Source organism: Nocardia sp. JCM 38205, from assembly GCF_058222935.1.
In genome coordinates this window covers 705,257-761,848 of the sequence record NZ_JBYHFL010000001.1, presented here as the reverse complement: position 1 = coordinate 761,848, position 56,592 = coordinate 705,257, and the positions used below count along the sequence as shown (strand labels likewise).

54 protein-coding genes (2 of these 54 only partly in view) are annotated in these 56,592 nt (G+C 68.4%); 29 read left to right on the top strand and 25 right to left on the bottom strand.

Annotated elements, in window-relative coordinates; all coding sequences use genetic code 11:
• The 6 genes in view from sufB to AC4HOU_RS03510 are tightly spaced (at most 32 nt apart) and all read left to right on the top strand, a layout consistent with a single transcriptional unit that may run on beyond the window.
• Positions 1-608, top strand: the end of a protein-coding gene (gene sufB / locus AC4HOU_RS03535; protein ID WP_036537753.1) for a Fe-S cluster assembly protein SufB. Its footprint begins 829 nt before the window's first position; the window shows 608 of its 1,437 coding nt (coding positions 830-1,437); its start codon lies beyond the left edge, outside the window; its stop codon occupies positions 606-608.
• Entirely contained in the window at positions 608-1,819 is a 1,212-nt protein-coding gene (sufD, locus tag AC4HOU_RS03530) for a Fe-S cluster assembly protein SufD (protein WP_163815522.1), read from the top strand. Before sufB ends, sufD begins: the two co-directional genes overlap by 1 nt.
• Positions 1,820-1,851: 32 nt before the next feature.
• Positions 1,852-2,628, top strand: a complete 777-nt coding sequence (sufC, locus tag AC4HOU_RS03525; RefSeq protein ID WP_036537750.1) for a Fe-S cluster assembly ATPase SufC — start codon at positions 1,852-1,854, stop codon at positions 2,626-2,628.
• Between the two features lies 1 nt (position 2,629).
• Entirely contained in the window at positions 2,630-3,883 is a 1,254-nt protein-coding gene (locus AC4HOU_RS03520) for a cysteine desulfurase (RefSeq protein ID WP_163815520.1), read from the top strand.
• A 3-nt stretch (positions 3,884-3,886) separates the two neighbouring features.
• Positions 3,887-4,381: a Fe-S cluster assembly sulfur transfer protein SufU gene (gene sufU, locus AC4HOU_RS03515; RefSeq protein WP_163815518.1), complete on the top strand. Its 495-nt coding sequence runs from the start codon at positions 3,887-3,889 to the stop codon at positions 4,379-4,381.
• Positions 4,378-4,749 (top strand): metal-sulfur cluster assembly factor, encoded by a 372-nt coding sequence (locus AC4HOU_RS03510; RefSeq protein ID WP_490724114.1) that lies wholly within the window; start codon positions 4,378-4,380, stop codon positions 4,747-4,749. Before sufU ends, AC4HOU_RS03510 begins: the two co-directional genes overlap by 4 nt.
• Before the next feature lie 200 nt (positions 4,750-4,949).
• Here AC4HOU_RS03510 and AC4HOU_RS03505 read toward each other — a convergent pair whose 3' ends face one another.
• Positions 4,950-6,413 (bottom strand): esterase/lipase family protein, encoded by a 1,464-nt coding sequence (locus AC4HOU_RS03505; protein WP_195019590.1) that lies wholly within the window; start codon positions 6,411-6,413, stop codon positions 4,950-4,952.
• Between the two features lie 6 nt (positions 6,414-6,419).
• Positions 6,420-8,645 (bottom strand): CHAT domain-containing protein, encoded by a 2,226-nt coding sequence (locus tag AC4HOU_RS03500; protein ID WP_195019589.1) that lies wholly within the window; start codon positions 8,643-8,645, stop codon positions 6,420-6,422.
• Between the two features lie 541 nt (positions 8,646-9,186).
• On the opposite strand from AC4HOU_RS03500, the gene AC4HOU_RS03495 reads away from it, so the two are divergent.
• The 8 genes from AC4HOU_RS03495 to AC4HOU_RS03460 all read left to right on the top strand — a co-directional run bounded on the left by AC4HOU_RS03495 (position 9,187) and on the right by AC4HOU_RS03460 (position 17,640).
• Positions 9,187-10,806, top strand: a complete 1,620-nt coding sequence (locus AC4HOU_RS03495) for an ATP-binding protein (protein ID WP_163815512.1) — start codon at positions 9,187-9,189, stop codon at positions 10,804-10,806.
• Complete coding sequence (locus AC4HOU_RS03490) at positions 10,806-11,240, top strand: roadblock/LC7 domain-containing protein (RefSeq protein ID WP_036536188.1); 435 nt, start codon at positions 10,806-10,808, stop codon at positions 11,238-11,240. Before AC4HOU_RS03495 ends, AC4HOU_RS03490 begins: the two co-directional genes overlap by 1 nt.
• Positions 11,237-11,584 carry a DUF742 domain-containing protein gene (locus AC4HOU_RS03485; protein WP_163815508.1) on the top strand — a complete coding sequence of 116 codons (348 nt, stop codon included), beginning with the start codon at positions 11,237-11,239 and terminating at the stop codon, positions 11,582-11,584. Before AC4HOU_RS03490 ends, AC4HOU_RS03485 begins: the two co-directional genes overlap by 4 nt.
• On the top strand, positions 11,559-12,164 hold the full coding sequence (locus AC4HOU_RS03480; protein WP_163815506.1) for a GTP-binding protein: 606 nt from the start codon (positions 11,559-11,561) through the stop codon (positions 12,162-12,164). Before AC4HOU_RS03485 ends, AC4HOU_RS03480 begins: the two co-directional genes overlap by 26 nt.
• Positions 12,161-13,429: a cytochrome P450 family protein gene (locus AC4HOU_RS03475; protein ID WP_163815504.1), complete on the top strand. Its 1,269-nt coding sequence runs from the start codon at positions 12,161-12,163 to the stop codon at positions 13,427-13,429. The genes AC4HOU_RS03480 and AC4HOU_RS03475 overlap by 4 nt, the downstream gene beginning before the upstream one ends.
• A gap of 11 nt (positions 13,430-13,440) precedes the next feature.
• Positions 13,441-14,673, top strand: coding sequence for a cytochrome P450 family protein (locus AC4HOU_RS03470; RefSeq protein WP_195007060.1), 1,233 nt, complete (start codon positions 13,441-13,443; stop codon positions 14,671-14,673).
• A gap of 158 nt (positions 14,674-14,831) precedes the next feature.
• Complete coding sequence (locus AC4HOU_RS03465; RefSeq protein WP_490724113.1) at positions 14,832-15,953, top strand: cytochrome P450; 1,122 nt, start codon at positions 14,832-14,834, stop codon at positions 15,951-15,953.
• A gap of 436 nt (positions 15,954-16,389) precedes the next feature.
• The gene (locus AC4HOU_RS03460; RefSeq protein ID WP_175585974.1) at positions 16,390-17,640 is read left to right on the top strand and encodes a cytochrome P450; all 1,251 of its coding nucleotides are present in this window, start codon (positions 16,390-16,392) and stop codon (positions 17,638-17,640) included.
• Between the two features lie 63 nt (positions 17,641-17,703).
• Here the strand turns inward: AC4HOU_RS03460 and AC4HOU_RS03455 are convergent, their stop codons facing one another.
• Entirely contained in the window at positions 17,704-19,293 is a 1,590-nt protein-coding gene (locus tag AC4HOU_RS03455; RefSeq protein ID WP_195007061.1) for an ABC transporter permease, read from the bottom strand.
• Positions 19,290-20,204 carry an ABC transporter ATP-binding protein gene (locus AC4HOU_RS03450; protein ID WP_194992680.1) on the bottom strand — a complete coding sequence of 305 codons (915 nt, stop codon included), beginning with the start codon at positions 20,202-20,204 and terminating at the stop codon, positions 19,290-19,292. Before AC4HOU_RS03450 ends, AC4HOU_RS03455 begins: the two co-directional genes overlap by 4 nt.
• Before the next feature lie 278 nt (positions 20,205-20,482).
• Here AC4HOU_RS03450 and AC4HOU_RS03445 point away from each other — a divergent pair, with 278 nt between their 5' ends.
• Positions 20,483-21,526, top strand: coding sequence for an alpha/beta fold hydrolase (locus tag AC4HOU_RS03445; RefSeq protein WP_490724112.1), 1,044 nt, complete (start codon positions 20,483-20,485; stop codon positions 21,524-21,526).
• A 17-nt stretch (positions 21,527-21,543) separates the two neighbouring features.
• Here the strand turns inward: AC4HOU_RS03445 and AC4HOU_RS03440 are convergent, their stop codons facing one another.
• Positions 21,544-22,515, bottom strand: a complete 972-nt coding sequence (locus AC4HOU_RS03440) for a helix-turn-helix transcriptional regulator (protein WP_490724111.1) — start codon at positions 22,513-22,515, stop codon at positions 21,544-21,546.
• 61 nt (positions 22,516-22,576) lie between these two features.
• Between AC4HOU_RS03440 and AC4HOU_RS03435 the strand changes: the two genes are divergently transcribed.
• Positions 22,577-24,859, top strand: coding sequence for an ATP-binding cassette domain-containing protein (locus tag AC4HOU_RS03435; protein ID WP_280498663.1), 2,283 nt, complete (start codon positions 22,577-22,579; stop codon positions 24,857-24,859).
• A gap of 49 nt (positions 24,860-24,908) precedes the next feature.
• Here the strand turns inward: AC4HOU_RS03435 and AC4HOU_RS03430 are convergent, their stop codons facing one another.
• The 8 genes from AC4HOU_RS03430 to AC4HOU_RS03395 form a co-directional block, all read right to left on the bottom strand.
• Positions 24,909-25,769 carry a universal stress protein gene (locus tag AC4HOU_RS03430; RefSeq protein ID WP_194991959.1) on the bottom strand — a complete coding sequence of 287 codons (861 nt, stop codon included), beginning with the start codon at positions 25,767-25,769 and terminating at the stop codon, positions 24,909-24,911.
• Between the two features lie 10 nt (positions 25,770-25,779).
• Complete coding sequence (locus tag AC4HOU_RS03425; RefSeq protein WP_490724110.1) at positions 25,780-26,778, bottom strand: Acg family FMN-binding oxidoreductase; 999 nt, start codon at positions 26,776-26,778, stop codon at positions 25,780-25,782.
• A 136-nt stretch (positions 26,779-26,914) separates the two neighbouring features.
• Entirely contained in the window at positions 26,915-27,640 is a 726-nt protein-coding gene (locus AC4HOU_RS03420; protein WP_194991957.1) for a DUF8176 domain-containing protein, read from the bottom strand.
• 125 nt (positions 27,641-27,765) lie between these two features.
• Complete coding sequence (locus tag AC4HOU_RS03415; protein WP_194991956.1) at positions 27,766-28,533, bottom strand: L,D-transpeptidase; 768 nt, start codon at positions 28,531-28,533, stop codon at positions 27,766-27,768.
• A gap of 107 nt (positions 28,534-28,640) precedes the next feature.
• Positions 28,641-30,752, bottom strand: coding sequence for an amylo-alpha-1,6-glucosidase (locus AC4HOU_RS03410; protein WP_163815480.1), 2,112 nt, complete (start codon positions 30,750-30,752; stop codon positions 28,641-28,643).
• Positions 30,749-31,954 (bottom strand): glycosyltransferase family 4 protein, encoded by a 1,206-nt coding sequence (locus AC4HOU_RS03405; protein WP_195020786.1) that lies wholly within the window; start codon positions 31,952-31,954, stop codon positions 30,749-30,751. The genes AC4HOU_RS03410 and AC4HOU_RS03405 overlap by 4 nt, the downstream gene beginning before the upstream one ends.
• Positions 31,955-32,172: 218 nt before the next feature.
• Positions 32,173-32,472, bottom strand: a complete 300-nt coding sequence (locus AC4HOU_RS03400; protein ID WP_195019588.1) for a hypothetical protein — start codon at positions 32,470-32,472, stop codon at positions 32,173-32,175.
• A gap of 417 nt (positions 32,473-32,889) precedes the next feature.
• Positions 32,890-33,549 (bottom strand): cyclodeaminase/cyclohydrolase family protein, encoded by a 660-nt coding sequence (locus AC4HOU_RS03395; RefSeq protein WP_163815478.1) that lies wholly within the window; start codon positions 33,547-33,549, stop codon positions 32,890-32,892.
• Positions 33,550-33,654: 105 nt separating this feature from the next.
• On the opposite strand from AC4HOU_RS03395, the gene AC4HOU_RS03390 reads away from it, so the two are divergent.
• Entirely contained in the window at positions 33,655-34,695 is a 1,041-nt protein-coding gene (locus AC4HOU_RS03390) for an LLM class F420-dependent oxidoreductase (RefSeq protein ID WP_163815476.1), read from the top strand.
• 95 nt (positions 34,696-34,790) lie between these two features.
• Here AC4HOU_RS03390 and AC4HOU_RS03385 read toward each other — a convergent pair whose 3' ends face one another.
• The 7 genes from AC4HOU_RS03385 to mftR form a co-directional block, all read right to left on the bottom strand.
• A complete protein-coding gene (locus tag AC4HOU_RS03385) occupies positions 34,791-35,132 on the bottom strand; it encodes an STAS domain-containing protein (protein WP_163815564.1) in 342 nt (113 codons plus the stop codon).
• Positions 35,133-35,216: 84 nt separating this feature from the next.
• On the bottom strand, positions 35,217-37,502 hold the full coding sequence (locus AC4HOU_RS03380; RefSeq protein ID WP_195019587.1) for a SpoIIE family protein phosphatase: 2,286 nt from the start codon (positions 37,500-37,502) through the stop codon (positions 35,217-35,219).
• A 16-nt stretch (positions 37,503-37,518) separates the two neighbouring features.
• Positions 37,519-38,145: a SpoIIE family protein phosphatase gene (locus tag AC4HOU_RS03375; protein WP_280213405.1), complete on the bottom strand. Its 627-nt coding sequence runs from the start codon at positions 38,143-38,145 to the stop codon at positions 37,519-37,521.
• Entirely contained in the window at positions 38,138-38,518 is a 381-nt protein-coding gene (locus tag AC4HOU_RS03370; RefSeq protein ID WP_036537652.1) for an anti-sigma regulatory factor, read from the bottom strand. Before AC4HOU_RS03370 ends, AC4HOU_RS03375 begins: the two co-directional genes overlap by 8 nt.
• Positions 38,519-38,540: 22 nt before the next feature.
• The gene (locus tag AC4HOU_RS03365; protein WP_014351609.1) at positions 38,541-38,927 is read right to left on the bottom strand and encodes an STAS domain-containing protein; all 387 of its coding nucleotides are present in this window, start codon (positions 38,925-38,927) and stop codon (positions 38,541-38,543) included.
• Between the two features lie 10 nt (positions 38,928-38,937).
• Entirely contained in the window at positions 38,938-39,831 is an 894-nt protein-coding gene (locus AC4HOU_RS03360) for an STAS domain-containing protein (protein WP_014351608.1), read from the bottom strand.
• An 86-nt stretch (positions 39,832-39,917) separates the two neighbouring features.
• The gene (gene mftR / locus AC4HOU_RS03355; RefSeq protein ID WP_195019586.1) at positions 39,918-40,583 is read right to left on the bottom strand and encodes a mycofactocin system transcriptional regulator MftR; all 666 of its coding nucleotides are present in this window, start codon (positions 40,581-40,583) and stop codon (positions 39,918-39,920) included.
• Between the two features lie 65 nt (positions 40,584-40,648).
• On the opposite strand from mftR, the gene mftE reads away from it, so the two are divergent.
• Both mftE and mftD read left to right on the top strand, forming a co-directional pair.
• Positions 40,649-41,350, top strand: coding sequence for a mycofactocin biosynthesis peptidyl-dipeptidase MftE (gene mftE / locus AC4HOU_RS03350; RefSeq protein ID WP_163815560.1), 702 nt, complete (start codon positions 40,649-40,651; stop codon positions 41,348-41,350).
• Positions 41,347-42,558: a pre-mycofactocin synthase MftD gene (gene mftD / locus AC4HOU_RS03345; RefSeq protein ID WP_195019585.1), complete on the top strand. Its 1,212-nt coding sequence runs from the start codon at positions 41,347-41,349 to the stop codon at positions 42,556-42,558. Before mftE ends, mftD begins: the two co-directional genes overlap by 4 nt.
• Before the next feature lie 51 nt (positions 42,559-42,609).
• On the opposite strand, the gene AC4HOU_RS03340 is transcribed toward mftD, so the two are convergent.
• A complete protein-coding gene (locus tag AC4HOU_RS03340) occupies positions 42,610-43,080 on the bottom strand; it encodes a MarR family winged helix-turn-helix transcriptional regulator (protein ID WP_195019584.1) in 471 nt (156 codons plus the stop codon).
• Between the two features lie 249 nt (positions 43,081-43,329).
• On the opposite strand from AC4HOU_RS03340, the gene AC4HOU_RS03335 reads away from it, so the two are divergent.
• Together AC4HOU_RS03335 and AC4HOU_RS03330 are read left to right on the top strand one after the other, a co-directional pair.
• On the top strand, positions 43,330-45,009 hold the full coding sequence (locus tag AC4HOU_RS03335) for a fumarate hydratase (protein WP_195019583.1): 1,680 nt from the start codon (positions 43,330-43,332) through the stop codon (positions 45,007-45,009).
• A 303-nt stretch (positions 45,010-45,312) separates the two neighbouring features.
• Entirely contained in the window at positions 45,313-45,870 is a 558-nt protein-coding gene (locus tag AC4HOU_RS03330) for a M15 family metallopeptidase (RefSeq protein ID WP_195019582.1), read from the top strand.
• 100 nt (positions 45,871-45,970) lie between these two features.
• Here AC4HOU_RS03330 and AC4HOU_RS03325 read toward each other — a convergent pair whose 3' ends face one another.
• Positions 45,971-46,387, bottom strand: coding sequence for an SgcJ/EcaC family oxidoreductase (locus tag AC4HOU_RS03325; RefSeq protein ID WP_195019581.1), 417 nt, complete (start codon positions 46,385-46,387; stop codon positions 45,971-45,973).
• Positions 46,388-46,518: 131 nt separating this feature from the next.
• On the opposite strand from AC4HOU_RS03325, the gene AC4HOU_RS03320 reads away from it, so the two are divergent.
• The 3 genes from AC4HOU_RS03320 to AC4HOU_RS03310 all read left to right on the top strand — a co-directional run bounded on the left by AC4HOU_RS03320 (position 46,519) and on the right by AC4HOU_RS03310 (position 47,960).
• Complete coding sequence (locus AC4HOU_RS03320) at positions 46,519-47,358, top strand: MmyB family transcriptional regulator (RefSeq protein ID WP_195019580.1); 840 nt, start codon at positions 46,519-46,521, stop codon at positions 47,356-47,358.
• A gap of 84 nt (positions 47,359-47,442) precedes the next feature.
• Positions 47,443-47,709 carry a type II toxin-antitoxin system Phd/YefM family antitoxin gene (locus AC4HOU_RS03315; protein WP_194990043.1) on the top strand — a complete coding sequence of 89 codons (267 nt, stop codon included), beginning with the start codon at positions 47,443-47,445 and terminating at the stop codon, positions 47,707-47,709.
• Positions 47,706-47,960 carry a Txe/YoeB family addiction module toxin gene (locus tag AC4HOU_RS03310; RefSeq protein ID WP_194990042.1) on the top strand — a complete coding sequence of 85 codons (255 nt, stop codon included), beginning with the start codon at positions 47,706-47,708 and terminating at the stop codon, positions 47,958-47,960. The genes AC4HOU_RS03315 and AC4HOU_RS03310 overlap by 4 nt, the downstream gene beginning before the upstream one ends.
• 44 nt (positions 47,961-48,004) lie before the next feature.
• On the opposite strand, the gene AC4HOU_RS03305 is transcribed toward AC4HOU_RS03310, so the two are convergent.
• Positions 48,005-48,667, bottom strand: a complete 663-nt coding sequence (locus AC4HOU_RS03305; RefSeq protein ID WP_194990041.1) for an HD domain-containing protein — start codon at positions 48,665-48,667, stop codon at positions 48,005-48,007.
• Between the two features lie 521 nt (positions 48,668-49,188).
• Between AC4HOU_RS03305 and AC4HOU_RS03300 the strand changes: the two genes are divergently transcribed.
• The 5 genes from AC4HOU_RS03300 to AC4HOU_RS03280 all read left to right on the top strand — a co-directional run bounded on the left by AC4HOU_RS03300 (position 49,189) and on the right by AC4HOU_RS03280 (position 52,013).
• A complete protein-coding gene (locus AC4HOU_RS03300) occupies positions 49,189-49,467 on the top strand; it encodes a hypothetical protein (RefSeq protein ID WP_228806235.1) in 279 nt (92 codons plus the stop codon).
• Between the two features lie 514 nt (positions 49,468-49,981).
• A complete protein-coding gene (locus tag AC4HOU_RS03295) occupies positions 49,982-50,338 on the top strand; it encodes a hypothetical protein (RefSeq protein ID WP_194990039.1) in 357 nt (118 codons plus the stop codon).
• The gene (locus AC4HOU_RS03290; protein ID WP_194990038.1) at positions 50,335-50,820 is read left to right on the top strand and encodes a DNA-directed RNA polymerase subunit beta; all 486 of its coding nucleotides are present in this window, start codon (positions 50,335-50,337) and stop codon (positions 50,818-50,820) included. Before AC4HOU_RS03295 ends, AC4HOU_RS03290 begins: the two co-directional genes overlap by 4 nt.
• 61 nt (positions 50,821-50,881) lie before the next feature.
• Positions 50,882-51,181, top strand: coding sequence for a hypothetical protein (locus AC4HOU_RS03285; protein ID WP_195019579.1), 300 nt, complete (start codon positions 50,882-50,884; stop codon positions 51,179-51,181).
• 463 nt (positions 51,182-51,644) lie between these two features.
• On the top strand, positions 51,645-52,013 hold the full coding sequence (locus tag AC4HOU_RS03280; RefSeq protein ID WP_490724109.1) for a hypothetical protein: 369 nt from the start codon (positions 51,645-51,647) through the stop codon (positions 52,011-52,013).
• Positions 52,014-52,100: 87 nt separating this feature from the next.
• On the opposite strand, the gene AC4HOU_RS03275 is transcribed toward AC4HOU_RS03280, so the two are convergent.
• Together AC4HOU_RS03275 and AC4HOU_RS03270 are read right to left on the bottom strand one after the other, a co-directional pair.
• The gene (locus AC4HOU_RS03275) at positions 52,101-56,381 is read right to left on the bottom strand and encodes an SbcC/MukB-like Walker B domain-containing protein (RefSeq protein WP_195019578.1); all 4,281 of its coding nucleotides are present in this window, start codon (positions 56,379-56,381) and stop codon (positions 52,101-52,103) included.
• On the bottom strand, positions 56,382-56,592 hold the end of the coding sequence (locus AC4HOU_RS03270; RefSeq protein WP_195019577.1) for a TIGR02678 family protein. Its footprint extends 1,223 nt past the window's final position; 211 of the gene's 1,434 nt are visible here — the last part of the coding sequence; the start codon falls outside the window, past its right edge — the gene reads right to left on this strand; the stop codon is at positions 56,382-56,384.

Sequence of the window (56,592 nt, the reverse complement as noted above, 5' to 3'; positions counted from 1 at the left end):
GGTCCAACAACGTCTACAACCTGGTCACCAAGCGGGCCAAGGCCGAGGCGGGCGCGACCATGGAATGGATCGACGGCAATATCGGCTCCAAGGTCACCATGAAGTACCCGGCGGTCTGGATGACCGGCGAGCACGCCAAGGGTGAGGTGCTCTCGGTCGCCTTCGCCGGCGAGGGCCAGCACCAGGACACCGGCGCGAAGATGCTGCACCTGGCGCCGCACACCTCCTCGACCATCGTGTCGAAGTCGGTGGCGCGCGGTGGCGGCCGGGCCTCCTACCGCGGCCTGGTCCAGGTCAACAAGGGCGCGCACGGCTCCAAGTCGACGGTGAAGTGCGATGCGCTGCTGGTCGACACGATCAGCCGCTCCGACACCTACCCCTACGTCGACATCCGCGAGGACGACGTGACCATGGGCCACGAGGCTACGGTCTCCAAGGTCTCCGAGGATCAGCTGTTCTACCTGATGAGCCGCGGTCTGACCGAGGACGAGGCGATGGCCATGGTGGTGCGTGGGTTCGTCGAGCCCATCGCCAAGGAACTGCCGATGGAATACGCGTTGGAACTGAACCGGCTCATCGAGCTGCAGATGGAAGGAGCCGTCGGCTGATGGCAACTGGTGTGGTGGGTGCGGTCGAGGGCGAGAACCCCAAGACCGTGCCGATTCAGAACCCGGGAGCTACGGCCGCGGTCAACAAGGGCGAGGTCTTCACCTCCTACGACGTCAACGCCTTCGAGATCCCCTCGGGCCGCGACGAGGAGTGGCGATTCACGCCGCTGCGCCGGCTGCGCGGACTGCACGACGGCACCGCGGTGCGTGACGGCGCCGCCACGATCGAGGTCGGCTCGGTCGAGGGCGTGCGCGTGGAAACCGTCGGACGCGACGACGCGCGCCTCGGGCAGGCCGGAGTGCCCGCCGATCGGGTCGCGGCGCAGGCCTACTCGGGCTTCGACGAGGCGACCGTGGTGTCGGTCGGCGCGGAGACCGAGGTCGCCGAACCCGTCGTCGTCACCGTGACCGGCCCGGGGGAGGGCAAGACCGCCTACGGGCATCTGCAGATCCGGCTGGATCCCTTCGCCGTCGCCACGGTGGTGATCGACCAGCGTGGCAGCGGAACCTATGCCGAGAACGTGGAATTCGTGCTCGCCGACAGCGCCAAGCTGACCGTCGTCGCGGTGCAGGACTGGGCCGACGACGCCGTCAACGCGACCGCGCACCACGCCGAGCTGGGTCGCGACGCGACGCTGCGGCACATCGCGGTCACCCTCGGCGGCGATCTCGTCCGGCTCACCGGCACCGTGAAATACGACGGACCCGGCGGCGACGCCGAACTGCTCGGCCTCTACTTCGCCGACGCCGGCCAGCACTTCGAACAGCGGCTGCTGGTGGACCACTCGCAGCCCAACTGCAAATCGAACGTGCTGTACAAGGGCGCGCTGCAGGGCGACCCGGATTCGCCCAAGGGCGATGCCAGGACGGTCTGGGTCGGCGATGTGCTGATCCGCGCGGCCGCCGAAGGCACCGACACCTTCGAGGTCAACCGCAACCTGGTGCTCACCGACGGCGCCCGCGCCGACTCGGTGCCCAACCTGGAGATCGAGACCGGCGAGATCGCCGGCGCCGGCCACGCCAGCGCCACCGGCCGTTTCGACGACGAGCAGCTGTTCTACCTGCGCGCTCGCGGCATCCCCGAGGACGTCGCCCGCCGTCTGGTGGTGCGCGGCTTCTTCCACGAGATCATCCAGAAGATCGCGGTCCCCGAGGTCCGGGAGCGGCTCGAGGCGGCCATCGAGGCCGAACTCGCCGCGATCGGCGCCTGATACCAGCCCCCGAACTTTCGTAAAGGAACTCCATGACCACCCTGGAAATCAAGGACCTGCACGCCGAGGTCGCCAACCCCGACGAGACCGGCGAGCCCATCAAAATCCTCAAGGGCGTGAACCTCACCGTGCGCTCCGGTGAGACCCACGCCATCATGGGGCCCAACGGTTCCGGCAAGTCCACGCTGTCCTACGCGATCGCCGGCCATCCCAAGTACACGGTGACCTCCGGCTCGATCACCCTCGACGGGGAAGACGTGCTGGAGATGTCGGTCGACGAGCGCGCGCGGGCGGGCCTGTTCCTGGCCATGCAGTATCCCGTCGAGGTGCCGGGCGTCTCGATGTCGAACTTCCTGCGCACCGCCGCCACCGCCGTGCGCGGTGAGGCCCCCAAGCTGCGGCACTGGGTCAAGGAGGTGAAGGAGTCGATGAGCGAGCTCGAGATCGACGCCGCCTTCGCCGACCGCAGCGTCAACGAGGGCTTCTCCGGCGGTGAGAAGAAGCGCCACGAGATCTTGCAGCTGGGCCTGCTCAAGCCGAAGATCGCGATCCTGGACGAGACCGACTCCGGCCTCGACGTCGACGCGCTGCGCATCGTGTCCGAGGGCGTGAACCGCTACAAGGAGCGCGAGAACGGCGGCGTGCTGCTGATCACGCACTACACCCGCATCCTGCGCTACATCCAGCCGGAGTTCGTGCACGTGTTCGTCGGCGGCCGCATCGTCGCCGAGGGCGGCGCCGAACTGGCCGAGGAACTCGACGCCAACGGCTACGTCCGCTTCACTCAGTCCGCCACCGCTGGAGCCTGATATGACCGCTACGGTCCGCACCCTCGACGTGGCCCGGGTCCGGGCCGACTTCCCGATCCTGAACCGCACGGTCCGGGACGGGAAACCGTTGGTGTACCTGGACTCCGGCGCCACCTCGCAGCGCCCGCTCGCGGTGCTCGACGCCGAACGCGCCTACATCATGGAGAGCAATTCCGCGGTGCATCGCGGCGCGCATCAGCTCTCCGAAGAGGCCACCGACGCCTATGAGGCCGCGCGGGCCGATATCGCGCGGTTCGTCGGCGTCGACGCGGGTGAGATCGTGTTCACCAAGAACGCGACCGAATCGCTGAACCTGGTCACCAACGCCTTCGGCGACGACCGCTTCCCGTACCACGTGGGCCCTGGCGACGAGATCGTCATCACCGAGCTCGAACACCACGCGAATCTGGTGCCGTGGCAGGAGCTGTCGCGCCGTACCGGGGCGACGCTGAAGTGGTACGGCGTCACCGAGGACGGGCGCATCGATCTCGATTCGCTGGAACTGACCCCGGCGACCAAGGTCGTGGCCTTCACCCATCAGTCCAACGTGACCGGTGCGATCGCGCCCGTCGCCGAACTGGTGCGCCGCGCGCGTGCCGTCGGCGCCCTCGTCGTGCTCGACGCCTGCCAGTCGGTGCCGCATATGCCGGTCGACTTCCGGGAGCTCGACGTCGATTTCGCCGCGTTCTCCGGGCACAAGATGCTCGGCCCGTCCGGCGTCGGTGTGCTGTTCGGCAAGCGGGCCCTGCTCGAGGAGACCCCGCCCTTCCTCACCGGCGGTTCGATGATCGAGACCGTCACCATGGAGCGCAGCACCTACGCGCCGCCGCCGCAGCGGTTCGAGGCCGGTGTGCCGATGACCTCGCAGGTGATCGGCCTGGCCGCGGCCGTGCGGTACCTGGACGCCATCGGCATGGAAGCCGTCGCCGCGCATGAGCACACCCTCGTCGACGCCGCGCTCGCCGGGCTGGGCGAGATCGACGGCGTGCGGATCATCGGCCCCACCGAGAACGTCGACCGCGGTGGCGCGGTGGCGTTCCTGGTCGACGGTGTGCACGCCCACGATGTCGGCCAGATCCTCGACGATCAGGGTGTGGCGATCCGGGTGGGCCACCACTGCGCGTGGCCGCTGCACCGCCGGTTCGGCATCGCGGCCACCGCGCGGGCCTCGTTCGCGGTCTACAACACCGTCGACGAGGTCGAGCAACTGGTCGCCGCCGTGCGGAAGGCGCAGAGCTTCTTCGGGGTTGGATAAGTCATGCGCATGGAGCAGATGTACCAGGAAGTGATCCTGGATCACTACAAACACCCGCACCACCGCGGGCTGCGGGAGCCGTTCGGTGCCGAGGTGCACCACGTCAACCCGACCTGCGGCGACGAGGTGACCCTGCGCGTCCAGCTGGACGACAACGGCGACGTCGCCGATGTGTCCTACGAGGGGCAGGGCTGTTCGATCAGCCAGGCCGCCACCTCGATCCTCACCGATCAGGTGATCGGGCTGCCGGTGCAGCAGGCGCTGAAGGTGGTCGACTCCTACAACGAGATGATCTCCAGCCGTGGCACCGTCGAGGGCGATGAGGACATGATCGGCGACGGCATCGCCTTGGCGGGCGTCGCCAAGTACCCGGCGCGGGTCAAATGCGCGCTGCTCGGCTGGATGGCGTTCAAGGACGCGGTGGTCCGCATCACCTCCGCCGAGGACGCCAAGCGGACAATGGGCAGTGATCCGTCCACGAATGGGGAAACGTCATGAGTGAAACAGAGACCACCGAAGCCGCCGCCTCGGCCGAGCTGTCGGCCGAGGAGATCAAGCACCTCGAGGACATCGAGGAGGCGATGCGTGACGTCGTCGACCCCGAACTCGGCATCAATGTCGTCGACCTCGGGCTGGTCTACGGCATGCAGGTGGATCAGGACAATGTCGCCACCCTCGACATGACCCTCACCTCCGCCGCCTGCCCGCTGACCGACGTCATCGAGGATCAGTCCCGCAATGCGCTGGTGCGCAGCGGCCTGGTCGAGGACCTGAAGATCAACTGGGTCTGGATGCCGCCGTGGGGTCCGGACAAGATCACCGACGACGGCCGCGAGCAGTTGCGCGCGCTCGGGTTCACCGTCTAGCCGCACCCCGATACGTTCTCCCGTGACCACCGTGCTCGAGCACGGTGGTCACGGTCGTCTCAGGACTCGGTGGGCCCCTACGCGGCGGCGGCTGCGCGCGGGCGTGGTCGCCGGAGCGGGTGACCCGCTGCCCGGCCCGGCGCGATCGGCCGGTCGACGCCGCCGCGAGTAGCCGGATGGCCGGGACGCCGGCGGCGTGATCAGCCCGTGCGCAACCAGCGCACCAGGGAGTCGTTCAACGCCGGGTGATCGAAGTAGCCGAAATGGTCGACCGCCGCGCTGGAGTCGACGGCGAGATGGTCGGCGACCGGCAGGGGATGGGTGCCGTCGAGGGCGAGCGCGCCTGCCGTCGGCACCACCAGATCGTTGTCGGCGCGGCCGAAGACCAGGTCTACCCCGCCGTCGCCCGCGATGCGCAGCAGTGACGAGCCCGCGGGTGGTTCATAATTCGCGCCCGCGGTGAAATAGCGCGCGGTGGTGGGATGGCGGCCGGTGAGCTGTTCGGTCAGGAACTGTGCGCTCGGATTCATCGCCATGAGTCCGTCGAGACCTTCCGCGACACCCGCCGCGATCTGCTTCACCAGCGCCAGCACGATATCGAGGGCATCGGTGACGCCGTTGTCTGGCGCCAGCTGCAACAGCGAAGTGAACCGGTTGAGCAGCTGTTCGTGCTTGCCGACGTCGGCCAGTGCGGTGCCCGCGTTCGGGGTGCCGACCAGCACCGCCCGGCCCACCGTCAGGGTGTCGGCTACCTCGGCCAGATCCGGCCGCTCGGTCAGCACCCGCCCCACCAGCCCGCCGCGCGAATGGCAGACGATATCGACGTCCAATCGGGTGCCGCGCTGTCGCAGATACTCGGCGAGCCAGCCGATGTTGTCGACCGGCGTGCGCGAGACCGTCGGATGATCGAAGGCGAGGACCCGGCCTTCGTAGGCGGCGTGCAGTTCCCGCATCGTCGCCACCGGTAGTTCGCCGAAGGCACCGTGCGTCGAACTGAAGGTGCCGTGCAGCAACAACAACGCCCGGCCGGTACCCATCTGCGCCAGCGCCTCGGCGCTCAGCTCGGGGGCGGGCGCGCGGTAATCGTCCGGGCCTGCCGCCCGCAGCCGGTGCGGATGCCGCCTGTTCTCGACGAATTCGGCGAACCGCGCACCCACCCAGCCCGCGCCCTCGCGCACCAACGGGAAGACCAGCACCTTCAAGATCTTGGTGCCGATCGCGCCGGTCAACCCGCGATGCGCACCGGGCGCTTCCGTCGGCCCCACCACCGGGCGTGGGATCCGGTAGGTCAGCACGCCCGGCGCCGCCTGCGGGAAATGCCAGGTGATGGCGCCGTCCTCGGAGGCGTACAGCACCACCTGCCGCCACCCCGGCCCTGGATCGTCGACTTCCATGACGATGTCGTCCGGTCCGCCCGCCGCCCGGGTACCCACCGCGTCGGTGCGTTCCCGCGGATCGAGGATCTCGACGGTGAGATCCTCCTCGATCTCGTTGAGCGCCAACGCCGTCACCAGCGCGTCCGTGGTCTGCTCGGCCCCGCGCGTCCCGGAACCGGCCGCCTCGTGCACGGTGGCCCGCCCCGTCAGGCCGGGCGTGCGCAAGGTGACCCGCCGGTGCACCTGGACCGCGCGGCCGTCCTCATCGAGCAGGAACTCTTCGGGCATGCGCCGTTACCTTTCCGGTGATCTGTTCCGCCGCAGTGTAAGTCGTGGATGACCGAAGGCCAGGTAGCCCAGATGAGTCGGGGTGATCCGGTCGGGATCGGCCGCCACCCGGTCGCGGGTGTATTCGGCGCGGGCGCGCCGCAGCAGCTCGGCCACCGGAACGGGCGGATCGGCGAAGGCGCCGTCGTAGAAGCGGGCCGCCAGCTCGGCGGCGACGGTGTCGTCGATGGTCCACAGCGGTGCGACGACACCGATCGCGCCGGTGCGCAACAGTGCGGTCGCGAATCCGGCGTAGCTGCCGAGAATCGACTGGCCCGCGCCGACCGAACAGGCGTTGAGGTAGATGAATGGGGTGGTGCTGGTATTGCGCAGCCCGCGCACGGCGAGGGCGGTGAGGAAGGACGCGGTGAACCCGTCGCCGCGTGGCTCCAGCAGCACCAGACCGTCTTCCTGGACGGCATCGTCGAACGTGCCGTGCAATGCGACATGCAGCAGATCGACGGGCACCCGGCCTTCGAGGCAGTCGATCACCTGCTCACGCATCGGCGGCAGCGCCGTGACCGGCCCGTACTTCTCGCGGAACCGCACGGCCTCGGCGACCGCGGCGGGCAGCGGAGGGAAGTTCCTGACGCCGTCGTAGTCGGCGGTGAGCACGGCTTGGGCGAATACCGGATGCTCCCGGCACGGGCTCGGCGCCGGCCCTTCCGGCGAAAACGGCCAGCGCGACATGGCCAGATGTGCGCCGAGAAACGGGGCGAGCCCCGCGTACGCGGTGTGCAGCGGAGGGTCGAGCACTGCCAGCTCCCAGGGCACGAACGACTCCTCGGTCAGCCACAGCACCGCAGGCGCTCCGGTCCGGTCGCGTACCAGTTCGCGCAGCGCCGAGCGGATACCGCTGGGCAGCGCCGAGGCCACCAGATCGCCGTAACCCTTCAGGTTGTCGAAGATCGCGACTCCGCGAAACGCCTCGGCCTTGACCAGTCGGCGCGTGTAGGTCGCGAAATCCCGTGCGCTGTGGTCGATACGGCTGCGCCGCTGCGCGTCCGGGATGGCCAGATGTCCGCCGAGGGCATAGGCATCCCAGAGGTAGGTGCCCGGTTCGTCGGCCCGGACGACCACGACAACGAGATCGGGCGGCGCCTCGTCCAGTAGCGAACCGAGGTCGAGCAGCTGACGGGCCGGCGGCGGTGGCGGTGGTGTGGTGGCCAGCCGGCTCGCATTCGGCGCGACGACGAGGACGCGCGAAGCGAGCCCGATGATCCGTCCTTGTTTGCGGAGGATCAGCCGCAGGGTGCGTTCGGCGGTCAGCGACGGATCGGTCAGCGCACGCATGGTGAACGTGTGCCGCGGATACGGATCCGCGAGCGTCACCCGCACAGTGGTATGCGGATCACCGGCGACGACCAGCGATTTCGGGTCGACCAGCAGTTCGATCTCGATCTCGAACTCCGGGTCCGAGGAGTACACGTGCATCTGGCCGGACACCATGGTGGCCATATCGAAGGTCTCCGACAGGCCGACGGTCACCTGGAACGGCTCGTGCGCCACGACGACATCGGGGGCCTCCAGTCGTGGATAGCAGGCGTAGGCCCAGATCTCCTCGTCCGGTTCGCGGTCCGCCGGTGCTGCCTCGTCGTCGGTCGACTGCGTCATCCGCCGCAAACGTTCGGCGGTTTCGCGGGTGTCGTCGGACTCGGCAGGCCCGAGCTGGACTGCCTCCCCGAGCCGGGGGCGGCCGGGCACGCCCGGTACCGCACTGTGGTCCCGCGCCTGTTGTCCGTGCGGCCGGACGAGATCGCGGAGCCTGCGCCTGCGCCGCTTTCTATCGGATCCGTAGGGCGGGGGAGCCGGACGCGGCGCCGAACCCTGGTAGCCCCCGCCCTGCGGGGGCTGCGTGTTCGGTGGGGGCGCCGCGTCGTAGTAGCTGCCCGGGTGTCCGGAAATGGCGCGTACCAGTGCGTTCCGGAACGGCCGATGCATCCGCGCCGTTGCTTGGAGGACCTCGCGCGCGGCGATGCGAGTCGCTTCGGAAGGTTCAGCGCCGGACCTGGTTTCCCGCATCAGCTGGTCGATGGCCGCGTTGCTGCCGAGATCGGTCATGACGAGCTCTCCGACCAAGGTCGATGCGGTGTCGAGCGCCCGGCCACTCAATGCGCCCACCTGTAGCTTGCTGCGCGCCCGCCGGCCCACCGCGTACGCGATCAGCAGGTCGACCACGAGATCGAAATCCACGGGGATCCCTCCTGTCGTGTCTCCTGCCTCGCCGCCGCGCACAGCAGATATGTGTCCGTCGAAGTCTTCCAGAAACGCGCGGCCGTCCAAAGAACCCCGGTGACATCCCCGCGAACGTGCGTTGCGGCGGATCCGCACCCGACGAGGGCGGACCGACCGGGCGGTCCGATAACCCTGCCTACGCCGCTGACGTGCGATAACGGGATACCCTCCGCCGCAACGGATCGCGTTCTGTGAGTCCGCCTTGCCAGTTCGGCGGAGAGTTCGCGGCATTGCTGCTAGGGTGGGCGAGTCGTCGGGTTCCGGGCTGTCGGGCCGGTGCGTTCCGTTGGCTCGGCGGTCGATCGAAGTGCTTGTCCGGCGGTTGCTTTCGGGCAGCCGTCGGGGGTGTTCGATGCTCTGCCGGGTGCCCGACGCGAAACCTCATCCGGCCAGGGGTGCAGTCATGGTCGGGCGTCACGAGGAAGGCGAAACGAAGCGCTGTGGCAGCAGGCTGTGGCATCTTGTGGCGCTCCCTCGAGCCCCGTCAACGAGAGAGCTGATGAATCTGAATATCGCCGTGCTGGTTCCGTGGATCTTGGCTCCTGCTCTCGTCCTCGCGGTGGCCTGGTACGCGGTGCGGGCGGTACGGGAGCAGAAGACCCGCGCCGACGCGCTGGAGCGAGACCTCGGCATCCGCGAAGAGATCCTGGAGCGGTTCGCCACCACCACGCTGCCGTCGCTGACGGAATCCGTGCGCAGGCATGAGCAGCCCGCGAGCATCGTCGAAGTCCCCGAGGGTCTGGAGGATTCGCGATTCGCGCAGGTCATGCGCTGGGTATCGGAACGCATCGCCGAGGACATGCGCGGGATCCAGACCGAGACCAGGGAGAACGCGGTCCGTGAGGCCGAGGAGCAGACCCATCGCGCCATCACCGCGGCCGAGGCGAGCGTGCGCGCCGAAGAGGCCGCCAGGCGCGAGAAGGCCGAAACGGCCGCTCGTGAGGCCACCAGCGCCGCGGTGCGCTCGTTCGGCACCTCGGTGGTCAGCCTCGGCGCCGATGTGAGCCAGGTGGTCAGTGCCGCGCTGCGGGAACACCGCGACGACGACGTCTACGAAACCCTCATCCGCATCGACCACACCGTGCAGCAGATGATCCGCCAGGCGCAGTCCTATGTGATCGTCTGTGGCGGTCTGCCCGGCCGCCGCTGGCCCGCCCAGTCGCTGACCGACGTGGTCGGCGGCGCGATCGGCCGCGTGCGCGACTTCCTGCGGGTGCGTTCGGGTCAGCTGGACCGGGTGGTGATCAGCCGTTCGGTGGAGCCGCTGGTGCACACCCTCGCCGCGCTGATCGACAACGCGCTGCGCTACTCCCCGCCCACCTCCTACGTCGATGTGAGCTTCCAGGAAGGCCATCACGGCGTCACCGTGATCGTCGACGACGCGGGCGTGCGGATGAACGCCGAGCAGATGGAGGAGGCCAGGCAGGTGCTCGCGCACGAGCGCTCGGTCGACATCCACCAGCTCGGACCCGCCCCCAAGGTGGGCTTCCCCGGTATCGCTGCACTGGCCCGCCGGTACGGCTTCACCGTCTACATCGATGGGCCCAACGCCTACGGCGGCATGCGCGCGATGGTGTACATCCCGGAATCGTTGCTGGTCAGCCCGCGGGCCCCGCAGGCAGGCGAGGCCGCGCCGGTCGCTGCGGGCCCGTCGTCGGCGCCTGCGGCGCTGCCCTCGGGGCCGGCAGCCGCTGTGCTGCACGGCGAATCGGCGCCGGCGGGCGCCCGGGTCAGGGAATCCGCGCCGCTGGCCGCCGTCACCAGCATGCCCGCCGCCACTACCGGGCAGTCGACCGCCGTACGTTCGACCACTCTCGGATCGGCCGCGGGGAGCGGCGCGTCCGAGTCGCCGATGCGTTCCACGTTGACGGGGGGCAATGCGATGACGGGGCTGTCCGACCTTCCGGACACCGACGACCGGCCCACGATGACCGACGTCACCACGGGTGGTCTGCCCAAGCGCCGCCGCCGCGCCGTCGCGGTGGTGCCACCGGTCGCTTCGCACGGTTCGAGCACCGAACCGGGCAAGCCCCGGCCCGAGATCGCCGCCGCTTGGCAGAGCGGCTCCAAGAGCGGCCGCGCCGCCGCAACCGACGACACCGAAGGGATGACATCCTGATGGGCTCACCGAGAACTGTTGTCACCGACAGCACCAACAAGCTCGGCTGGTTACTCGAGGACCTCGAGATTCCTGGCGTCCGCTTCGCGGTCCTGCTGTCCGACGACGGGCTGCGGATCGCGCACTCCAGCGGAGTCGCCAAGGACGACGCCGAGCGTTTCGCCGCGGCGGCGTCGGGTCTGCGTTCGCTCGGCAAGGCGCTCGGTGAGTTCTGCGGCGGCACCGGTAACGGCGTGCGGCAGAACATGACCGAGTACGACCAGGGGATGATCCTCATCACCGCGGCCGGCGAGGGCGCCCTGCTGGGAGTTTCCACCACCACCGACATCGACGTGGGCCTCATCGCGCACCGGATGAACGAGCTGGCCGACCGCGTCGGCCACGAACTCGGCAGCCAGCCGCGCGGGAGCGTTGACGGCGGCGAAATGTCATGAGCGGGCCGCGGCGTGATCCCGACCTGGTCCGCGCCTACGTGCGGACCAGGGGACGCTCGCGTCCGACGCGTGAATTGGACCTGGTCACCCTCGTCGTCGCCGTGCAGAAGCCGGGGCCGGGAACGAGCCCCGACGCGCGGCGAGTGGCCGACGTCTGTGCCCGTGGTGCGCTGTCGATCGCCGAGATAGCCGCCTACCTGGACCTGCCGCCCTCGGTGGTCAAGATTCTCGCCGCCGACCTCCTCGACACCGAACACCTCGCCATACCCACACCGGCCGAATCACTGCCGGAGATAGCTTTGCTCCAGGAGGTTCTCAATGGGCTCCGTGCTCTCCCGGCCTGACCGCACCGTCGACTATGTGCCGGAGACCGTGACCCGATCGGTGAAACTGCTCGTCGCCGGGAATTTCGGCGTCGGCAAGACCACCTTCGTCAGCAGTGTTTCCGAGATCAAGCCGCTTCGCACGGAGGAAACCATCACCCAGGCCAGCGTCGGCATCGACGATATGGCGGGTCTGCCCGGCAAAGTGCAGACAACGGTGGCGATGGATTTCGGGCGCATCACGCTCAATCCCGAACTGGCGCTGTACCTGTTCGGCACGCCGGGGCAGCAGCGGTTCGTGCCGTTGTGGGAGGAGCTGGCCCGTGGTGCGCTCGGCGCGCTGGTCCTGGTCGACACCCGCCGGATCGAGAAGTCCGACGAGGTGCTGTCCGTCCTCGAGGAACGCGGTGTGCCGTACGCGGTGGGCGTCAACGAGTTCGAAGGCGCGAACCGCTTTCCGCTGTCCGAGATCCGGGACGCGCTCGACCTCACCCCGGACACGCCGTTGACCGCTCTGGACGCACGTGACCGAGGCACATGCCTGCGCTCGTTGATCATGCTCGTCGAATTCCTGTTCCATCGACTGGAGTCTCGTCTTTGACAACCCATAACCCCGTCACCGCAGCGCGCGCACCGTTGAGCGGTTGCCCTGTCGCGCACGGATCCCCGATCGATTCCGACGGCCCCCGGGTGTCGCTGTACACCGAGGAGTTCTCCGACGATCCGCACCGCGCCTACCGGGAAATGCGCAAGCGTTTCGGTTCGCTGGTGCCGATCGATCTGGCTCCCGATGTGCCCGCGACCCTGGTGATCGGCTATCAGGAGGCGGTGCGGATCCTCAACGATCCCGATCACTTCCCGGCCGACCCGCGCACCTGGCAGACGAGTATTCCGCCGGATTCGCCGGTCAAGCCGATGATGGAGTGGTATCCGAACGCGCTGCGCAACAGCGGAACGGCACACGCTCGGTACCGGGAGGCCTACGTCGCGGGGATCGACAAGATCGATCTGAACGCGCTGAACGCGACGGTCGAGAAGATCGCGATCCCGTTGATCAACACCTTCTGCGAAAAGGGCTCGGCCGACCTCGTCACCGATTACGCGTTTCCGCTGGTGTTCGAGGTGCTGAACCGGATGGTCGGCTGCTCACCGGAATTGGGTCAGCGGGTGGCCACCGGTATGGCCGCGCTGTTCGACACCGTCAACGCCGAATGGGGGATGAACTACCTCAGCGAGGCGCTGATGGAACTCATCCAGCTCAAGCGGTCGCAGCCCGGCGACGACGTCACCTCGGTGCTGGTATCGCATCCGGCGAATCTGGACGACGAGGAGCTGCTGTCGAATCTGATCAGCTTCTACGGCGCCGGCCTCGAACCGCAGCAGAACCTGATCCTCAACACCCTGCTGCTGATGCTGACCGACGACCGCTTCGGCGGCGACATGCTCGGCGGCAGTCTGTCGACTCGCGACGCGCTCGACGAGGTGTTGTTCAACGACCCGCCGATGGCGAATTTCTGCACCACCTACCCGCGCCAGCCGATCCTGATCGACAACGCGTGGCTGCCCGCACATCAGCCGGTGCTGATCAGCCTGGCCGGCTGCAATACCGATCCGGCGATCCGCGGCGGCGAGCTGGCGGGCAACCGTTCGCATCTGGCGTGGAGCATCGGACCGCACGCCTGCCCCGCGCAGTCGGTGGCGCTGGTGGTGGTGCAGGAGGCCATCGACCAGCTGCTCGACGCGCTGCCGGAGATGCGGCTCGCCGAACCACCGGAGGAATTGTCGTGGCGCCCAGGGCCTTTCCACCGGGCGCTGACGGCACTGCCCGTTGTCTTCCCTGAATCCCCACCGTTGAACATAGGGTAAGGATTGCTGTGATGGAGCGCGAAACGATCGTCCTTGACATGGCGGGCGCTGATACCCACGGGGAGGCCGCGCGGCTTCGTGAGCGTGGACCGGCGGCGCTGGTGGAGCTGCCCAACGGGGTGCCCGCGTGGTCGGTGACCGACGCTGCCGCGCTCAAGAGCCTGCTGGCCGATCCGCGGGTGTCGAAGGATCCCCGGCAACATTGGACGGCGTTCATCAACGGCGAGATCACCCAGGAGTGGCCGCTGTTCCCGTGGATCGCCGTGGACAACATGTTCACCGCCTACGGCACCGAGCATCGGCGGCTGCGCAGGCTGGTGGCGCGCGCGTTCACCGCGCGCCGCACCGCCGCCCTGCGTCCGCGCATCGAACAGATCACCGGCGAACTGCTGGACGCGCTCGCGGCGATGCCCGCCGGCGAGGTGGTCGATCTGCGGGCGCACTACGCCTACCCGGTGCCGATCCGGGTCATCACCGAGATGCTCGGTGTGCCCGAGGCATTGAACGCGGGCCTGCGCACCTGCGTGGACCGGTATTTCGACACCACCATCAGTCAGGAAGCCGCGGGGGCCAACTACGTCGAGATGTACGGGCTGGTCACCGAATTGGTCACCTATCGGCGGGTGAATCCCGGCGACGACCTGACCAGTGCGCTGATCGCCGCACGCGACGAGGAAGACGGCTCGCAGCTGAGCGAGAAGGAACTGGTCGACACGCTGATGCTGGTCATCAACGCCGGGCACGAGACCACGGTCAACCTGCTCGACCAGGCCATCGTCGCGCTGCTGACCCATCCCGAGCAGCGCGCGGCGGTGGAATCGGGCCGGGTGCCGTGGACCGACGTCGTCGAGGAGACGCTGCGGTTCCAGGCGCCGGTCGCGCATCTGCCGCTGCGCTACGCCGTGGACGACATCGAACTCGACGGCGGAGTGCACATCGCCAAGGGCGAGGCGATCCTCGCCTCCTACGCCGCGGCCAGCCGCGATCCGAAGGTGCACGGCGACAGCGCCGACGTCTTCGATCTGGAGCGGAAGAACAAGGATCATCTCGCCTTCGGCTACGGCGCCCACCACTGCCTGGGGTCGCCGCTGGCGCGGATGGAGGGTGAGCTGGCGCTGCCCGCGTTGTTCGCCCGCTTCCCCGGCCTGCGACTGGCCGTTGAAGAGTCCGAATTGCAGCCGGTGGTCAGCTTCGTCTCCAACGGTCATCAGCACCTACCGGTTTATCTGAGCGCGGAGCGGTAACAAGTTTCTTGATGAATCTCAACTGGGCAACGCACCATTCGAACGCGTCCACCGGTTCGTGCCCGGTTCGGCACGTATCTCCGCACGATGCCGATGGGCCGCGGGTTTCGCTGTATTCGGCGGAATTCGCGGCCGATCCGCACGGCGCCTATCGCGAGATGCGCGAGCGCTTCGGACCACTGGTCCCGGTCGAACTGTCACCGGGTATCCACGCGACGCTGGTGATCGGATATCACACGGCCGTGCGGATCCTCAACGATCCCGAGCATTTCCCGGCCGACCCCCGCGTGTGGCAGAAGGACATTCCACTCGATTGCCCGGTGCTGCCGATGCTGGAATTCCGCACCACCGCGTTGCGTACCACCGGCGCCGAGCATCTGCGCTATCGCTCGGCGAACACCTGGGCACTGAACCAGGTGGACCTGCACGGCTTGCACGCGACCGTCGCGCGGATCGCGGCGTCGCTGATCAACTCGTTCTGCCAGGACGGCAGCGTCGATCTGATCGGCCAGTACGCCTTCCCATTGACGTTCGCGGTGCTCAACGAGCTGCTGGGCTGCCCGCCCGATATCGGTCAGCGGGTGGCCACCGGGATGGCCGCGATCTTCGAAGGCATCGACGCCGAGCAGGGCAACGCGATGCTGGAGCAGGCACTGGCCGAGCTGACCGAGCGCAAACGCCGCGAGCCCGGCGACGACCTGACCACCCGGCTGTTGCGGCACGAGACCGGGCTGTCGGACGCGGAAATGGTGCAGCAGCTGGTGGTGCTCTACGGGGCAGGCATCGAGCCGCTGCAGAACCTGATCGTCAACACACTGCGGCTGATGCTCACCGACGACCGGTTCGCCGGCAGTGTGCTCGACGGCAGCCTGTCGACCCGCGACGCGCTCGACGAGGTGTTGTTCACCGACCCGCCGATGGCCAATTTCTGTAGCACCTATCCCCGTCAGCCCACCATGGTGGACGGGGTGTGGCTGCCCGCGCACCAGCCGGTGGTGATCAGCATGACCGGCTGCAACAACGATCCGGCGATCAACAACGGGCAGTACGCGGACAACCGTTCGCATCTGGCCTTCAGCGCAGGCCCGCACGCCTGCCCGGCACGATCGGTGGCCTATCTGGTGGCCTGCGACGCGATCGACGAATTGCTGGACGCGCTGCCGGAGCTGGCGTTGGCGATTCCCGCCGAACAGCTCACCTGGCGGCCGGGCCCGTTCCATCGCGCGCTGTCGGCACTGCCCGCGGTCTTCCCGAAATCGCCGCCCCTGCCCACTCACTGACGGGTTCGCGCCCGCGACGTTCGTGCTCGCAATGTGCGTGGCCGCACGCCCTGGTTGCCAGGCGTGAGCCGTCATGTGATGAAGTCTCACAACGAAATACGAGTATTTCTGTTCGCTCGCGGGAGCGCCCGCCGCGACGGTACAGTCGGGCCTGCAGCTGTACACGGGCACCGGGAGTTGCCCGCACGAAGGGGGCGGAGGGTATGTGAGACCGCTGCTGTCGAACGCGGTTCGGGAGCAGGCAGCGGGGCTGTGGACTTCGAGGCTGTGCGCACAGCCGGCCGGAGCCGCCGCCCTCGCCGATCGTTTTTCTCGTGGGCATGGCGTACGGGCGCAGCGGCGCGCCCTGGCCCGCCCCTACGGCGACGACCGACGGTGACCCGGCGCCGTCCGGTCGCTTCTCGCCGAGGTCAGACCTGGAGTTCGTATCGTGACCATGCACCAACTCGCCGACACCGGCCGATCCTGTCCCGTCACCCGGGCCATGCCGATGGATACCGACGGGCCTCGTATCTCGCTCTACGCGGCGGAATTCGCCGCCGACCCGCACCGGGCCTATCGGGAGATGCGGGAACGCTACGGCGCCCTCGTTCCGGTAGAACTGGCGCCCGGCGTCCCCGCCACCCTGGTGATCGGATATCGCACCGCGGTGCGCATCCTCAACGATCCGGACCATTTTCCCGCCGATCCGCGTGTGTGGCAGAAGGATATTCCGCCGGATTGCCCGGTGCTGCCGCTGCTGGAATGGCGCCCGCAAGCCCTGCGCAGCACCGGTGCCGAGCACGCCAGGTACCGGCAGGCCTACACCGAGGCCATCAATGGCGTCGACCTGCACACCCTGCACAGCACGGTCGAAAAGATCGCGATCCCGTTGATCAATACCTTCTGCGAGTCCGGCTCCGCGGAGCTGATCAGCCAGTACGCGTTCCCGCTCACCTTCGCCGTGCTCAACGAAATCCTCGGTTTCCCAGCCGAACTCGGGCAGCGGGTGGCCACCGGCATGCAGGCGATCTTCGACGGTATCGACGCCGAGCGCGGCAATGCGATGATCACCGAAGCGGTGATGGAATTGGTCGCCGATAAACGGGTGAATCCCGCCGACGACATCGCCACCCGGCTGCTGAATCATCCGGCGGCGCTGACCGAGGAAGAGATGATCCATCAGCTGGTCACTCTCTACGGTGCGGGGATCGAGCCGCAGCAGAACCTGATCGTCAACACCGTGCTGTTGATGCTCACCGACGATCGCTTCGCCGGCAGCGTGCTGGGCGGGAGCCTGTCCACCCGCGACGCGCTCGACGAAGTGCTGTTCACCGACCCGCCGATGGCGAACTTCTGCGTGAGCTATCCACGCCAGCCGATCCTCATCGACGGAGTGTGGCTGCCCGCGCATCAGCCCGTGGTGATCAGCATGACCGGCTGCAACAACGATCCCGAGGTCAGCGCCGGCCGCTACGTCGACAACCGTTCGCATCTGTCGTGGAGCGCCGGTCCGCATGCCTGCCCGGCCAAATCGGTGGCCTACCTGGTGGTGCAGGACGCGATCGACCAGTTGCTCGACGTGCTGCCCGAGATGCGATTGGCGGTGCCGCCGGATCAGCTGAGTTGGCGTCCGGGCCCGTTCCACCGTGCACTGGCCGCCATGCCGGTGGTGTTCCCGCCCTCGCCGCCATTGACGGTGCGCTGAGGTTCGGGCCGCTTCCCGCCGCTCCGGGAAGCGGCCCGCCGCGGCGCCGGATGCCGTGACCGATCAGTTGGTTTCGATGTCCCGGTGCCGGAAACCCAACGCGCCCACCACGCACAGCAGCACCGCCACGACCGCGGTGATCAGTACCGGCGCCGCCGCGAAATCCACCGCAGGCACCAGCGGAATATTGTCGAAGGGGGAGATGCTCATCAACCAGTCCGGGAATTTCAGGGTCGCCCCGAACATCAGCACCACGAAGCAGAACGCCAGCGCGATCCAGGCGCCGACGGTGGCCAGCGGCAGAAACCCGAACAACACCACCGTGATTCCGCCCAGCACCCACACCGCGGGCAGGTAGGTCAGCGACGCGCCGAGCAGCGGAAGCAGCTGCGACATGTCCCCGGTCATCGCGCCGTACATCAGCCCCATACCGAACCCGCCGAGGGCGAGCACCACCGCCGAGCCGGCCAGCATGATCACCAGATGCCCGGCCAGCCAGCGCAGCCGCGGCAGATCGGTGGACAGCAGCGGCTCCACCCGCCCGGCCGCTTCCTCCGCGCGCGGGCGCAGGCCGGCGGAGATCGTGTAGGCCGAACCGATCAACGCCAGCAATCCCGCAGACATGGCGTAGAAGGCGTCCACCAGGCTGCCGACGTCCTGCCCGAGCATCTCGCCGAGATCGACGTCGCCGAGCAGATCGCCCACATCGTCGCCGATCGACCCGAAAGCCAGCCCGGCCAGCAGCATCCCGACCGACCAGCCGATGAGCGATCCGCGCTGCAATCGCCAGGCCAGTCCGAACGCACTCCGCAAGGATTCTCCCGCGCGCGCCGGCCCGGGGCGCGGCGGCAGCACGCCTGCACCGAAATCGCGATGATCGAGCACCCGCCGCGCTGCCAGCGTGATCGCGACGGCCACCGCGAGCGAGAGCAGTGCGGGCCACCAGACCTCGCCGTCGTAGGGCCGCATGGCCTGCCCCCAGCCCAGCGGTGACAACCACGACAACACCCCGTTACCCACATCGCCGACCGCGCGCAGCACGTACGACACCGCGATCGCGGCCCCGGTGAGGCCGTAGACCGCGCGGGTGCTCTCGGTGAGCTGGGCCGCCAGCAATGCGATGGCCATGAACACCAGACCGGCGCAGGTGGCGCCGACACCGAGTGCGATCGAACCGGCCGCGGGCAATCCGTAGGAGATCAGGCTCAACGCCACGGCCACGCCGTAGACCAGGTTGGCCAGCACCGCGAGGATGGTCGCGCCGGTGAACCCGGCGTGCCTGCCGACCACGCCGGAACGGATGAGCTCGTCGCGGCCGGTCTCCTCGTTGGCGCGGGTATGCCTGCCGATCAGGAACATACTCATCAACCCGGCGACGATCATCCCGAAAGCGCTGGCCTGGAACGCCACTTGGCCGCCGATGGTGTCGAGCACCCGGGGCGGGCCCGCCATGGCCACCATGGCGGCATTGCCCTGCATGCTGGCCGCGACCCGGTCCAGATCGGCCTGGGTCGGATAGGCGACGTCCACGCCGACGGCCTGCGAGTAGTAGACGAAGGTGCCGCCGAGTAGCCAGCAGGCCAGCGCGATGCGTTCCCGGCGCAGGAAGAAGCGGGTGAGGATACCGGTGCCGGTGAGCGTCGTCGTGGTCATGATTCCTGCACTCCCGAGGCCGCGAGCTCGTCACCGTAGTGGCGCAGGAACAGCTCTTCGAGGGTTGGTGGCTGGCTGGTGAGGGTACGGATACCAAAGCCGGTGAGGTGGCTGATGGCCGCGTCCAGATCGACGGTGTCGACCTGGAACCGGGCGCGATTGCCCTCGACCACCAGATCGTGCACGCCTGCGAGCTCGTCCAGCCCGCTGGGCGGGCGGGTGGTCTCGCAGGCGATCGAGGTGCGGGTGAGGTGGCGCAGGTCGGCGAGGCTGCCGGATTCGATGGCCTTGCCGTGGCGGATGATCGTTACCCGATCGCACAGTGCCTCGACCTGGGCCAGGATATGGCTGGACAGCAGGACGGTACGGCCGTGTTGTTTCACCACCTCGTCGATGCATTCCTGGAAGACCGCTTCCATGAGCGGGTCGAGTCCCGAGGTCGGTTCGTCGAGCATGAGCAACTCCACGTCCGAGGCCAGCGCCGCCACCAGCGCCACCTTCTGCCGGTTGCCCTTGGAGTAGGTGCGGCCCTTCTTCGTCGGGTCCAGATCGAATCGCTCCAGCAGTTGCGCGCGGCGCTTTTCGTCCAGTCCGCCGCGCAGTGTGCCCATGAGATCGATGACCTCGCCGCCGGTGAGGTTGGGCCACAGGTTCACATCGCCGGGCACGTAGGCCAGCCGCCGATGCAGTTCGGCGCCGTGCTGCCACGGGTCACCGCCCAGCAGCGTGGCGGTGCCGCTGTCGGCGCGCAAGAGACCGAGCAGAACTCGGATGGTGGTCGATTTGCCGGCGCCGTTGGGACCGAGGAAGCCGTGCACCTCACCGGTGGTGACGTGGAGGTCGAGCCCGTCCAGCGCGCGGGTGCGGCCGAAAGTCTTGACCAGGTTGGTGATATCGATTGCCGCAGACATGTTTCAACGGTAGCGACGCGTGCACGTCGATGCGGGTCAACGGGAATCACCGGTGTGGCGGCGTACCGGGCTGCCTGCGTGCGTGGCTGCTCGATCGGTGCCGCAGCCATCGTCGTCCTTCGCCGCGGCGGCGCGGGCCGGGATGACCGGCCGTTCACACACCGCGCTCCGACCGGCCGTGGGACCGAGTGATCGACGCCACAAGTTGAGAGCCACGGTTAACTTACCCTATAGTAAGTTATCGCGTTGCCGAGGTTGAAAGGCGTAGAGGGGCTCACATGGTGTCGCTAGTGGGGGATCTACCGCGCGCTGCGCGCAATATCTGGTCGCTGTCGTTCGGTGACGGTATCGAGCCGTACGCGCCCACGCCGTCGACGGTCGTCTACGACGAACCGCACCGCTGCCTGCGCCGGTTCGATCGCGACGAACCGTCCACCCAGCGCCCGGTGCTGCTGGTGCCGCCGCTGGCGGTCACCCCCGCCTGCTTCGATCTGCGCGACGGGCAGAGCTTCGTGCAGTTCCTGCTGGAATCCGGCAGGCAGCCCTACGTCATCGACTACGGCCAGATGACCTACGCCGACCGTGACCTCGGGCTGGAGGAATGGACCCACGACATCGTCCCGACCGCGATCCGGCGGGTCAGCCAGGAGCACGACGGCGCGGACGTCGAGGTCATCGGCTGGTCGCTGGGCGGCATCCTCGCCGTACTGGCCGGCGCCGGGCACGCGGATCTGCCGATCGCCTCGATCACCGCCATCGCCCCGCCGTTCGATCAGCGTAAAACCGTGACGGTGGCGCCGCTGCGAATGCTCGGTGCGGTCACCGGTGGTCGCGAAGTCGATTTGGCCACCCGGGTATTCGGCGGGATCCCCAGCTACATCGTGCGCACCGGGTTCCGGGTGCAGGCCTTCCAGCGTGAGCTCACCCGCCCGCTGTTCGTGGCGCGCAACATCCTGGACGAAGACGCGCTGGCCCGGATGGAGGCCATCGACCGGTTCATGGCGATGATGCCCGGCTATCCCGGCCGGCTCTACCGGCAGATCCACCGATCGTTCATCCTGCGCAACGAGCTGGTCACCGGCACCATCCGGTTGCGGTCGGATCTGGTGGTCGAAACCGCGAAACTCACCTGCCCGGTGCTGATTCTGGGCAGCCGGACCGACTTGGTCGTGCCCGCGGCCGCGGCCCGGGCCGGGCTCGACGTGCTCACCGGTGCGGAGGTGCGGTTCGAGGAGGTTCCCGGCGGTCATCTGGGCATCCTGGCCGGGCCGGCGGCGCGCGAGACGACCTGGCGCGTGATCGACGAGTTCCTGGCTCGCTGAGCGGCTCGGCGAACGGCTCAGGTCGCGGCGCGCAGGAGCCGCTCGCCCAGCTCACGGCAGCGGTCGCGGAATTCGACGGGCTCCTCGATGGTGAAATCGGCCCCGGTCAGGGCGAGTTGGAGTACGAGCCATTCGAACGAATCCACCCGGGTGACCACCCGCGACTGGTCCGCGCCGAGCGCTTCGATATCGCAGTCCTGGAATTTCAGCGCGTCGCGAATCGTCGCGGCGGGAGCGTCGACGACGGCGACCGCGCGATACCTGCGGGCGGTGAGCCCGGCCCGTAGGTACGCGATACCGGATTCGGCCGGTAGTGGGCGCGGGGTGAACCGGGCACCGGTGGCCACGGCGTCGGTGATGCGGTCCAGCCGGAAGGTGCGCCAGTCGGCGCGATCGAGATCCCAGGCCAGCAGATACCAGCGCAGATGCAGGTTGACCTGGCGATACGGTTCCACCCGCCGGGTCGAGCGCGCGCGCGACTTATCGATGTAGTCGAACCGGACCCGCTCGTGTGCGCCTGCGGCGGCCCCGAGCAGGGCCAGCAGTTCGGCGTCGACCGCGGGCGCGATGAGCGGAGCCGCCTCGAGCGACGCGCGTACGGCTTCGGCACGCAATCGCAGCCGGGTGGGCAGGAACTGGTCGATCTTGCCGAAGGCCCGGTCGGCGGCGGCGCCGATATCGGTGTGCGCGTTGGCCGGCGGTTCGTCGGTGCCGGTGGCGCCGAGCAGGGCCAGCGCGATGAGGGTGGCGACCGCCTCGTCGTCGTCGAGGAGCAGCGGGGGCAGTGTGCGCCCGGCCGCCAGCTGGTAGTAGCCCGTCGGCCCCGGCTGGGTGGTGACCGGGTACCCGTAGCTGCGCAGCCGATCGATATCGCGGCGCAGCGTGCGGGCGCTCACGCCCAATCTGGCCGACAGATCCCGGCCGCTGTAGCGTCGCCCGGTCTGCAAGGTGGCCAGCAGTTCCAGCATCCGGCCGGTGGTATCGGACATAGCTCCATTGTCCGCCGATTGCGGTCAAGATCCGTCCGCATCTGGGCCTACCGTCGACAGTGTGACTCGATCAGCTACCGCACCGACCCGATCGGCGACCGCACCGGAGCGCGCGATCCGCATCCGGGCAGCACGGACCAATAATCTGCGTGAGGTCGATATCGACATCCCGCGCGGACAGCTCGTGGTCTTCGCCGGGGTGTCCGGTTCGGGTAAATCGTCGCTGGTGTTCGACACCATCGCCGCCGAAGCCGGATATCAGCTCAACGAGACCTATCCGCCGTTCGTGCGCAATCGCCTGCCGCGCTGGAGCAGGCCGGACGTCGGCGCGATCGACGGACTCTCACCGGTGGTGGTGATCGACCAGAAGCGCCTCGGCGGCAACGCCCGCTCCACCGTCGGCACCATCACCGACGCCTACACCTACCTGAGGTTGCTGTACTCCCGGGCCAGTGAGCCGTATGTGGGCGAGTCCAACCACTTCTCGTTCAACGATCCGGCGGGCATGTGCCCGGCCTGCGCGGGACTGGGCGAGACCCTGGCCACCGACGTGGAGCGGGTGCTCGACCTGGACAAGTCCCTGGAGCAGGGCGCGATCCTGCTGCCCGGCTTCGGCAACGGCCAGTACTGGTACAAGCAGTACGCCGATATCGGATCCTTCGATCCGGCGACGCCGCTGCGCGAGTGGACACCCGACGAACGTGCGGCCCTGCTCTACGGCGGCGCGGCGGCCGCGCGGCTCGGCACCCGTCCACCCAAGGACTACGAGGGGGTCGTGGAACGGTTCGAGCGGATCTACCTGCACACCGCCGATGAGATGTCGGAACGCAAACAGGCGGTGGTGCAACGCTTCACGCGCACCGAGCGGTGCCGCGAGTGCGACGGCGAACGGCTCACAGCCGCGGCCCGCACCGCGACCGTGCTCGGCCACACCATCGTCGAACTCGGGCGAATGGAGATCGACGAGCTGGTCGAGGTCGTCGGGGGAGTGCGCGAACCGGCCGTGCGGCCCGTGGTGGACGCCTTGCGCGAGCGACTCGGCGCCCTGGTCGCCATCGGACTCGGCTATCTGACGTTGTCGCGCCCGACGCTGACGCTGTCCGGCGGCGAATCCCAGCGCATCAAGACCATCCGGCATCTGGGCAGCAGCCTCACCGAAATGCTGTACATCTTCGACGAACCCACCATCGGGCTGCACCCGCATGACGTGCGCGCGATGACCGAACTGCTGAAACGCTTGCGTGACAAGGGCAATGCGGTGCTCGTGGTCGAACACGATCCGGACGTGCTGCGGATCGCCGATCAGATCGTCGAGATCGGGCCGGGCGCTGGCACCGACGGCGGGCGGGTGGTGTTCCAGGGCGGATTCGACGAGCTGCTGCGCGCCGACACCCCGACCGGGCGTGGCCTGCGTCAGCAGCGCACCCCCCGAACGCCACGAACCGCCGCGGGAAAGATCCGCATCGAGAACGCCACCCGCAACAACCTCGCCGGGCTCGACGTCGACATCCCGACCGGCGTACTCACCGTGTTCACCGGCGTGGCCGGTTCCGGCAAATCCAGCCTCGCCGCCGAACTCGCCGCACAGCATCCGGCCACCGTCGTCGACCAGCGCCCGGTGAGTACGAACCGGCGCTCGACGCCGATCACCTACACCGGGATCGCGCCCGCCATCCGCCAGCTGTTCGCCCGTCGTCATGCGGTGCCGGCCGCGCTGTTCAGCGCCAACTCCACCGGCGCCTGCCCGGCCTGCAAGGGTCTCGGGGTGATCTACACCGATCTGGCGTTCATGGACGGTCAGGAGGTGGTCTGCGAAACCTGCGGTGGACGGCGGTTCACCGAGGAAGTGCTCGGCTACCGCGTCGACGGTCTCTCGATCGCCGATATCGACGAGCTGACCGTCGATGAGGCATTGCGACGGCTGAGCACCCCCGCGATCACCAAGGCGCTCGGCCATATCGCCGACGTCGGCCTCGGCTATCTGCGGCTGGGCCAATCACTGACCACGCTGTCCGGCGGGGAATGCCAGCGCCTGAAGATCGCCAAGGAGCTGGCCGCCCGCGCCGAGCACACCCTCTACATTCTCGACGAGCCGACCACCGGTCTGCACCTGTCCGATATCGACACCCTGCTCGCGGTGCTGGACGCCTTGGTCGGCAAGGGCGACACGGTGGTCGTCATCGAACACAACCTAGAGGTGATCCGGCGCGCCGACCGGATCGTCGACCTCGGGCCGGGGCCCGGTCGGCGCGGCGGCCGGATCATCATCGAGGGCACCCCCGAGCAGCTGGCCGCCTGCGCCGAGTCGGCCACCGGACGGGCACTGCGCGAAGCGATCGGGTGATTCCCGGCGACGACCCCGCCGGACGCCATCGAGCCGGCGGACGGCTCGGTCAGGAGGCCGAGCGGGCGATGATCACCGGGCACTCGGCGGCGTGCAGCACCGCCTGGCTGACCGAGCCGAGCGTCATGCCGACGAACCCGCCGCGGCCATGGCTACCGACCACCAGCAGCCGAGCCTCCGCCGCGGTATCGATCAGCAGCCGCGCGGGCCGCTCCTCGGCGACCACCTGGCGCACGGTGACCTCGGGGTAGCGGGTGCGCCACGGTGCCAGGGCATCGGCCAGTCTCGACTCGGCCTCGGCCGCGAGCTCGGCTCGGGACAAGTAGCGATAGAACTCCGACCACGCCGTCACCGCCACCAGTTCCGCACCGCGGCGGGCGGCCTGGTCGAAGGCGACGGCGATGGCGTGCACGCTGCTCGGCGAACAATCGGTACCGACCACCACCGGACCGTGCGCGCGCTCGGCGAACTCCGGGATCACCGCGACCGGGCAGTGCGCGTGCCGGGCCAGCGAGGTGCTCACCGAACCGAGCAGTCCGCGCCGCAGTGCGCCGAGACCACGGGTGCCGACGACCAGAATCCTGGCCGTGCTGGAGCGTTCACGCAGCAGCGGGACGGGCGCGGCTTCCCGCACGAGGGTCTCGATCTCGATCGGGCCGATGGGCGCGGCCGCGGCGGTGGCGATCTCACGGGCTTCGGCCAGCGCCTCCTGCCCGGCCTTGCGGTAGCTCTCGGCGTCGATCGGCGCATAGCCGAGGGTGGGGCCCACGTCGATCGGCACACCGATCGCGTACACGATGTGCAGCGGGCTGCCGTGGCGGGCGGCATCGGCAGCGGCCCAGCGCACCGCCCCGATGGCGGATCGGGAGCCGTCGGCGCCGACGACGACCGGTGCGCTGTCAGTGGACATGGCCTGCTCCTCAGTGCGCGGTGCGCTCGACGGTGAAGAACTCGGTGACCGGGCGCCGGGGTGTGGGCGGCTGCTCCGGCTCCTCGGGCGCGGCGCCGATGCGCACCACCACCTGCGGCACGGCCGGTCGTGGAATCAGTCCGGCGATGATGCGCCGGCTCGACGGCAATTCGGTGATGTGGGTGAGCGGACAGGTCGCCAGCCCGGCCGCGGTGCATTCCAGCAGCACGGCCGATAGGGCCTCGCCGGTGCGCAGCCACGGCAGCGGAGCGTCCTCGGGGGAACTGAGTACCGCCAGCCGGGCGTGATCGTCGAGCTCGCCGCGCCGCAGCGAGCGAGGCCCGGCCGGGAAATCGCGCCCGACGCCGACCTGCGCGAGTTCCGCGTTCGAGGCCAGCGCAGTCGCCGGGATCCCGTCCAGGTTGGCGCTGTTGCCCGCCCACCAGTGCAATTCGTGCTGGTAATGCGGATCGTGGCGGCGCAGGGCCGAGGACTGTTCCGCGGCCGCGGCCAGGCGCGGCCGCGCCGCATCGTCGAGCTCGTCGAAGGCGATATCGAAGGCCGAGACCAGGGTGCGCACCCCGGGGCCGACCTCGTCCCAGCGCGGTGGTGCGAGCATCGGCAGCCGGTCGGTGTGGCGCCGATCGATCGCACGGGCGAGGGCGAGCAGCCGCTGCGGCGGGTCCGGCCAGGGCCGGAACTCGACCGTCGCCAGCTGGTCGCGGTGCGCCGGGTCGGGCAGCCGGGTGATATCGGTGTGCCAGCCGCGCGCGGCGAACGCGGTGCTCACGTGGTGCAGCATCGCGCCGCAGCTGATCACCAGTTGCCTGGCCTGGGGATCGGCCGAATGCAGCCTGCGTTCGCCGTCGCCGTAGAGGTGGAGCCGGGTTCCGTCGAAGACCCAGCGCCAGGGCTGGGTGTTGTGCACCGACGGCGCCCGGCAGGCCAGCCGCAACGCGGCCAGCACTGTCGGATGCTCGGGGATCCGAACTTCGTCGATGTTGGTCATATCTGCGAGTGTGCTCCTCCCGCAGGTGCCTGACCAGGGTCGTCGGTCCGCATGTCGGACACCGCGACGCCGGGCCCCGTCGAGCGGTACGGCTGCCGCGCAGCTGACCGCGCGGAGTCGAACGAGTGCCGCAGGCTCAGGCGATGGGACTGATCCCGGTGATGAGCGTGCGTCCGCCGACCGTGGCGGTGGTGACGAGCTGAGGGTTGTAGGTGATCGGCTGGGTCTGCGGCCGGTACTCGGTGACGACGACGGTGTACTGACCGACGAAGGCGCCGGGACTGATCGCGAGGCAATGGGTGGTACCCGCGGGCACCGAATCGATGCCGCGCTGGATATCGGCCGCCGAGGGCACGGCCGCACCGGGAGCGACGACGGTACGGGCCTGCTCCCCTGAGCGCGCGACGTAGAACGCGTGCTGGAAGGCGAAGATGGCCGCCGTCCCGGAATCGTCCCCACCGGCGGCATTGCCCTGGATCCGGTTCCCCACCCGTTCCGGCGCACACGCGGCCGGATCGCCGGACGGCGCCGGAATCACCAGATCCGGCCGAGCCCGCGCGGGCGCGGCATCGGTGTCCGGTCCACCGAACCGCACATACGCCGCGGCCAGCAGGGCGCCGGCGCCGAGCAGGCCGAGCATCAGTGTGGCCACCCGGCGTAGTCCGTGACGGCGTTCGATCGGCTCGGGGCGGCCGATCCGCCGCGGCGGGCCCTGGCCGGGCGGTGCGGGCCGGCCGGGCGCGATCTTCTTCGGCGCGGGCAGCGACGACATCCAATCGGCCCATTCGCCCACATAGTCGGCGTTCGCGCCGCTCGTTTCGGACGGCGCTTCGTCCCCGCGCGCACTGTCCCGTCGATCCATAACGCCCCCACCTTCGTCAGGTTCTTCCGTCAGGTCCACCTATTTGTACTGGACCGACGGTGCGATGGGGGCTCACGACACCCGCCCGGGCGGTCGTCCGACCTGCCCGGCGCGTGGTGCGGTGGTCACCAGTGCGTGGTGACCGGGTCGCCGATGCCGACGTTCTCGTAGTACCAGGCCGCGTCGCCGGGGGCGAGGTTGATGCAGCCGTGGCTGACGTTGGCATTGCCCTGCGAGTCGACCGACCAGGGTGCCGAATGGACGAACACACCGCTCCAGGTCAGGCGCACCCCGTACTCACCATCGATCAGATAGCCCTCGGGCGAATCCAATGGGATGCCGATGGTGCGCGAGTCGAAGACGACGTGCCGGAACTTCTCCAGCACCGGGAAGGTACCGGTCGGGGTCTCCCAGCCGGGCTTACCCATCGAGGCGGGCATCACCCGCACCACCTGACCGCCGATGCTGACGGTGAAGGTGTGCGCCGACATGTCCGCATCGGCGACGACACCGGCGTTGGTGGCGAACTCGGTGCGGACCTGATCGCCGAAGCGCACACCGATGGTGGCGTTCGCGGGCAGGTACCCGGTGGGTGTCCAGGTCAGTTGCCTGGCGCCGGCCCAGGAGAAGGTGCCGGTCAGTGGCCGGTCGGCGGTGATCGCCAGCGCGCGCTCGGCGGCTGCCCGATCGGCGACATCGCTGTCGAATCGAACCGTCACCGGATGGGCGATGCCGACCGTGCGTCCGCCGGAGGGCGTGATGGAGGCGACCGTACCGATATCCGCGCCGGGCGGAGATCGGTCGATCATCATGGTGTTCGCCGCGCCCGAACCGACCATGGCCAATGCCATGATCGCGGCGGCCAGAAACAGGTGCCGAACTACGCTTCGCATGGCTCCACCCCCTTCGAGACGGTGTGGTGGGCAGAAGTCCAGTCTAGGCGCGCATGATCAACTACGACACCGGCCGTTGCCTGCTCGTTACGCGAGGCGCGGTGCGGCTACTCGGTCACCAGCTGCCAGTCGTCGGGTAGTCCGTGCACGTGGATTTCCGAACCCTCCGCGTGCAGGGTGACCGTGGCGGGCCCGAGCCGCATATCGGTGAGCGCGAGCTTGCCCCAGCGCCGCGGTAGTCGCGGGGTGACGATGAGCCGCCGGTTCGGTACGCACGGGGTGAGTCCGAGGAACGAGCGCACCAGCAGCAGTGGCGCCGCACTGGCCCATGCCTGCGGCGAGCAGGAGGTCGGGTACGGGATCGGGGAGCGGAATTCGGCGCGGCCGAAGCCGCAGAACAACTCCGGGAGCCGGCCACCGAACTCGGCGGCGGCGTCGAGCAGACCGGTGGTGAGCCGTTCGGCCAGCTCGCTGGCGCCGGGGATGTGGCGGTAGCGCTGCAACCCGGCCACCGCGATGGCGGTGTCGTGCGGCCACACCGAGCCGTTGTGGTAGCTCATCGGGTTGTAGGCGCCCATGGTGGCGGCCAGGGTGCGCAACCCGAAACCGGAGTCCATCGAGGCGTCGGCGAGCTTGTCGATCAGCTCGGCCGCGCGTTCGTCGGCGACGATGCCCGTCCACAGACATTGGGCGGCGTTGCTGGTCAGCGCGTCGACCTGATGTTTGTGGCCGTCAAGGGCGATCGCGTACCAGCCGTTCTTGGCCACCCAGAACGCGTCGTCGAACCGGGACTTGAGGTCCTCGGCCTGGCCGCGTAGCCGCACCGCGGTCTCGTGGTCGCCGAAATGTTCGGCCAGTTCGGCCCGGGCCAGCCGGGCGGCGTAGGCGTAGCCCTGGACTTCGCTGAGCGCGATGGACGGCTCGGCCAGATGCCCGCTCGCGTCGTTGATCGCGTCGTAGCTGTCCTTCCAGCCCTGATTGGTCAGACCTCGGTCGGTTTTGCGGCGGTATTCGATGAAGCCGTCGCCGTCGGCGTCGCCGTATTCATCGATCCAGGCCAGGGCGGCGTCCGCGGCCGGCAGCAGCTCCCGGATCACCGACTCGTCGGCGCCCCAGCGCCAGCATTCGGCCAACAGCATCACGAACAGCGGGGTGGCGTCGATCGAGCCGTAGTACACCTCGCCGCCGAGCACCTGACCGCCTGCCGGGCCGTGCCGCATCTCGTGCATGATCCGGCCCGGCTCCTCCTCGGTGATCGGTTCCACCTTGGTGCCCTGGAGTTTGGCCAGCTGGCGCAAGGTGCCCAGCGCAAGCGCCGAATCCAAGGGCAGCGCCATCCAGGAGGTGAGCAGGCTGTCGCGGCCGAACAGCGTCATGAACCAGGGCGCGCCCGCGGCAACATAGGCCGGGGACCCGTCGCCGCGGCCATCGATGCGCAGGGCGCCCAGATCGCTTTCGGTGCGTTGCAGCACCTGGGTGAGCCGGGAATCGGTGGCGGTCAGATCGGTGGCGGTGGCGCGCCAGGCCTTGAGCCTGCTGATCGGGCTGTCCTCATCGTCACCGAAGGCCATCTGCACCCGTCGGTGCGCCACCACCGGCTGGGCCAGGATCTCGGTCTTCCACTGCCCGTGCGCGGGCACGACCACCTGCCAGGTGACGGTGCCGGGCAGCATCACCGGATCGCCGGTGGCGCTGATGGTGACGCCGCGGCCGGGATCGGTGTGATCGATCAGGTGCAGTTCGCCGTCGACGGACTGGGCTTCGGCGCTGCCGAGATGCTTGCGGCCCTCCTTCACGGCGAACAGATCGGCGAAATCGGCGTCGGCGAACAGTGTCACGGTGATCGCGGTGTCCTCGTGACCGAGGTTCTGCACGATGACCGCTTCCTTGAGCCCCTGGCCGATCATGCGTTTACGCACCACGAGAACGGTGCTGTCGGCGACGCCCTGGCGCGGCTGCTTGCGCATGATGAACCGCGCCTTGAACGCCTCGGGAGTGAGCACCGTGAGCTGTTCGGGCGCTTGGCCGTCCAGCCGCAGCTCCCACCGCGAGATCACCCGAGCGTCGCGATAGAACAGGCCCTGCGAGGTCCCCGCATGGATATCGCCGAGCTGATCGGACAGACAGAAGGTGCTCGCTTCGACGAGGGTGATGGTCCCCCCGCCGCCGTTGACGGCGGCGGGTTGACCGGAATTGAGGACCCTGAGGGGCTCACTCATGCTCGACTCCAAGCCGGTGTCGTGCCGTTGTCCGCACGCAGACCGAGCAGGCCGCTGCGCCGGAGCTCGACGGTGGTCAATTCATCTGCCGGGCGATGGGATTCGTCCCACGCTTCGAGTATGCGGTAATAGGCCGCCTCGTATCCGGCACCGAGCTGATCGACACCGAAAAGTTCTTCCACGCGCTTGCGGCAGGCATACGGATCCAGATCGCCCGCCTTGGCGATGGCGGCGGGCAGTTCGGCCGGGTCGTCGCAGATGATGCCGGTGACCCCGTCCACGATCACCTCCTCGACCGCGCCGCCGCGCAACGCCACCACCGGGGTGCCGCAGGCCATCGCCTCGATCATCACGATGCCGAAGGGCTCCTCCCAGCGGATCGGGAACAGCAGGCAGCGCGCCGAGGCGAGCAGTTTGCGCTTGGCCACGGCATCGGCCTCACCGAAGACGTGATCGCGCTCGGTGAGCAGCGGTTCGATTTCCTTGGCGAAGAACGCCTTTTCCGGCGGCTCATTGCATTTACCGGCCAGGATCAACGGAATACCGGCCTCGTGCGCGGCGTGCAGGGCCAGGTGCGGACCCTTGTACGAGGCATAGCGGCCCAGGAACAGCGCGTAGTCCTTCTTCTCCACCTGGAACGGCCATTCGCTCGGCCGCAAGGCATTGTGCACGCGGGCGATCCAGTTGAACGACGGGGCCAGCGCGCGCTGGCGATCGCTGATGGCGACCAGCCGGGTGTGTTCGTCGAGTGCGCCGTAGTAGTCGCACATATCGCCGTCGACCGGGCCGTGCACGGTGACGGCGGTCGGAATACCCAGCGCCTCATAGGCGGGCGCGTTGAGCGGGCCCGCGAAGGTGTGGTCGTGGATGATGTCGATGGGCATGCGGCGCGCCAGATCCTCGATGATGCGCCGGACCTTGAGCGCGTTGACCACCTCGGGGAACGGATCGCCGAGTCGGTCGGCCTGGATGCGATCCCACACCGGGATGAATTCCGCTGCGGTGCCCGGCTTTCCGGCACCGAGCAGGGTGACCTGGTGACCGCGCGCGACGAGGGTGTCGGCGAGTTCGGCGACCACCGCCTCCACTCCGCCGTAGCCGGCGGGCGGGACATCGAAATAGGGGGGAGCGACGAGAACGATGCTCAGTTGCCGGTTGCGGGCGGCGCCGTTCAACGCGTCGCTGCCGGGTTTTCGGCCCAGGATGTCGGAGTCGGAATCGGTGTCCTCGTGGGTGAAAATGGTGCTCAACGTAACCCTCCTCAACAGTGGCCGCGGCGCGCGCAGAACGTGGCCGTCGGCCGATGGGTGGAGCTGGTAGCAACTGAAAATCACTGGCGCCGAGGATGTGCGGCGCAAGCAGGCGGCAGCGCACTGCCGCACGGACAACTGACGAATGTCCGACGCCCTCGCGGATTGATCTACACGGCGCCGGCTCCCGCCCGATCCGGGGCCAGCGTGAACGCCGCGCGGCCGGTGGCCGTCGCGTTCAGGGTGTACCTGGCTCGGCGTAGAACCAGGCACTCGGGTGAGCAGTAGCGGTGGATGTCATGGGCGCGGCGTGCCTGACCCACGGTCAGCTCGCCGGGATCGGCCGAGCAGTCCGCGATGTTGGAAACGACCTGGCGCACCGTGATGACGTCGATCCTGGATTCCTGTTCCGCCTCGCGGTCCAGTTCCGGTTCGAGCGCCGGCGACGCCGTGATGTACCCGATCCTCACCGTTACCTCCTGCATGTCGAGCTCGAGCTATCAGTTACGGCAGCCGTTGCGGCTGCCGATCGCGCTGGTGACTCGTGGTGACGCACAAAGCAGGTGAAGCCTGAAAATCGGTACGTGGAGTGATGCGTATCACGTAACCGCGGCCCAGTGTACGCGCACTCAGTTACCTACTCGGCAGTTCGCAGGTCGAACGAGGATTCTGGGTCGGAATATTCGCCGAATCGGGCATCTACAGTGCAGTTGTGGTGGGAGCCGGTGGCTTTCGGGCGGGGCGGACCGTGACGTCGGAGGGTTCGTTTAGCGGTTTTAGGCCGCGCTGGCTATGTGTGAGCTATCTATTTCTGGGTACTCCGGACGCGCATCGGCCCGGCCGCCGCAGCAGCCGGGCCGATGGTGGGAGAGCCGGGTGCGGAAGTGTCAGCCGCGCACAGCACGCAGGACGTCGGCGTGCAGAGCGTCCGCGCGGGCGGTGATGGTCTCGATCCGGCCGAGCGCGGCGGTGAAGGCGGCGCCGTCCTCGGCCGACAGCGAGCCGACATTGATCTCGATGTTGAGTCGCGAACTCGTCGCGGCCGCGCGCGCGGCATCGGCGGCGGCGCCGATATCGGTGACCACATTGGGGTTGCCGATCGGCAGCAGTTCGGCCGCCAGCGACAGCACCTCGTCGGCCTCGTCGACCACCGCCGCGGGCACCCGGGCCGCCTCGATCAGCGCCGCGGTGATCGCCGCGCCGCGGGCCTCGGTCTCCTCGGGCGTGGTCTTGGGCAGCTTGTAGGCCGCGCCCACCGCGGTGAACGCGGCGGCGTCGGCATCGGCGAGCGCCAGCGCCCGCAAGCGAGCCGCGTCGGCCGCCTCGATGATCCGGTCCACGACCGGACGATGCTCGGCGTCCTTGGCCCTGGTGGTGTAGCGGGCGACCATCGCGATCAGCGCCGCGCCCTGAGCGGCGTGCAGGGCGGCGACGGCGCCACCACCGGGTGCGGGCACCTTGGCCGCCAGATCGGCCAGATATCCGGCGACGGTGGCGTCGGCGAAGCTCGGCGCGAGATCCGGATGCGAGGTGGACGGCTGCGACACGGCGGTGTGGCCTTTCGTTGTGCTACGACGGGGCGCACTCACGCTACCGCGACGCCGGTGTGGCCGGTGGCAGGCGGTGAGATAGCCGTGGCTATGTTGAGTGCTATGCGGATCGGATTGGGTATCAATTATTCGGGGGGCTTCAAGGAGGTCGCGGCCGAGGTCGCCGATCTCGAGCGGGCGGGCCTGGACGTCGTGTTCGTCCCGGAGGCCTACTCATTCGACGCGGTGAGCGCCCTCGGCTATCTGGCCGCCAAGACCGAGCGCATCCAGCTGGCCTCGGGCATCTTGCAGCTCTATACCCGCACCCCGAGCCTGACCGCCATGACGGCCGCGGGCCTGGACTTCGTCTCCGACGGCCGGTTCCTGCTCGGTCTCGGCGCCTCCGGCCCCCAGGTGATCGAGGGCTTCCACGGCGTGCCCTACGACGCGCCGATCGGCCGCACCAGGGAACTGGTGGAGATCTGCCGCAAGGTGTGGCGGCGCGAGCGGCTCGAATACGACGGCAAGTACTACCAGATCCCGCTGCCCGCCGACCGAGGCACCGGCCTGGGCAAGCCACTGAAGCTGATCAATCATCCGGTGCGCGAACGCATTCCGGTGTTGCTGGCCGCGCTCGGACCGAAGAACGTCCAGCTGGCGGCGGAAATCGCGGAGGGCTGGCAGCCGATCTTCTTCCTGCCCGAGCAGGCAGAGAAGGTGTGGGGCGATGCGCTCTCGGCCGGTCTGGCCCAGCGTGATCCGGCCCTCGGCCCGCTCGATGTGTACGCGGGCCCGGCGCTGGCCATCGGCGAGAACGTCACGCCGCTACTGGAATTCGTGAAACCGCATCTGGCGCTCTACATCGGCGGCATGGGCGCCAAGGGCAAGAACTTCTATCACACCCTTGCCACCAAATACGGCTACGGCGCCGAAGCCGACCGTATCCAGGAGCTGTACCTGGCGGGCAAGAAAGAAGAGGCGGCCAAGGTGGTGCCCGACGAGTTGGTGCGCGACATCTCGCTGGTCGGCCCGGCGAGCTTTGTCAAGGAGCGCGTCGCCGCCTTCGCCGAGGCCGGTGTGACCGTGCTCAACGTGGTGCCGATGGCGGCCACGCCGGCCGAGCGCGTCGCGCTGATCGAGCAGCTGCGCGCACTCTGCGACTGATCGCGCCGGGCCCGTCATCGGGATGGGCCCGCCGCGCGTGCACAAGGGCCCCGTGCCGACTCATCGTCGGTGCGGGGCCCGTGCTGTGGGTGACGTCAGTTGCCGCCGCGCAGATCGGCCAGGGCCGCGTCCAGGGTGGTGTGCAGGGCGAACACCTGGTCGAGGCTGGTCATCTTGAGCTGACGGCTGGTGGCCGGGCCATCGGCGACCACCGCGATCGCGGTGGTGTCACCGGCGCGCTGATGCGCGGCGACCAGGGCCGCCATGCCCGCCGAAGCCAGGAAGGTGACCGCGGTCAGGTCGATGATCAGGCCCGCGGGCTCGCTGCCGAGGGCCGCGTCGATCGCGTTCTCCAGGGCGGGTGCCGTGGCCAGGTCGACCTCCCCGGTCACCGTGAGCACGGTCGCCCCGTCGCGGGTGGCGACGGTGGTGGTCATCGTGTCGGTGAGGGGATACGCGTCTCCGGAAGTGTTTGTCACATCATCACAATCTGCCATGATCCGGGCGATCCTGCCGAATCGTCACCCGGATACCTGTCGGTTCGTTCCACGTAGCGGGTTGGCCACCGGGAACGCGATCGCCGGCAACGTCACCGACATCCGCACCCTGGTACCTGACCCGCTGTGGTCGATGTCGAGCTCTTCGGTGAGCGCACGCATCATATCCAGTCCCCGGCCACGGTACCCGCGATCGGCCGACTGTGGCTTCCAGATACCGGTGTCGGTGACCCGGATCTCCACCTTCTCGGTATCGCAGCGCGCGCTCAGCTCGACCACGCCCGACTCGGTGTCTCGGTAGGCGTGCTCGATGCTGTTGCTGCACGCCTCGTTGGCGGCCGCGACGAGGTCGGAGGCCAGATCGTGCGGCACGGCGGCGGCGGTGAGCCAGGCCTTGAGGGTGCGCCGCAATACCGACAGCTGTTCCGCTCTCGCCGGCACCTCGACGTGCAGCGGCGCGGGCGGCTGCCGGTAGACCACCATGGCCACGTCGTCGTCGTAGCCGCCCGCCGGACGCAGCCGGGACAGCACCGCGTCGGCCACTTCGCGTGGAATCCGCTGATGGGTCTCGGCCAGCACATCGGCGATCTGGTCGAACCCGTCGTAGATGTCGACCCCGCGCTGTTCGACGAGCCCGTCGGTGAACAGCACCAGCGTCGCACCGGGCGGCAACGGGGTGGTGGCCTCCGGGCGTCGCGGCATGTCGAAGGTCGCCAGCGGTACCGCGCGTCCGCCCTCGAGCATCCGCCCGGTGACGCCGACGTCGGCGAGGATGGGCGGCATATGGCCGGCGTTGCTGTAGCGCACCAGCCCGCGGACCGGGTCGAGGACGGCCGCGCACACCGTGGTGCACATGGCACCCGGGATTCGGGCGGCGACGGTGTCGAGTTCGGCCAGCAATTGCGCGGGGCCCGCCCCGCGCAGCAGCAGGGCGCGTGCGGCGGTGCGCAGCTGGCCCATCACCACCGCCGCCGACAGGCCACGGCCGACGCAGTCACCGACCACCACGCCGATCGTCCCGTCCTCCAACGGCACCACGTCGTACCAGTCGCCGCCGATCTCCAGCGGCGGCAGCGCCGGTTCGTAGTGCACCGAGAACCGCGGCGGCAGCTCGATCGGGCCGAGCATGGCGCGCTGCAACGTCAGCGAGGTGGACCGGGCCTGGTCGAAGTTGCGCGCCCGCTGCACCGCGAGGCTGAGATGGCCGATGAGCAGGGAGAACAGCGTCCAGTCGGCGGCGCCGACGACGCGTGGGGCGGCGAAACGCAGCCACAGCGCGGCATCGGCGGTCTCACCGAGCGGCGCGACGATGCCCTCGGCCCGGTCGGCGCCCTCGGGTACCGCGATCAGGGTGCGGCCCGGCCGCAGCCTGGCCCGCTCCAGCAGCTCGCGGGTTTCGGGGGCGAGGACCTGCGCCGGCTGTGGTTCGCCGACGGCATCGGGTTCGGCGTCCACCGCCGCCCCGGACACATACACTTCGGGTTCGCCCTGCCGGGTCTGCCAGACCGCGACCACCGCGGTCTCCGCGCCGACGGTGCGCCGCAGCTCGTCCAGGCCCACCTCGAGCACCTCGGCGACGCTGATGGCCGAGGCCACCGCCGTCGCCAGCCGCGAGGCCGCCTGATCGCGGGCCTGGGCGTCGTGCTCGGCGGTGACGTCGCGAATGGTGCCGACGAAGATCCGTTCGTTGCCCTCGGGCTTGACCAGCGTGCTGGTGCTGACCGCGAGCCAGCGGTCGCGGCCGTCGCGATGCCGGATCTGGGTGACGAAGCGCAGCGCTGCGGTGCCGAGATCGGGATAGCGCTGCCCCTCCGGCAGCGACCACGGATGCGGCAGCGCGTACGGCACCTCGTTGGCGCCGTATCCGGTCAGCTCACCGAAGGCCGAGTTGACCTCGATGATGGTGCCGCGGGCATCGGCGACGAAGAACCCGTCCTGCAACGATTCCACCAGCGCGGTGCGGAATTCGTCGCGGCCGGCCAGATCGTCGGCGCGCGAGCGTTGCTGCTCGTAGCGGCGGGTGCCGTCGAGATAACCACGGGTGGCGACGTCGAGGGTGATCAGGGTCTGCAACAGGAATTCCAGCGCCGATTCCTCGAGCGCGCTGGTGCCCGGCCCGCCCGATTCGGCCTGCACCTGTTTGACCACGCGGTAGTGGTTTTCGGTGAGGTCGAGCAGGCTGATGCCCTCGACCAGCGCCCGCCGTCCGAGCTCATGGCCCTCGGCGAGGCTGTCGTGTGCGGGGGAGCGCAGATGGCGCCGCAGCGCGTCGGCGTAGTCGTCGAGAAAGGCGGCCAGGACCGTGCTCATCGTCGGCACCCACCGCTCATGAGGTTCCGTTCACGCCACGCACCCTGGCCGCGAGGACCAGGGCGTCGTCGCTGTCTTTGGCGTTGTTGTCCAGCAGCGCGGCGGTGATGTCGACCGCCGAGGTCGACAGGTCGACGGTGGTGCCGGAATCGATGACGACGCCGTCGGTGGACATCAGCAGCAGATCTCCTGGCCGCACGGCGACGGTCTGCGGCTGCAGATGCGGCGGCAGCCGATAGCCGACGATGCCGCCGGTCTGCAATACGGTCGCGCTGATCGCGGGCCCGGTGGGCCCCGCGGTGAACAGATGGGTGTCGACATTGCCCACCCCGAGCCACTGCACCGAATCCGCGCCGAACAGCGCCAGCGATACCGCGGCACCGCGGGTGTCGGCCATCGCCCGATGACACAGCACCATCAGCTCGTCCAGTGGTTCGCCGCGATGGTCGGCGAGCACTCGGGCGGCGCGATCGACCGCCGACGCGGCCGCCTCGCCGTGGCCGAGCCCGTCCAGGACGGCGAACAGCGCGGTCCCGGCGCCGGTATCGAGCACGACGCACCGATCGCCGGAGATCTGCTGTCCGGGTAAGGCGCGACCGGCAACGGCCCATTCGATCCGGCCGATGAACCCGTCATCATGCACCGTTGGGTACCCACTTCCACATCTCCACCAACGTGCCGCGACCGGGACCCGAGTCGACCGTGAGCCGGTCCATGAGTCGTTTGGCGCCCGGCAGGCCGAGACCGAGCCCGAGCCCGGTGGAGTAACCGTCCTCCATGGCGCGGGCGATATCGCGGATGCCCGGCCCGTTGTCGCTGGCCTGCACCACCAGGGCCTGGCGGCCCTCGCGTTCGTCGACGAGTAATCGGATCTCGCCGCTGCCCGCGTAGCTGGTGATGTTGCGCGCGACCTCGGAGATGGCGGTGGAGATCATGGTGCGGTCGGTGAGGGAGAAGCCGAGTTGTTCGGCCAGTTCACGTCCGGCCTGACGAGCGGTGACGATGTCGTTGGACATTTTCACCGCGATGACTCTGTCCTCAGCGGCCACTGTCACGACCGTCTCGCCGCCGGGCAGGGACATTGCTGTTCAGCCAGGCCAGGCCCTCTTCCAGGTCGAGGGCCGTGTGCATGTCCTCGAAGGTGAGGCCGAGCTGGACCATGGCGAACGCGACTTCGGGTTGCAGCCCGACGATGACGGTCTGAGCGCCGCGCAACTGCGTCATATGCGCGATGGTGCGCAAGGATCTGGCCGCGAACGAGTCCATCACGTCGATCGCGGTCACATCGACGATGATGCCGTGCGCCCGGTACTTGCTGACCTGGGTCATCAGGTCGTCCTGGAGGCGCTCGGTATCGGCATCGGTCAGTGCCGATTGCACCGACGCGATGAGATATGTGCCCTGTTTGAGAATCGGAACCGGCATGGGCGGCTGATCAACGCCCGCCGCGCTCGGAAACGCGCGAGATCTCGTAGCCGAGCAACCGTTCGGCCTCCTCGATACCGCCCTGGAGGTCGCCGACGGCGTTCATCTTCGACAGATCCAGGCCGATGGTGACCAGGGTCAGCGCGATATCGGAGGACAGGCCGGTGATGATGACGTTGGCGCCCATCAGGCCGGAGGCGTCCACGGTCTGCACCAGGTGGTTGGCCACGGTCTGGTCGATCTCGGGAACACCGGTGATGTCGATGACGACCACCTTGGCGCGGTTGGCCCGGATCGCGCGTAGCAGCTGCTCGGTGAGCTGGCGGGCGCGCTGGCTGTCCAGCACGCCGATGATCGGCAGGATGAGCAGCTGCTCACGGACCTGCAGCACCGGGGTGGACAGCTCGCGGATGGCTTCCTGCTGCTGGCGGATGACGCGTTCGCGTTCCTGCACGAACGACACGCCCACGGTGTTGGCGATGCGGTTGGCGGCCGGTTCGTAGGCGTCGAGGACGTCGTTGAGCAGTTCGAAATTCGACTGGTACTTCTCGAACAGCGAGCGGGCCAGCACGTCGCGCAGCAGCAGCACGATGCCGAGGATCTCGTCGGTCTCGACGCCTCGGGGAATGATGCGCTCGGACAGATCACGCGCGTAGGCCTGCAGCGCTTCGACGCTACCGGTCTCGAGCACCTCGACGTAGTTGTCGAAGATCGAGGTGGCCTCGGAGAAGATCTCCTCCGGCGTCATGGCGGTCAGCAGGCGGGCATCGGTGATGCGGCGCGCCCACTCTTCCCGCAGCACGGTGCGGTTCTGGCGCAGGTGCTCGACCAGCTGTGGAAGCAGATTGTCGACCGGTCCTGCGGCCAGTGAGTCCGCCGAAAGGCTCATGGACACCTCGGACATGGAAACTCGTGCCCCTTTCGACGGGTCTGTCGGGCCGCGCTGGTCGGCCTGGGTTGCGCTCGGCTGCGTGCCGATTTCGAGCCTAGTCATACCCCAGCCGTCGTGCCGTCGAAACCACCAGGTCGTGCTGTCGCCCCGTGGTGTCGGTCACCGTCGGTCCCGGCCGGTGGCGTGAAGCCGTGTTCCAGGGCCGCGAGCACCTCGTCTAGGTAGACGGTGAGATCGGTATCGGCGCGGGTCAGCCAGGCATCGAAGGCTGCGCGGGCGGCGGCGAGCGTGGCCCGGCCCACGGCCATCGGGATCAGCGCGTCCTCGGGCTGGCCCAGGCGCGTGGCGGCGAAGGCGCTGACGGTGCGCTCCCAGGCGTCGTAGTGGGCGCCCGCGGTGGCGGCGAGCGCGGGCACGGTCGCGACCAGTTGCATGCGGGTGCGCAATTCGGGCACGTCCTCGGCGCGGTAGCGGTTGGCGTTGACCACCACCCGGCGCACCGCGGTCATCATCGGAATGTCGGGGTCGACGGTGGTGAACGCCTCGCGCAGCGCCTCTACCTCGGCGTCGAACTGGTACCAGAGCACCTCGGCCTTGCTGGGGAAATAGCGGAAGAAGGTGCGGCCGCTGACGCCGGCGGCCGCGGCGATCTGCTCGACGGTGGTCTCGTCGAAGCCCTGCTCGCTGAACAGCCGCATGGCGATGAGTTCGAGCTCGCGCTTGCTGGTGCCGCGCGGGCGCCCTCGGGTGCTGTGTGCCGTCACGGCTATTGATTATGCGGCCCGGCGGCCTATTGATTATGTCAGTGAGTGACGTTAATGTCGGCGCCATGATGGCGGATCTCACATGGACCGAGGCGGGCGAATATGTCGCCGCCGGTGTGATCCTCGCCGTGCCCATCGGCTCGACCGAACAGCACGGCCCGCATCTGCCGTTGTCCACCGACACCGACATCGCGCTCGCGCTGTGTGCCGGCCTGGCCGCGCGGCGCTCGGACGTGCTCGTCGCCCCGGCCGTGCCGTACGGCTCGAGCGGCGAGCACGCCGGCTTTCCCGGGACGTTGTCGATCGGTGCGGCCGCGCTGGAACTGCTGATCGTGGAGCTGTGCCGCTCGGCCACCGACTCCTTCGACCGGATCGTGCTCGTCAACGGGCACGGCGGCAATGTCGAGCCGCTGCGGCGGGCGGTGGCGCTGCTGCGCACCGAATCTCGCGATGTGCGCCTGTTCCTGCCGCGCTACGACGGCGACCCGCACGCCGGACGCACCGAAACCGCACTGCAACTGGCGCTTTCGCCCGAACGAGTCCGGACCGGACGGGCCGAGGCGGGCGACACCCGGCCGCTGCCGCAGATCCTGCCGCTGCTGCGCAGCGGGGGAGTGCGCGCGGTGAGTGCGAACGGTGTGCTCGGCGATCCGGCGGGCGCCACCGCGCCCGAGGGCGCCGCCCTGCTCACCGAACTGATCACCCAACTGACCGACCAGACCCGGCTGTGGTGGCCGGTGACCTCCCCCGAAAGGACCCAGCCATGAACCCCTGGTTCGAGACCGTCGCCGAAGCGCAGCGGCGCGCGAAGAAGCGGTTGCCGAAGTCGGTGTACGGCGCGTTGATCGCCGGCTCCGAACGCGGCCAGACCATCGAGGACAATCAGGCCGCCTTCGCCGAACTGGGTTTCGCGCCGCACGTCGCCGGGCCGATCGGGGAACGCGACCAATCGACCACCGTTCTCGGCCAGCACATTTCGATGCCGGTGCTGATCTCGCCGACCGGCGTGCAAGCGGTGCACCCCGACGGTGAGGTGGCCGTCGCTCGTGCCGCCGCCGCGCGTGGCACCGCGATGGGCCTGTCCTCGTTCGCCAGCAAGCCGATCGAAGAGGTGATCGCGGCCAATCCGTCGACCTTCTTCCAGTTGTACTGGTGTGGCAGCAAGGACGAGATCTCCGCGCGCATGGCAAGGGCCAAGGCCGCGGGCGCGGTCGGGCTGATCCTGACCCTCGACTGGTCGTTCTCGCACGGCCGCGATTGGGGCAGCCCGGTGATCCCGGAATCGCTGAACCTGCGCACCATGATGAAGTTCGCGCCGCAGACGCTGGTCAAGCCGCGCTGGCTGAGCACGTATGTGCGTTCGGGCACGCTGCCCGACCTCACCGCACCCAATATGGCTGTCGGTGACGCGCCCGCGCCCGGCTTCTTCGGCGCCTACGGCGAGTGGATGGGCACACCGGCTCCCGACTGGGACGATGTGCGCTGGATCTGCCAGCAGTGGGACGGTCCGGTCATGCTCAAGGGCGTCATGCGCGTCGACGACGCCCACCGCGCCGTCGACGCGGGCGTGGCCGCCATCTCGGTGTCCAACCACGGCGGCAACAACCTCGACGGCACCCCCGCCGCCATCCGGGCTCTTCCGGTGCTGGCGGACGCGGTGGGTTCGGAGATCGAGATCCTGCTCGACGGCGGTATCCGCCGGGGTAGCGATGTCGTCAAGGCCGTCGCGCTCGGCGCCCGCGCGGTCATGATCGGGCGCGCCTACCTGTGGGGTCTGGCCGCCAACGGGCAGGCCGGGGTGGAGAACGTGCTCGACATCCTGCGCGGCGGCATCGACTCGGCACTGCTCGGGCTGCGCAAGACCAGCATCACCGAGCTGGACCGCAGCGACATCGTGGTGCCCGCCGGATTCGAACGCGCCCTCGGTGTTCCGGCCGCGAAGGAGCTCGACGCCGCGGTCTCGAACCCCGCCTGAACCGGATCCCGCCGGAGAGACGAAAGGCCGGCTCACCCGTGGTGAGCCGGCCTACCGGTGCCCGTTCGAGGCGCGATGGTGTTCGAGCAGGACGTCGTAGATATCGGCCAGTGCCGTCAACTGCTCGCGATCGAGGACGTCGATCATGTGTCTGCGCACGCTCTCCACATGGGCGGGCGCCGCGGTCGTCAGCACCTCGAGCCCGCGCGGGGTCAGTCGGGCGGCGGTGCGCCGGGCATCGTCGGGAATCGGGGCTCGCGTCACGAGCCCGCGCCGCTCCATCCGGGTGATCTGATGGGAAAGCCTGCTCTGCGACCACTCCAGCTTCGCCGCCAGATCGGCGAAGGTCAGACAGTGCTCGGGATCCTCGGCGAGGTAGGCGAGGACCGAATACTCGACGTAGGTGAGGTCGGATTCCCGCGTCGAATCGCGTCCGACAGCGGCCGCGATGAGGTCGCGGGTCCGGACGAATCCCAGCCAGGCCCGCATCTCGACGTCATCGAGCCAGTGGGGGTCGGTCACGTTGGCGCTCCAATTCCGGCGGTTCGGGTCAGGTCCGCGCACCCGCGCACCGCGCGATACCTGCTGAAACGAGAGTTAGCACCCCTGGGGTTGAACGTGCAACCTTTTGTGGCCGATCCCAGTGTGGTGCGCCTTGGATAGGGTTGCCTAACCGCAGGCCGGGTGCCGATCGGTCGTTAGGCTCGCTGTGCTTCAGTCCAGCCGTGGCTGTTGCCGAGCCCGACACTTTGCCCGAAGGAGTGCGCTTCAGTGACCGCCGCGCCGGACTTCCGCTACTCAGACCTGCTGCCGATCGGTGCCGATGACACCCCGTACCGGTTGCTCACCACCGAAGGCGTCAGCACCTTCGAGCAGAACGGCCGCACCTTCCTCCAGGTCGAGCCGGAGACCCTGCGGATGCTCACCGCCGAGGCGATGCACGACATCAGCCACTATCTGCGGCCCGCGCACCTGGCCCAGCTGCGCAAGATCATCGACGATCCGGAGTCCAGCGGTAACGACCGGTTCGTCGCGCTCGACCTGCTCAAGAACGTCAACATCTCCGCCGGCGGCATCCTGCCGATGTGCCAGGACACCGGCACCGCGATCGTGATGGGCAAGAAGTCCGAGGGCGTGCTCACCGGCGTCGACGACGCCGAATGGATCAGCCGCGGCGTCTACGACGCCTACACCAAGCTGAACCTGCGCTACTCCCAGCTGGCCCCGCTCACCATGTGGGACGAGAAGAACACCGGCTCCAACCTGCCCGCGCAGATCGAGCTGTACTCCAACCCCGGCGATCCGGCCGACCCGTCCTACAAGTTCCTGTTCATGGCCAAGGGCGGCGGCTCGGCCAACAAGTCGTTCCTGTACCAGGAAACCAAGGCCATCCTGAATCCCACCCGGATGCTGGAGTTCCTGGACGAGAAGATCCGCTCGCTCGGCACCGCGGCCTGCCCGCCCTACCACCTGGCGGTCGTCATCGGCGGCACCAGCGCCGAATTCGCCTTGAAGACGGCCAAATACGCCTCCGCGCACTACCTGGACAACCTGCCCACCGAGGGCTCGATGACCGGCCACGCCTTCCGCGACCTCGAACTCGAGGAAGAGGTCTTCCAGCTCACCCGTGAGTTCGGCATCGGCGCGCAATTCGGCGGCAAATACTTCTGCCACGACGTGCGCGTGGTGCGCCTGCCCCGCCACGGCGCGTCCTGCCCGGTCGCCATCGCGGTGTCGTGTTCGGCCGACCGGCAGGCACTGGCCAAGATCACCAAGGACGGGGTGTTCCTGGAGCAGCTGGAAACCGAACCGGCCCAGTACCTTCCCGAACAGACCGACGCCATCCTCGGCGGCGATGTGGTGAAGATCGACCTGAACCGGCCGATGTCGGAGATCCGCGCCGAGCTGTCGAAATACCCCGTGAAGACCCGGCTTTCGCTCACCGGGCCGCTGGTGGTCGCCCGCGATATCGCGCACGCCAAGATCAAGGAGCGCCTCGACGCGGGCGAGCCGATGCCGGACTACCTGCGCGATATGGCCGTCTACTACGCCGGCCCGGCCAAGACCCCCGAGGGTTACGCCTCCGGATCCTTCGGACCGACCACCGCGGGCCGCATGGATTCCTACGTCGACCAGTTCCAGGCCGCGGGCGGCTCTTTCGTCATGCTGGCCAAGGGCAATCGCTCGGCCCAGGTGACCAAGGCCTGCAAGGAGCACGGGGGCTTCTACCTCGGCTCGATCGGCGGCCCCGCCGCGCGGCTGGCGCTGGACTGCATCAAGAACGTCGAGGTGCTCGAATACCCCGAACTCGGTATGGAAGCGGTCTGGAAGATCGAGGTCGAGGACTTCCCGGCGTTCATCGTCGTCGACGACAAGGGCAACGACTTCTTCGCCGAGACCCAGAAGCCGATCGCGCTGCGCGTACGCACCCGCTCCAAGGAACGGGTCTGAGCTCCCACATCCTGGACTCGGGCGAGTCATAGGTTATGCACATGATGGGGATCGGCTGTGGACAAGCACGATCCTGAGCGGATCCGCTTGCGCCGCAGCCCATTCCTGTCCTGTTGAATTCGGCATTCCTGGAGGTCAACGCCCTTGAGGTGGGCGAAGGTGAAAACCATTGCCGCGTGGGCATTGTGATCCACAACACGTGGATAACCTTGTGGACAGTTGCCGCTTCAAGTTGTTCTGCCTGGTCGCGTCGGCGCGGGCGTGAGCTGGGACTCTCGGCGTGTCGCGCTACTATCGACGGCTATGTGGCCAACCAGGGAAACACGGATAAGGCGCCGGTCGGCGCGGCGGGCGATCGCGGCCGCGGTGGCGCCGTTCGCCGTCGCGGTCAGCGTTGCCGCGCCCTCGGTGCAGGCCGCGCCCGCGCCGCAGCCCGCGTCCCCGCCCGCCGGTGCCGTCCTCGTCTGGCCGATCGCCGCCGCGGGGACCGAGGGCCTGAACCCCCTGCTGGCCCTGGCCTACACGATGGCCGCCGATGAAGCCCACGCCGCCGGCGTGCCACTGTCCATCACCTCCGGCCATCGCACGCCCGCCGAACAACAGGCGCTATGGGAGGAAGGTGTACGCACCCACGGCAGCCCCGAGGAAGCCCGGCGCTGGGTGCTGCCGCCCGAGGAATCCACCCACGTCACCGGCAACGCCATCGACGTGGGCCCCATCGAAGGCGCGCACTGGCTGGAAGCCAACGGCAACCGGTGGGGACTGTGCCGGACCTTCGATAACGAATGGTGGCATTTCGAGCTCGCCACCTTCCCCGGAACCCCCTGCCCACCCCGAGTACCCGACGCCAGCATGCGCTGAGCGGCATGCAGAGCCCGAGCCGCTAGCTGCCTGGTGGCCGACGACTGAGTCCACCACGGCGGGGTCGACCCACGCCGCCGCGACGGCAGCCGAGGTGAGCTCACGAGGGTGGGAAACCGCCGATGCGGGTGTTCTGGAAACTGCTGAACAGCCATTGCCCCTCGCGGCGCACAGCCACCCGGGTCTGGATCGATTTCTCCTCCGGATCCGGTGCCGTGTCCGGTGGCGCGGGCCGCCCGGCCGTGGTGATCACGATCGCCGTATCCGGCGTCGGGAAGCGCAGGTTCAGCACGTCGGGTTCGGGCATCCGGGTGCCCTTCATGAACCCGTTCAACCCTTCCTGCATGGCTGCCGCGATCGCCGCGCGACCAGGGATGTATTCCCCGATGACGGAGACGAAGACGGCGTCGTCGGTGAAGGTGTCGGCGAAGGCGGCGCCGTCTGCGGTCGCCCATGCCTGGATCTGAGCGTGCAGCAGCGTCCACAGCTCTTTCTCGGTGGTCACATCGTCGGTCATGAGTTGTTCCTCTCCCTGATCAGCCCGGTGGGCTCGGCGACGAGGCTGCCAGGGCGGTGACCGTGTGCTCAATGACCCGGCAGGTCATGGACCGATTGGGTCGGCGCGGGCAGGATCGCTAGTCTGCGGTGGTGCGACAGGGTAACCAGGGTTCTCCGGTCGGGGCGTTGTTGCGGCAGTGGCGGCTCCGGCGACGGTTGAGCCAACTCGAGCTCGCCCTGGCCGCCGAGAGTTCGTCGCGGCACATTTCCTATCTCGAGACCGGCCGGTCGCAGCCGAGCCGGGCGATGGTGCTGAAGCTCTGCGCGGCACTGGACGTGCCGCTGCGAGAGCGGAATACGGTCCTGCTCGCCGCGGGATTCCCGCCGGAATACCGGGAGAGCCCGCTCGACGATGCGGAGCTGGCATCGGCGCGAACCGCCTGGGAGACCATGCTCGCGGCACATGAGCCGTACCCGGCGGTGTTGGTGGACCGGTACTGGAACGTGATCACTGCGAATCGCGGTATGCAACTGTTCGGCACCGCGATCGCCGACGAAGTGGCCGCCGAGCCGCCCAATGTGTACCGCATCGCCCTGTACCCGGAAGGGCCGGCGTCGCCCGCTCGGATGGTCAACTACCGGCAGGTCCGAAAGTATCTGCTGGAGCGCCTGATCGGGCAGGTGCGCGCGACCGGAGATCCGGCCCTGCGGGATCTCTACGACGAGGTATCCCGTTATCCGCTGCCCGCCGAGCCCGACGAGACGATCGACGAGGTGACCCCGAGCCCGTTCTCGATACCGGTCCGGATCCGCACCGCCGCCGGCGAGCTGCGCATGTTCAGCACCACCATGACCTTCGGCGCCCCCTCCGACGTCACCCTCGCCGAACTCGCCATCGAGCTGTTCTACCCGCTGGACGAGGCCACCGCGACGATCCTGCACGAGCTGGCCCGCGCCGGCGGCCTTCCGGTCGGTCACAGCGCACGGTGACGTTCGGCATACTTGACGCTGTGCGCGTAACTCGTACCAGAATCCGGTACCATTAGGTGGCGACGTAGGAGAGGAACCGGGCCGATGACCAGTATGTCCGCCAGCGAGGCGCGCGCGAGTTTGTACCCGCTCATCGAACAAGTCAATGACGATGCTGTGGCCATCCACATCACCAGCCGCAAAGGCAACGCCGTACTGATCTCCGAAGACGAGTACAACTCCCTTCGCGAGACCCTCTATCTGATGCGGTCCCCCGCCAACGCGGCACGCCTCGCCCAGGGCATCGCTCAACTCGAGGCCGGTGAGGTGGTCCAGGTCGACATGGAGCGGCTTGCGGAAGAGCTCGGGTGAAAGTCACCTTCGCGAAGGTCGGGTTCGAAGACCTCGGCCATTGGATCAATACCGATCGCAAAATCGCCTTGCGGATCGTGCGCTTGATCAATGACATCGAACGTGACCCGTTCACCGGGCTGGGTAAGCCCGAGCCATTGAAAGGCGACAAGTCTGGGTATTGGTCTCGTCGGATCAATGACGAGCATCGCCTGGTCTATGCCGTATCAGGAGATAACATCCTCATTGCTCAGGCCCGGTACCACTACTGACGGCGCCGCTCGACGAGCGGTTCGCTACAACACCGAACAGCACTCTAGGAATCGTTCATCGAGTCGAATGACTTGCGATCGGGTCGTTCGTTTGCTGCCGGAGTGCCGAATTTCCTGGCAAACTCGTCCCACCACGCGGTGGGCGGCACGGCCAGCGCAGCTTCGGCCAATGCCTTTCCGGTCGCTGTGGTGATCAGGGGGATCATGCTGCGGATGAATCGGTCCATGGATGCGGCGCCGCGTCCTGCTTCTTGGTATTCCCGGGCCGTGAGCAGCAAGTCGAGCTTGTCGGCATCCCGTGAGCACAACGCTTCCACGCTGGCGCCGGGCTGTTTGGCAGATTCGTGCTCGGTGACGGCTGCGCGGATTCGTACGGCCAACGCCTTCGGTAGACCGGCCGTTTGGTCGGCGACCACTTCACCGGCAGGGACCTGGTGAACGTACGCCTTACCCGAGGCCTGCACGTCCCCGTAGCGGGTTTCAGGAATGTCATGGAATATTCCGAGCACAGCTGCCCGCTCGGCGTCGGCTCCCTCTGCTACGGCGATCACGAAAGCCAGCACGGCTACACGCCATGAATGCGCGGCGACGGACTCGCCATCGGTGATCCCGGCGCGCAGCCATCCCGCCCGCGGGAGCGACTTCAGATAACCCAGCTCGTAGGCGAAGCTGATCGCTTCCTCCGCGCTATTGGCGTCGGTGCTCATTCTGTGCTCCCAACGAGATAGTAAACCTGTTCCAAGAGCTGCCTTGCTCGTGGCGTGAGACTGTCACTCGCGGTGACCTCGTCGACAGTAGTAGAGACCGCCGACGCCCACCTCGGATGTGTGACAAGTGCTCGCCGCGAATGTGCGAGCGACCACAAGGTGTAGGCACACAGCTCCCGATATGGTGCGCGAGCGACGCCGGAAAGAAGTGATGGCAGCAGGAGCTGTCCAGACCAGGAATTGCCATCAGGTCGCACCATGTCGGCGTCAGATGACCAGGGCACCGTGTACTCGCCCACCCAATAGGCCCAGTACCGAAGATTCGCCCGCACACAGTCGGGGTCATTCATCCCTTCGGCAACAAACCGGTGCAGGGGTTCGGGATCACCTGCCGTAGCCGAGCGGATAGCTGCGGAACGTGCGACCGCCCACGCCGGAGACCATCGCCGTAGGTCTGCCAATGCGGCCTGCCTTCTGATCTGGTCGGAAGCCCACGTGTCCATCGACTTGTGGGTGGCATCATGGGTCGCGACAAGAAACACGGCTTGCCGCCGCAGCATTGCGCCTTGCTCGCTGTCACCCGCAGATTCAGCCACGGTTCGGAGGATGCCGATTGCTTCGGCGCGCTGGCCAGCCGGTATATGGAGGACTGCTGGAGCATCGCTCAATTGGCGAGGCACGACACCCGTAAACGGCCACATGAGCATCTCGGTGGTCGCTCTGTCGGGCACAGTCAGGCCAAGCGGGTGCCGTCTGGGATCTCGCTGATCCAGCCCGGACAAGATGTCGTCCACAAATAGGGCAGTATCGAAGGCTGTCACCTGACCTGGCCCAGCGCCCAATGTCAACAGTGCACGGCTCAGCTGCCGCAAACGTGAAAACGGCAATCTTATCAGTGAATTTCGGCCCTGTTCCCAGGCGCCCACAGTCTTGACCCCGACATCGAGCGAGGTTGCCAGCGCTTCTTGGCTGAGCCTGAGCTGTCGCCTGATCGCAGCGAGTACTGCACCAGAGACACGCCCATCGAGTGCACCCCCATCGGAGATGGGAGTGTCAAGGGTTTCGAGCGCCATTCGAGCCTCCCGCCTGGCCGAAAGTCCTATCCACGGTGAGTCCCGACATCGCTGACCAGGCCATACCTTCGTATCGCCGGGAACAACGGAAAGCGGGACCGCTCCAGCATCCCACTGAACTCGGCTCGACGTCACCCGATGGCGATGCATCTCCGAGACTCCGGACTGGACAGTCCCGAAGCTCGGTGGGCTCGCCAACACGCGGGTGGTCGATCGCATCCGAATCGGGGAGAGGCGAAAAATGAACTGGGATATGGACGGTGAGCTTGCTGACGGTCCGACTCCGCAGGAGTCCTACTACGCGCGCTTGAGGTTCCTCCAGCGCTACCCGGATCGCTATCCGAAAACGTTGGAGAAGATGCTGGTTGGTGGCCCACCGCCGCCAACGCATATCGACGGGTGCATGGGGATGGTGTTGTGGTTCGAACACAATCCACCCAGCCCCAGGGACAGCAACCGTCTGCTCGACCGAATGTGCGCTGAGGGGCTCCTGACCCCGAGCGAGCGCGGCGGGATCGATGTACCTCTGTCGCACGAAGCCCTTGCGGAGTGCAAGCGGAGGCTGGATGTTGGCAGCGACCGGATGCAGCGACCGTGAATACGGGAGTCGAGATCGGCGCGCCAATAGGCGATTCCGCAATTTCGCGATGCCTCTTTTATCGGCGGATGTGCGGTTTGCCGTGCGCGGTAGATAGCGGCACCGGACGAATCATCCTCACCGTCGGCAGTGTCACTGGCGTGACGTTGCCAGCTGATCTCGGGCGATCGATGCTCGACAGAAGTACAGACTGTCGGCAGCTAGATGTCGGCCCGATCATCTCGCATCCGAGGTCAGGCCGCTGGACGATCCTGGTCCAGTCGAATGTTGCCGACTACCGGGAGGTGTTCGGGCGGCTGTATCGCCTCGATGCCACGCTCGCGCCGTTGGGGGCGCAGATCGCTTTGCCGTCGCCTGCCGATGAGGGATCCGCATGGAGGAGGTGGGTGCGTCCGCCTTCGCGCGGGGACTTGCCGCTGGCAACGGTGGTCATCGACGCCCTCGTTCTCGCGCATCGGGGCGCAACGGGGCGATCGAAGTGATGACCTCGCGCGGGTTGCACGGTTTGGCTTCGGTACCGACCGACACGACAGGGGGATACGGGTGACAAATCCGGTTGCGTTCGGCTGGATCAATTACGACGTGAGCACTTCACCCGAATGGGATGCCGCGCAGGTTCAGCGGCTGACTCGGCGGCTCGGGTATCCGATTGTGTGGCCTGGTTTTTCGGTGCTTCCGGTGGTGGATCAGGTACGTAATTCTGGGGCCGAGGTAGTGATCATGCCTGCGCCGGAGCACCTGGGGCCGCTGGAATTGAATCGGGTGATGGAGATTGCCGATGTGGAGGTGGTGTTGCCGCGGCTTTCGTTTGCGAGGTGGTCGATAGTGGGGTCGGGACGGTGAGCGGGTGGGATGTTGCGGGGTTTGCGGTGGCGGTCGGAGTGCCCTTGCTGGTGCTGGTGCTGGTGCTGGTGCTGGCCATCTGGTGGCCGGGTGGGGAATGAGAGCGCGCGCGGCCGCTGGGATGAGTGTGGCTCCGTCGTTGCCGGATCTGCGAGCAGCTCGTCTCCTCCCGAAGTACCTGTTCGCCCGCATATGAGCGACAAACGAGCGACAACGCGATCAGTTGTCGCTCATATGCGGGCGAACAGTTCTTTGTCGGTGGCCGCCCGCCGAACGTTGTCGTACCCCGCGTGCATACTGCACGGCATGGACGGGGAGGAATTGCGCATGGTTTTCGGGGACCGAACTGCGATACGCGCTGACAGCAACGGTATTCGAGGCCGAAGGCCCGCTCAGCGTCCCGAACACCTGGATGCGCTCGAATGCGCCGGCCTGCGAGACATCGCGCGAGAGCGAGGGACGGATGAGCAACACCCCTATTCAGCCGCGAGCATTGACCGATCGGGAGGTCGAAGTCGTCAGGAAGTTGCTGTCGTCCAGCACACCGGGGGCGGCTGAGTATCTGAAGCAAGTGCCGAATGCGCGGGTGGTTGCGACCTGGGGCGTCGGATCGCCCAGCGTCGACTTGGAGGTGGAGCCCGGTGTGGCGCCGGCATCGGTGTGTCCAGATGGAATCTTCGCCGACGGCGCGGTGAGCGATGGGCACGGTACGCCGGTCGGTGAGGTCATTCTGTGGGTCGAAGGTGGCTGGTTGAGTGGGATCGAGTACGCCTGGTACACCGACCAGCGACCGACCGTGCTGCCCGATCCGAGCTGGATACGCCTCCACTAGCCCGACCGCGGCCGCGGACACCGATCAGGCGCGACACCACACCGGCACCGCGATGAGGTGCTGCCGGTCTCGGCAGGGGCGCGCGATTCACCCCACCGTTTCCAACGGCAACCCCCCGTGAATCGAATGCGCCAACCGCCGCCGGTTGGGGGAGTGGAGGGCGGTGGTGAGGTCGGTGCCGTCGTGTTCGGCGAGGAGGTCGCCGGCGTCCCAGACCAGGAGGGTGGCGCTGACGGTGTTCTCGGCGGTGGAGTGGGCGAGGTCGTAGTGGGCGCAGGCGGGGACGTGGGGGTATGTGATCCACAGGTCGTAGCCGGTCATGAACAGGTCGAGGTCGAATTGGACGCTGAGGCCGAGCAGTTCGCTGCGGCCGTTGTCGTCGACGCCGGCGAAGGCTTCGTCCAGGGCGAGCAGGCGCGGCGCCTGCGGGTCGGCGGAATCGAGCATGACGTGGGCGGCGGCGAACAGCGGCAGATGCAGCGAGACCGACTGCTCGCCGCCGGACAGCGCGCTGTGCCGGGCGACGGTGAGGCGGTCCTCGGTGCCGTCGGCGGAGATCAGGGTGAACGAGAACACCCGCCAGGTGCGGTAATCCAAGGTGGAGGCGAGGATCTCGGGGTAGGAGCGTTCCGGGTGGGCGGCGCGGGCGGCCCGGATCTCGGACGCGAAATGGGCCCGGATCGCGGCCAGATCATCGGCGCTGAGCGCCGAGGTATCGCGGTCGAGCAGTTTGCACATCGCGCGTGCCGCGTCGGATAAACCGTCCGCGAGCAGCCAGTGCACGCCGATGGTGTTGCCCGAGGACATCCGCCGCTGCTTCATCTCCGCGCTCATCCGGCTGATCAGCTCGCGCGCATCGCTGGTGCGTTCGTGGATCTGCTGGGCCAACCCGGTGAGCAGGGCGTCTTCGAGGATACGGCGTTCGGCATCGGTGAGCAGTAGCTCTTGATCGCGGCGGGCGGCGTCGACGCGGGTCGCGAAGTCCGCCAGCGGGGCGACACCGTGTTCGTCGTGCACGCGCACCACGGTCACACCATCGGCGGCGTCCCAGTGCACCCGATAGTCGCGGCCGGAGGCGGCCAGGGCGGCGTCGAACTCTTGCAGCGCGGTGGTGACCGCGCTGCGGGTGGATTTGCGGCCCGCCTCGGTGGCGCGCACCGATTCGGTGGCGGTGCGCAGTTCGGCGAAGAGTTCGGTCACCTCCGTCGGCAACACCGCAGGCTCCGATTCCGGTCCCGCCGAGGCGATCCGGTACAGCAGCTGATCCGGCGTGGACCAGGCGGCTTCACTACTGGGCCAACGGCATTCGGTGTTCGCGCCGAGCAGTGCCAGCAGATCGGGCTGGGCATAGGGTGCGAGCGCGCGCACATCGGCGAGCACCTCGGTCAGCGCGGTGCCCAGCGCTTCGTGGGCGGTGCGGTAGGCGGCCTCCGCGTCGCCGACGGCTTCGATCGCCGCGTTGGCGGCTTTGCGCGCGGCCTTCTGCTCGGCCCTGGCCGCGTCGATGCGTTCGCGGGCCTGCTCCAGCTCGCGGTCGATATCCGCGGCGCTCGCGCCGAGCGATTCGCGCAGGGTCTCCAGTTTGCGGGACTGTTCCTCGAACCCGGCCCGCGCGGCCTCGGCTTCCTCGGCGAACGCCTCGGCCAGGTCACGCGCCTCGCCGTGACGGTCGCTCGCCTCCCGTGCGCGTTCCCGATCGCGCTCGTGTTCGGCGCGCAGCCGCAGCAGCCCGCTGCCGGTGTTCTCGAAATGCCGGATCGCGGCGGCCAGGGCGTCGATCTCGCGGGGATCGCGGGGGGTGCGGTGCGTGGCGGCGGCCGTGCGCAGCGCCTTCTCCGCCGCCGATACCTGCGCTACCGCATGGTCGAGATCCGCCTCGGCTCGGGTGGCGGATTCGGTGGTGGACCGCAGCATGCCGGCGCATTCGGATACCGCGCGCAGCGCGGCGGTCACGCCGGTGGGGCGGGGCAACGCTTTGGCGGCAGCGGTGATCCGCGTCAACTGTGCGTTGACCTCGGCCTCGTCGTCGTCGGCGGCGCGCTGCGCGGCGGTGGCCGCTGCGATGGCCTGGTCGAGTTCGGCGATGCGCGCCGCACGTCTGCGCGCGCGTGCGGTGGTGCCGATGAATTCGGCGTGCGGTTTGCGGTGGCGGCCCAGCTGAACGCCGAGTCGGAAGTGCCCGGAGACGGCGACGGCGCACGAACCGACCGTGTCCGGTCCGGCGTCCGCGGACCCGGAGTGCGCAGGCGCACCCGGGTCGGAGCCGGTATCCGCGGAGGAGCCGAGCGCTGTGACGGAGAGCGCTCCGGCCGGGCCCGCACCCAGCGCGATGGAGGCCAAGACGGCGGCGACCTCGGCACGCGGCACGGTGAGCGATTCGCAATCGTCCTCGACGACCAGTACGTCGGCGAGGGTGGGGCCGGTCGGACGCGCGGCGTCGGGCAGCGGCTCGAGGAACAGCTCCGATTCGAACACCGCCGGCCGGTCGGCGGCGGCGCAGACCCAGGCGTCGAGCAGGCCGGCGGCGGCCAACGCCGATTCGATCCCCGCCGCGTCGTCGGCGGAGACGTCGTCGGCGAAACGGACGAGCTGCCACAGCGGGGCGCCGGGGCGGCCGTCGCGGGGGTCGGTGCGGGTGGGTGAGGGCGGTGGGGCGTCATCGCGCTGCGCGGCCACCCGGTCGCGTTCGGCGGTCAGCTCGCGCACCTGCCCGGCGGCGGCCGCCGCGCGCGCCTTTGCTTCCTGGCGGCGGGTGCGTAGCTCGTCGAGCCGAGGTTCGGCCTGTTCGGCCAGGATTTCCGACAGGCCTGCCACCTCGTCGGCACCGGTCTGCGCAAGGGCCGTCTCGAGTGCGTCGACGATGTCGTTGTCGCAGTACACCTCGCGATGTGCCGACCACCAATCCCGCAGCGCCGCACTCGCCTCGGTCCGGGCGAGCGCCACTGCGGCTTCGGCGCGGGCGATCTCGGCCGCCGCCTCATCGCGGGCCGTGCGGGCCCGGTCGGCGAGCCGTTCGGAGCGGGCCCGCTCGGCGCTCGCGGTATCGAGCAGCCCGAGCGCTTGACGAACGGCGCGCACGTCCGCGTCGCGTTCCTCGGCATGACCGCGCACGGCGGCGGTGAGCTGCTCGGCGCGCGAGCCGTCCGGCAGTGGCGTCCAGGAGATCCTGGCTTCCTCGGCGGCGGCGCGCAATTCGTCCTCACCGCGGGCGAGTGCGGCGGCCGTGGTGGCGACGGCGGCCGTGGCGCGCTCGGCCTCCTGCGCGCGCTGATCGAGCGTTTGCGCGGCCTTTACCGCCTTGTCGCGGTGCGCACTCGCGGAGGTCTCCAGCCTGCGCACCGCGTCGGCGAGGTCGTCGAGCTGCTGTTTGCCCTCGTAGGCGCTGGAGCGCTGCAGGGTTTCGCGATCGGCGATCGCCTGCTCGTAGGCGCGGTCGGCATCCTCGGCGCGGGCTTCGGCGGCGGTGCGTTCGCTCTCGCGACGCTCCCGCAACGCCGTCGCCGCGAACAGCGCGGTCGAGGCATGCGTGACCGCGTCCAGGCGGGCGGCGACCTGGTCGACGTCGGTCTTGGCCTGCACCGCAAGATATTTCCGGTAGACCCCCACGAAATCCCTGGTCGCGGTGTCGGCGTGGACCAGCCCCGCCAGGGTGCGCCCGACCTCCTCCATATCGCTGAACGAGCGCGCGGCGTCCATGATCAGCTGCTCGTCCAGCGGCCGCAGACCGTCGGTCAGCGCCTGCGACAAGCCGCGCGGGTCGAGGTTCTTGGCCAGCTGCGGGCGGCGCAGCGTGAGGATCAGGTTGATGAGCTGGTCGTAGCGCTGCTGCCCGAGCCCGAACATGCGCGCGTCGATCGCGGCCCGGTACTCCACCGGCCGGTCGACGATGGCATCCGAACCGATCTGCTCGGCCAGCTGTTTACGGGTGAACGGCCGATCGTCGGGACCCAGCAGCGAGAAATCGACCCCGACCCGGCCGTCGGCGACGAAATACCAGCGCGTCACCTTGTCCGATGACCGCGTGGCGCGCATCCCGATACCGACGGTGACCACCTCGGGGTCGTCCCAGTCGCCGCGCGCGAACTCCATCCACACATACGAGTAGGCCGACTCCTGCTTGCGGTAGAGCAGATTCGACTTCATGGTGCGTTCTTCACCGGCGAACGGGTTGAGCCTGCGTGGCTCGATCCGCCCGTCGAGCACGAACGGGAACAGCACCTCGAGCGCCTTGGTCTTGCCGGACCCATTGGGCCCACGCAGCACCAGCCGGCCGTCGGCGAAGCAGAACTCCTGGTCGCGGTAATCCCACAGGTTCACGATTCCCGCGCGGGTCGGCACGAATCGCACCCCGCCATGAATGAGCGGCATCTACTCGGCTCCTTCCGTACCGGCCGTGCCCAGCACGGGTTCTGGGTGAGGTCGGTCCTCGGCGTCGGACGGGAACGTCTCGGCGGCAGTGACGAACAGCTCGGCCGATTTCTTCGCGCGCACCGTCACCACCGCACCTCGGTAGCGCGCCAGCGCGGGCAACGCCAGCACTCCGCCGGGCGCCCGGACGATCAGTCGCAACCGTTCCAGC

Bases quoted from the DNA above. Each gene is read 5' to 3' on its own strand.
- sufD (WP_163815522.1), top strand. From the start codon at position 608: ATGGCAACTGGTGTGGTGGGTGCGGTCGAGGGCGAGAACCCCAAGACC.
- sufC (WP_036537750.1), top strand. From the start codon at position 1,852: ATGACCACCCTGGAAATCAAGGACCTGCACGCCGAGGTCGCCAACCCC.
- AC4HOU_RS03520 (WP_163815520.1), top strand. From the start codon at position 2,630: ATGACCGCTACGGTCCGCACCCTCGACGTGGCCCGGGTCCGGGCCGAC.
- sufU (WP_163815518.1), top strand. From the start codon at position 3,887: ATGCGCATGGAGCAGATGTACCAGGAAGTGATCCTGGATCACTACAAA.
- AC4HOU_RS03510 (WP_490724114.1), top strand. From the start codon at position 4,378: ATGAGTGAAACAGAGACCACCGAAGCCGCCGCCTCGGCCGAGCTGTCG.
- AC4HOU_RS03505 (WP_195019590.1), bottom strand. From the start codon at position 6,413: ATGCCCGAAGAGTTCCTGCTCGATGAGGACGGCCGCGCGGTCCAGGTG.
- AC4HOU_RS03495 (WP_163815512.1), top strand. From the start codon at position 9,187: ATGAATCTGAATATCGCCGTGCTGGTTCCGTGGATCTTGGCTCCTGCT.
- AC4HOU_RS03490 (WP_036536188.1), top strand. From the start codon at position 10,806: ATGGGCTCACCGAGAACTGTTGTCACCGACAGCACCAACAAGCTCGGC.
- AC4HOU_RS03485 (WP_163815508.1), top strand. From the start codon at position 11,237: ATGAGCGGGCCGCGGCGTGATCCCGACCTGGTCCGCGCCTACGTGCGG.
- AC4HOU_RS03480 (WP_163815506.1), top strand. From the start codon at position 11,559: ATGGGCTCCGTGCTCTCCCGGCCTGACCGCACCGTCGACTATGTGCCG.
- AC4HOU_RS03470 (WP_195007060.1), top strand. From the start codon at position 13,441: ATGGAGCGCGAAACGATCGTCCTTGACATGGCGGGCGCTGATACCCAC.
- AC4HOU_RS03465 (WP_490724113.1), top strand. From the start codon at position 14,832: ATGCGCGAGCGCTTCGGACCACTGGTCCCGGTCGAACTGTCACCGGGT.
- AC4HOU_RS03460 (WP_175585974.1), top strand. From the start codon at position 16,390: ATGCACCAACTCGCCGACACCGGCCGATCCTGTCCCGTCACCCGGGCC.
- AC4HOU_RS03455 (WP_195007061.1), bottom strand. From the start codon at position 19,293: ATGACCACGACGACGCTCACCGGCACCGGTATCCTCACCCGCTTCTTC.
- AC4HOU_RS03450 (WP_194992680.1), bottom strand. From the start codon at position 20,204: ATGTCTGCGGCAATCGATATCACCAACCTGGTCAAGACTTTCGGCCGC.
- AC4HOU_RS03445 (WP_490724112.1), top strand. From the start codon at position 20,483: ATGGTGTCGCTAGTGGGGGATCTACCGCGCGCTGCGCGCAATATCTGG.
- AC4HOU_RS03440 (WP_490724111.1), bottom strand. From the start codon at position 22,515: ATGTCCGATACCACCGGCCGGATGCTGGAACTGCTGGCCACCTTGCAG.
- AC4HOU_RS03430 (WP_194991959.1), bottom strand. From the start codon at position 25,769: ATGTCCACTGACAGCGCACCGGTCGTCGTCGGCGCCGACGGCTCCCGA.
- AC4HOU_RS03425 (WP_490724110.1), bottom strand. From the start codon at position 26,778: ATGACCAACATCGACGAAGTTCGGATCCCCGAGCATCCGACAGTGCTG.
- AC4HOU_RS03420 (WP_194991957.1), bottom strand. From the start codon at position 27,640: ATGGATCGACGGGACAGTGCGCGCGGGGACGAAGCGCCGTCCGAAACG.
- AC4HOU_RS03415 (WP_194991956.1), bottom strand. From the start codon at position 28,533: ATGCGAAGCGTAGTTCGGCACCTGTTTCTGGCCGCCGCGATCATGGCA.
- AC4HOU_RS03410 (WP_163815480.1), bottom strand. From the start codon at position 30,752: ATGAGTGAGCCCCTCAGGGTCCTCAATTCCGGTCAACCCGCCGCCGTC.
- AC4HOU_RS03390 (WP_163815476.1), top strand. From the start codon at position 33,655: ATGCGGATCGGATTGGGTATCAATTATTCGGGGGGCTTCAAGGAGGTC.
- AC4HOU_RS03385 (WP_163815564.1), bottom strand. From the start codon at position 35,132: ATGACCACCACCGTCGCCACCCGCGACGGGGCGACCGTGCTCACGGTG.
- AC4HOU_RS03380 (WP_195019587.1), bottom strand. From the start codon at position 37,502: ATGAGCACGGTCCTGGCCGCCTTTCTCGACGACTACGCCGACGCGCTG.
- AC4HOU_RS03370 (WP_036537652.1), bottom strand. From the start codon at position 38,518: ATGTCCAACGACATCGTCACCGCTCGTCAGGCCGGACGTGAACTGGCC.
- AC4HOU_RS03365 (WP_014351609.1), bottom strand. From the start codon at position 38,927: ATGCCGGTTCCGATTCTCAAACAGGGCACATATCTCATCGCGTCGGTG.
- AC4HOU_RS03360 (WP_014351608.1), bottom strand. From the start codon at position 39,831: ATGTCCGAGGTGTCCATGAGCCTTTCGGCGGACTCACTGGCCGCAGGA.
- mftE (WP_163815560.1), top strand. From the start codon at position 40,649: ATGATGGCGGATCTCACATGGACCGAGGCGGGCGAATATGTCGCCGCC.
- mftD (WP_195019585.1), top strand. From the start codon at position 41,347: ATGAACCCCTGGTTCGAGACCGTCGCCGAAGCGCAGCGGCGCGCGAAG.
- AC4HOU_RS03330 (WP_195019582.1), top strand. From the start codon at position 45,313: ATGTGGCCAACCAGGGAAACACGGATAAGGCGCCGGTCGGCGCGGCGG.
- AC4HOU_RS03325 (WP_195019581.1), bottom strand. From the start codon at position 46,387: ATGACCGACGATGTGACCACCGAGAAAGAGCTGTGGACGCTGCTGCAC.
- AC4HOU_RS03315 (WP_194990043.1), top strand. From the start codon at position 47,443: ATGACCAGTATGTCCGCCAGCGAGGCGCGCGCGAGTTTGTACCCGCTC.
- AC4HOU_RS03305 (WP_194990041.1), bottom strand. From the start codon at position 48,667: ATGAGCACCGACGCCAATAGCGCGGAGGAAGCGATCAGCTTCGCCTAC.
- AC4HOU_RS03300 (WP_228806235.1), top strand. From the start codon at position 49,189: ATGGGTCGCGACAAGAAACACGGCTTGCCGCCGCAGCATTGCGCCTTG.
- AC4HOU_RS03295 (WP_194990039.1), top strand. From the start codon at position 49,982: ATGAACTGGGATATGGACGGTGAGCTTGCTGACGGTCCGACTCCGCAG.
- AC4HOU_RS03280 (WP_490724109.1), top strand. From the start codon at position 51,645: ATGAGCAACACCCCTATTCAGCCGCGAGCATTGACCGATCGGGAGGTC.
- AC4HOU_RS03275 (WP_195019578.1), bottom strand. From the start codon at position 56,381: ATGCCGCTCATTCATGGCGGGGTGCGATTCGTGCCGACCCGCGCGGGA.